This is a genomic window from Vibrio splendidus 12E03 (genome assembly GCF_000272105.2).
Classification (GTDB): domain Bacteria; phylum Pseudomonadota; class Gammaproteobacteria; order Enterobacterales; family Vibrionaceae; genus Vibrio; species Vibrio splendidus_I.
Map to the genome: position 1 here is coordinate 1 of NZ_AJZD02000011.1, position 57,405 is coordinate 57,405.

Consider the following 57,405-nt stretch of genomic DNA (forward strand, 5'->3'; position numbering starts at 1 on the left):
TACAATCCAGTGGTGGACTATTTTTTTGTATAAATGATTCGTCTTTAGTGAATATTATCTCTGGCTATAAAATGATTAATTTTTTATTTTTGTTTTAAATATGACGTTCAGATCGCATTAAGATCTTAAGAAAAGGCACGAAGCCAAACTGATGAGAGGGTTCATGAGCTTTAATAGTAGCTTCGATTCGGTTTTCAATCGGCTGCCTTTACTCCAGATATTATCTGACAGCCAAGTGAAAAGTGGAGATAGTTAGCCACTTTCTAAGGCTCTACGTTAAAGCGAAACAGTGCGTTTTATCTCTTCCAAGACCTCTGCGTTCGCGATGGCCCCGAGGTTTTCTACATCCTTGCCATTTACTACCTGTTTCACCGCCAACTCCACCAGTTTGCCAGAGCGTGTTTTTGGCACCTCACTGATAGTAAAAATTTGGCTCGGCACATGCCTTGGTGAACAAGATGATTTGAGCTTGCTTTTGATGGCAGCCAATAGCGTTTCATTTAGGTCTGTGCCTTTCTGCAACTGAACAAATAACCAAATCTGCTCATTGCGGTCGACATTTTTACCCACAGCGATGGAATCGATGATGCCCTCAATGGTGTTCACTTGCTGGTAGATCTCGGCAGTACCAATACGCACACCTCCAGGGTTGAGTGTGGTGTCGCCTCGCCCGTAGAACAGATAGCCGCCATGTTCGCTCTGCGCGACTTCGTCACCGTGATGCCACACATTATCGAACTTGTCCCAGTAAGTGCTGTGGTAGCGCTCTCCGGTGTCATTCCAGAATCCAACAGGGAAGTTGGGTAGGGAGTTTGTACACACCAGTTCGCCACGTTCGTGATCAACCTGTTGGCCAGACGAATTGAACACCTTGATGTCGACGCCGAGCCCTGCCTGTTGGCACTCACCGCGATACACAGGGGAGGTAGGGTTGCCTAAAACAAAGCAGCCACAAATATCCGTGCCGCCAGAAATGGACGCTAAATGCAGGTCCTGCTTGATGTGCTTGTAAACATAATCAAACTGCTCTGGGTAGAGCACTGAACCCGTCGAGCACAGTGTTCTTAATTTAGGAAGGTTGTGACTGTCGATAGGCGAGAGTTCTGCCTTCTCAATCGCTTCTAGATACTTGGCAGAGGTGCCAAATGTCGATACGTTAGCACGCTGCGCTAAATCCCATAGAACGTTAGGTTGCGGATAAACCGGGCTACCATCAAAGATCACTAAACAAGCCCCACTGGCAAGCGCAGAGACGTGCCAGTTCCACATCATCCAACCACAAGTGGTGTAGTAGAACACGCGGTCGTTTGGCTTAACATCGCAATGAAGCTGGTGCTCTTTTAGGTGGTTGATGGTGGTGCCACCAACCGAGTGAACAATACACTTTGGCTTGCCTGTTGTGCCGGAAGAGTAGAGTACAAACAATGGTTCATTGAAGCTGACACGCACAAATCGAAGAGGTTTTGGCTGATAGTGATCAATGATGCTGTGCCAGCTTAGAATCGATACATCATGTTCAACTTTTTTCTTCTCTAAATCGCTCTTCTCTAAATCACGAGTCGGTTTCAAATAGCAGACCTGACACACCTGTTTTAGCGCGTTTAAGTGCTCGATGATTTCACGGTTCTTGTCCGTCATATCGAACGTTTTGTCATTGAAGGTATAACCATCACAGGTGAACAGCACCTTGGGTTTTACTTGGCCAAATCGTTCAATCACACTCTCGACACCAAAGTCCGGAGAGGTTGATGTCCAAATCGCGCCCAAGCTGGTGGTTGCCAGCATCGCTATTACGGTTTGTGGCAGATAGGGCGTATACGCAGCAACCACATCACCTTGCTTCACTCCGCTATCGATAAGCCATTGCTGAACGCTAGAGACCGCTTCACACAAGGCTTTCCATGTATAACTCTGCTGTTCGCCACGCTCATTCTCAAACCAAATCGCAAGCTCATCAGGCATGGTTTGCGCCAAACTCAGCAAGTTCTCGGCGTAGTTTACCTGCGCATTGGGAAACCAAACCGCATCACGATTCGATTTAGGTTGCTGCCAGCGGCTCTCACCTTGAGCTTTGATGGTCTCGCTTTCTGCCTTACTAATATAGTCTTGCGAGCCGACTACTCCACAAAAATGCCACACGTTTTGCCAAAACGATTCCGGCTGATCTACAGACCATTGATGGAGTTCGGCGTAGCTTTTTACGTCCCTATCTAGGTTTAACCCAGACTGTTCAAGGCTATCGATAAATCGGGTTAAGTTGGCATCGGCGATACGCTGCTCGCTTGGCTGCCAAATGGGCTTATTGCTTTCGTGCATTCCTTTACCTTTAACAAAAAGTTAACGTTTTCAGTCTGGTATTTAGGTTTTACAAAGTCAAAAGTTCAGCAAAATAAGCGTCTGGCGGAATTGTGTAAATAAAATGTTACACGATCGCTTGTTCCGAAAAATCGCGCAAATTGGCGCTTATAAGGAGTGGAGATAGGCTTAAAGTGAGACATTCGAAAGGAGGTGTGTAATGACTCAATATCATTCTAAGCCCGTGAGCCAAGAGGGATGGGTTGAGTGGAGCCTCGAAGAAGATGCCATTTGGCACGACTTGGTGAAAAGGCAACTGGACGTCATTAGTGACCGCGCATGCGATGCCTATTTGCACGGTTTGACCCTGCTGGATCTGCCGTTAGACAGAGTTCCTCAGCTTCCAGAGATAAACAAAGTGCTAAAGGAAACAACAGGTTGGCAGGTTCAGCCTGTTCCTGCGTTAATCGATTTCGACCGTTTCTTTGATTTGCTCGCGAATAAGAAATTCCCCGTCGCGACATTTTTGAGAACACGAGACGAGTTCGATTATTTGCAAGAACCTGATTTCTTTCATGAAATTTTTGGTCACTGTGCCATGCTCACTAATGCTGATTTCGCAGCCTTCACTGAGCATTATGGAAAACTAGGCCAAGCGGCGACATCCAAACAACGCGCTTATCTTGCCCGTTTGTATTGGTTTACGGTCGAGTTCGGTTTAGTAAAAGAAGGCCAACAATTGAAAATCTATGGTGGTGGCATTCTTTCGTCTCCGGCGGAAACCATGTATGCGTTGGGAGGGGATTTGGCCGTTCGCGAGCGGTTCGATCTACAAACGGTTTTAAGAACTCCTTATCGCATCGACATCATGCAGCCGAAATATTACGTGATCGGCGAGCTGTCTGAGCTCTTCAAAATCAGTCAGGAAAACCTATTACAGCAAGCTGATCTCGCGATTGATGCGGGGTTACTACCACCACTTTTTGAACCCAAGGAACCAACACATGTTGAATGAACAAAAATGCGAAGCCTGTAGTATCGACGCGATTGCCCTAAGTAAAGACGAGCAACAATCTTTACTGTTGGAGTTGTCTGACTGGCAGATCATGGAAAGAGACGGCATCCCACAGCTTGAGAAGGTGTTTAAGTTCAAGAACTACAAACAAGCATGGGCATTCAGCAACAAAGTGTCAGAGTTGGCAGAAGAAGAGTTCCACCATCCTTCGATCTTATTGGAGTGGGGCAAAGTCACCGTCACTTGGTGGAGTCACTCAATTAAAGGTCTACACAAGAATGATTTCATCTGCGCTTCACGCTGTGATGTGTTGGCGGTGAGTGAATAGTATTGCCGGTTAGAAATTACTCTCTCGCCTTTGTGATGTGATTAACTCATTATTCAGCTCATGTTGTGATTTGAATAATGAGGTTAAACAGCTCATAATGTGATTTGAATAAGTATAGCTTTCGCATCATGAGGCGTAATATGTGGATTTGGCAACAAGATAATTGGCCAAACTTTGTTTGGGATAATCAGAAAATAGGCGTGAGGTTAAGAGAAGTACGGCTTAATCAGGGCATTCTATTAGGCAAGATAACCTCTCAATCCGCAGACCAAACACAAACAATGCTCGATACTTTGCTAGCGAACATTGTCCACTCCAGTGCGATAGAGGGAGAAAAGCTGAATGCCTTCTCTGTTCGTTCTTCTTTGGCTAACAAACTTGGCGTGAGTGAAGAGCGACCTTTTCCTACGACAGAACAAACTGATGGCTTAGCGGAAATTATGTTGGATGCAGTGCAGAATCTCACTGAGCCATTAGCGCTTGATAGGATTTTGCATTGGCACGATAGACTGTTTCCTCAAGGCTACACTATGTTTAACCCTGTAGTCGGAGGTCAGCTAAGAGGTGACACTCCCATGCAAGTGGTATCGGGAAGAATTGACCGTCCGACCGTACATTTTGAAGCGCCCAGCCGAGACATTCTTGATGCTGAGCTAGATGCGTTTATCATATGGTTTAATGATTCACTTACCGATGAATCACTCGATCCGTTACTAAGAGCTGCGATAACTCACCTTTGGTTTATCACTTTACACCCGTTAGATGACGGTAATGGCCGTATTACTCGATTGTTGACTGACTTAGCTTTAGCACAAGCAGAGAAGCAGTCGGTACGTTTCTATGCGATGTCGGTGGGGATACTTGCTAACCGCAAACATTACTACGAAATATTGGAGAAAACCCAGAAAGGGGGACTCGATATCAGCGATTGGTTGATGTGGTTCTTAAATACATTAGATGAGACGTTTACAGGTGTTTTTTCTGAGGTCGACCAAACAGTTTATAAGACCAATTATTGGCGAAGTGTTGACCAAACAAAGCTTACTGTAGAGCAAGTGAAAGTGCTTAATAGGATGCTCGATGGAGATTTTTCAGAAGGTATCAATGCTAGTCAATATAAAAAGGTAGCGAAGGTGAGTAGTGCCACAGCAACACGTCATTTGAGCGCTTTGCTTGGACATGGTTGCTTGGTCAAATCCGGTTCTGGTGGCCGAAGCACGCGGTATCTTTTGCCGGAGTAGGGTTTGTATACCCATTCTGGTTTTTATAATTAAAACTCTTTTCAATAGTTGTCAATATTCAACCTGAATACTGACAACTATGTCGATTTACTCTCAGCACTACTCCGTGATTTGTTGTAAGAGGGAGTTCGCTCTAATCTATCAATGCCTTTCTAAAGATATAATAATCAAGTAGTTGTGCTAAGTACCCTTTCTCTGATTTAGGTGTTATAACTATTGTTTTACAGGAGCTATAAGAATGAATAAGTTTGATTGGTTTAGTAAGCTAGGGAATGTTGTCGGGGTATCTTTTCCTTTTACATCGAACTTTATCCAATTAAAAGCAGAGATAGATAGCTATCATTTGGAACAGCGCGTAAAGGTTTTGGAAGACCCAATTTCATCAATCGCCCCAAATGTGATTGAACTATCTAAAGCTTTATATTCAGATTTTAAACAATGTAATGACCATTTCTTAGATTTTTCGGATAACTATAAAACTTATGAGCGGACTATCCACTTACTCGATGGCGCAGGTTACATAAACAAAGCTGGTATTATTATAGAATTCGACAATCCTATTTATATTCTATACATGGCAGGATGGTCTGAGTCTGATCAAATTTTAAGTGAATTGGTTGGCTACGTTGATAGTTGTGAGTCTGGTGTTTGTATTCCTTTGGCAAATCTTAGTACTAGTTTTGATGTGCCTGACAAGCTAATCATAGCAATATTCGAGATCTATGCTGAAAAAGGTCTTGGCTTCTATGACAATACTATTGGTCATGAGTCCTATATTGGTAAGTAAGCTCAGAGGTTTCTGTCGGAGCGTTTTTATTTTGAATTAATTGGGATTCGTGCCGGAAGACACCTATCTAAAACTTTGTTTTCCAACTTTCTTCAGCTCTTCTGCTAATCACACTTTTCCAAAACTAGCTTGACCTGCATCAGTGACTTGCTTGGTTTCGGGTCTCATAAACCCTTTCTGTTACTCATAGTATTGGTTTTATGAGCCTGCTCTATGATATATTTCTCGGCCAAGTGTATTACAGACGAAGGCTAGCAATGTCTATCAACCTTTCACTCCTTCCACCCAGTGAGAAAAATAAAATCGAACTGGATAAGCAAGCATCGTTTCTTGTATGGAAATTGAAGCAAGCGAAATGTGGCCCTGAAGCCATTGTTGAAGAAGCAATGAAGCTAGGTGATCCAGAAGAAAAGGCTTGGTTTGATCAGTCTGTTGAAAAATACAAACGGGTAATGGGTGTCGCATAAACGCAGATAAACCTTACCCAGCAAAGCTGTTGAATTGAAATGACACAGTAATTTGCTAGAATTTGCACCGTTAATTGAATCAGAGAGAAGATCCCGATGGGAAGAAGTTTTGAAGTGCGCAAGGCCTCAATGGCGAAAACTGCAGGCGCAAAAATTAAAGTTTATTCTAAATACGGTAAAGAGATTTACGTACTGGCTAAGAACGGCAGCTCTGACCCAGACATGAACCTACCTCTTAAGCACCTGATTGCTAAAGCGAAGAAAGACCAAGTACCAGCTCACGTTATCGAAAAAGCTATCGATAAAGCGAACGGCGGCGGCGGTGAAGACTTCCAACCAGCTCGTTACGAAGGTTTTGGCCCTGGTGGCACAAGCGTAATCGTTGACTGTCTAACTGACAACGGCAACCGTACTTTCCAAGACGTTCGCCAATGTTTCGTTAAAACTGGCGCGAAAATCGGTGTCGAAGGTACTGTTTCTCACATGTTCGCTCACCAAGTTGTATTCCAGTTCAAAGGCGAAGATGATGAGATCATCCTAGAAACGCTTATGATGGAAGACGTAGACGTGACTGACGTTGAGCTAGAAGACGGTGTTATCACTGTATTCGCTCCAACGACTGAGTTCTTCAAAACGAAGACTGCACTGAACACTGCGTTCCCTGAGCTAACGCTAGACGTTGAGGAAATCACTTTCGTTCCTCAAACGACTACTCCAGTAGCTGAAGAAGATTCTGAGAAGTTCCAGAAATTCTTAGACATGCTTGACGACTGTGATGATGTTCAGCAGGTTTACCACAACGCTGAGCTGTAATCTTTACAGTAACAACAGTTATTAAAAAACCGAGCCTAGTGCTCGGTTTTTTTTATGTCGGTAATAATGATTGTTTTCGTTGATCATCGTTCCGCTGGTTCTATAAATAACTATGGAATTCATGGCGTTATTCATCGCATAAACTCACTTCGGTTATCGTTTTTGATCTCGGGCGACATAGCCACTCGGCGAGCTTTCTGACTTGTGGTAACAAGGTTAGGCTCAGTGTGAGTGCACACGGCCAAGCAATCAAAAAGCTGTTTAACCAAATTGGTGGCCATGCTTGACTGAAACCCATCTTATAACCCGATATGATCCCCGACATCATGAAAGCCATGACAAGTGAAGACAGTATCGCGGTAACCCAGTGCAGTTTGTTTTTCATCCGATCTCCTTAGTGATTTTATTATTGGAATGCATTAAGGTTACTCTTATCCATAAATGAGAAAAATAGGCACATATAGAAGTGTGAATTCCATATTTGGAAACATTGATGATCTATTCCTGTTTTGCACTGTGGTGGAAGAGGGGTCGTTGTTGTCGGCATCGAAGCGACTGCAGTTGCCTGTGTCGACCATGTCGCGCCGATTAACCGCTTTGGAAGAGCGCCTGAGCATTCGCCTTTTAGAGAAGAAGGGTAGAGAGCTGGTGGCTACTAAAGATGGTGAGGCGGCCTTTGCAGCGCTGAGTAGCAGCATGGAGTCACTGCATCAAGGGTTTAGTAGCTTGCTTGAAGAGCGCGATGCCATTCAAGGCAAGATAAAGCTTGCGGTGCCTCATAACTTCTATAGCGGTTTTCTTCGCCCGACGGTCGAGCAATTCCTTGCTGAGTACCCAAAAGTACAGCTCAATCTCATTTTGAGCCAACAGCAAGTGGTGCCTGAAACCGATCGTGATTTGTTGATCACGTTTCAAATTTCCGACATGGACGGCATGATTGCGCGGCCATTGTTTAAGGCCAAGCACGGATTTTTTGCGAGCCAAGCCTATCTGGATTCTCGCGAAGAGATTAAAAAGCCGGACGATTTAGAGCTTCAAGACTGGATTAACGTCGATGATGTGTTTGATATGCCGCTCTACAAATCTGACCGCTTAGAGCAGATGATCACGATAAAACCCAAGTTCATCGTTAACGATATTCATGCAGTGGCGGCCGCTGCGCAAAAGGGATTGGGCATCGCGTCATTGCCTTTTCGTCACGTATCCTCTGAGATGAATTTGATTCAAGTGCTCCCTGAGTATCATCGGGGTGATCGCCAAGCGTATTTAGTGTACAAAGAAAGAAAATATCAGCCAAAGGCTTTGACCCTGCTTATTGATGCATTGATTGAGAGTGTTCGATCTTTTCATCGCGATGGTTTGGTCAAATAAAAGGAGAAAGAAATGAAAGTAAGTTTTATCGGGCTAGGCGTTATGGGGTTCCCAATGGCAGGCCACCTAGTCAAAGCCGGTTTTGAAGTAACGGTATTTAACCGCACTCACAGCAAAGCGCTAGACTGGGCTGATAAACACCAAGGTAAAGCCGCTGAGAGCGTGGCTGAGTGTGTAGCCGAAGCTGATGTAGTATTGGTCTGTGTTGGTAACGATGACGACGTACGCTGCATGACGACCAGCGAAACAGGCGCGCTGGCTGCAATGAAGCCAAACGCGATTCTTGTCGATCACACGACAACGTCGGCAATTCTGTCTGAAGAGCTTGAAGTCGCTGCGAAGCAAGCCGGTATTCGCTTTATGGATGCACCTGTGTCTGGTGGCCAAGCGGGCGCAGAAAATGGCGTGCTAACCATCATGTGTGGCGGCGAACAAGCGCTTTTCAACGACCTTCAACCTGTGTTCGAAGCTTACGGTAAGTCGTCAGTTCTTATGGGTAAAGTCGGCCAAGGCCAACGCGCAAAGATGGTCAATCAGATCTGCATTGCAGGAGTATTGAACGGCTTATCTGAAGGCTTAGTACTTGCTGAAAAATCAGGTTTGGATATCCAAACGCTAGTTGATTGCCTTAAAAACGGCGCAGCAGGTTCATGGCAGATGGAAAACCGCGCCACCACAATGGCGCAAGATAAGTTCGATTTCGGCTTTGCCATTGATTGGATGATTAAAGACTTAGGTTTCTGCTTAGATGAAGCAGAGCGCCAAGGCATCCAGCTTCCACTGACTGAAAAGACCAACAACGCATACAAGGCATTGTCTGCCGAAGGACAAGGCCGCATGGATACATCAGTATTGATGAAAGCTGTGGTTGAAGAGACAAAGAAGTAGTCGCATCGAAGAAGCAGTAAAAGCTTCGTTTGAAAATTAAAAATAGCCGCTGATTAGCGGCTATTTTTGTTTGGTTAGAGCTCTGTCGAATGCGTTAATCCAAAATAAATCCCCTCCTAGCCTCCCCTTGATTCATATGTAGATCCCTTGCTGATCGTTGAAAGGGGAGGAATAGAACATCGATCGTTAAAAGTGTCGATGTATGTTCAGTGCTAAAGAAAGTTCTCCCCCTCTGCTAAAGATCTAGAGATATTGATGAACCCATATTGAGGGGGAGTTAGAGGGGAGGTAACTATGGCTAATTATGCGAATAGTGTTCGTCTAGTTCCTATGAGGTTGAGACCCCACTCACACTTCCTCTCAACCATTCACTCCTCATTATTACCATTCGTCGCATTGATAAAACGGCGTGACAGTTTGTGGTTAACCTTTCAACGTCAACATTTGAAAGGGATTAGAAATCATGACTACTTCACACTCATTTAATTTAGGCTCTACCACTTCTCTGCTTAAGCGTTCATTACTGATTGCGCTTGTTTCGTTTGCACCGTCGTTAGCTTTGGCGAACCCAAGTTCAGACGTGCTTGATATCTACAATCAAGCCGCGCAAGGCAATGAAGACTTGGTTGAGGTGGCTTACGAACGCCTTAATGACACGCTGCAACAAGACGGTGCGACACCACTGACTTTGGTTTACCTAGGTAGCACAGAAACCCTGATGGGCCGTGATGCGTTCTTGCCTTGGAACAAGATGAAGTATGTGGAGAAGGGCTTATCGACCATTGATAAATCACTGGTTCTGCTTAAAGACGAAGATCAACCCATTCATGAACAACCTCGTGTTCAAGGGCTACCGGATTCTTACCTAACTCGCGCTATGGCTGCGGTGACTTACACCTCTCTTCCAGACATGTTTAACCATTTCGATCGTGGTTATGACCTGTTCTTATCGTTACTTGCGGAAGATGATTTTCAACAACAGCATTTCGCTGCGACTTCGTGGATTTACCGTTACGCCATTACCGCATCGATTCGTGCTGAGGACTTCAAACAAGCACAAGTGTGGCTAGAACAAATGGAAACTGCGGATGCTGGCAACATCGAAACTATGACTGCGAAGGCCCTCCTTGCTAAATCTCATTAACGAGCTGGTTATCAGAGGACAAAAGAATGATTGAATTTAAAGGTATCGGCAAATCGTATCTCACTGGTGGTCAAAGTGTAGACGCTCTCAAGGGAGTCGATGGCCAAATCAAACGCGGTGAAATGGTGGCCTTGTGTGGCCCGTCAGGCTCAGGGAAAAGCACACTTTTGAATATTTTGGGTTTGTTGGATATGGACTATCAAGGCGAGATACATATTGATGGCCAGCCGTATCCGACAGAGCAAATCGCCGCTGCACGCTTTCGTCGTCAATCGTTGGGTTTTGTATTTCAGCGCTTCAATCTGGTTCCTGTGATGACGGCACTTGAAAACGTCGCTTATCCATTGATGTTGAACCAATACTCAAAACAAGAACAGCAAACCAGAGCGCAAGACATGTTAGAGCGTGTTGGGCTAGGCGAATATGTACATCATCGCCCAGACAATCTTTCAGGCGGCCAGCAGCAACGTGTCGCAATAGCCAGAGCGCTAATCCACAACCCAAGCTTAGTCATTGCCGATGAACCGACTGCCAGCTTAGACAGCCACACTGCCAACCTTGTGATCGACATTATGAAAGAGCTCGGCCACGAAATGGGCACCACCTTTATCGTCGCAACGCATGATCCAAGAATGGCACAGCGCTGCGATCGAGTCATTGAACTTATCGACGGACAATTGGCTCCACAAGCTGTAACCACGGAGGCGATCTCATGGGCAAGTTAACACAAAGAATGAGCACGTTTTTACTTCCAACTTCGGTGCGTTTGGCGTGGCTTAATTTATTAAGAAATGGTCGTCGTAGTTTGCTTTCTGTGTTGATCATCGCCATTGCCGTATTTGCACTGACCAGTGCGGGCGGTTATGGGCTTTACACCTACGAATCTCTACGTGAATCGACCGCGCGCGATACTGGTCATCTCACCTTGAGCACGCCGGGATACTTTGAACAAGACGAAGACATGCCGCTGAGCAATGGTCTCGATAACGTTCAAGCGCTCGCCAAGAGCATTATTGGCGACAGTGATGTGCGCGGCGTTCAACCACGAGTCTATTTCAGCGGCTTGGTTTCTAACGGCAGTAAGTCGACCATCTTTATGGGAACGGGTGTTAATGAGCGCGAGTTCGACATGAAAGGTCCTTTTCTTGATGTGCGCAGCGGACAAACCCTGTCGGATGTGAAATCTCCAAGATACGACAGCCAAGAGCCACAAGTGATGCTGGGAACTGACCTTGCTCGTAATCTCAAAGTTGCCGTTGGCGATTGGGTGACACTGCTTGCCACCACCAGTGATGGTGCATTGAATGCCTTTGATTTTAAGGTGCAGGGCATCTACTCGACTGGGGTTCCTGAGCTGGACAAGCGTCAGCTGTATGTACACATCACCACCGCTCAAGAGCTTTTGGCCTCAGACAAAGTCAGTACCTTGTCGGTGTTCTTATTTGAAACAAGCAAGACATCGACCGTTCAACAACGCATTCAAACTGTTTTAGAGCGAAATAGCGCTACCCAAGGCGCTCAAGGCTCCGAAATCGAGATCACCCCATGGAAAGATCGCGCGTTTTTCTACACCAAGGTTAAAGGTCTTTACGACCGGATCTTCGGCATCATGGGTGCGGTGATGGCGTTGGTGGTGTTCGTGTCTTTGTTTAACACCATGACCATGTCGGTGACGGAACGCACTCGTGAAATCGGCACCTTGTCGGCACTCGGCAGTTACCCCTCTGAAATCGTCGCAGGCTTCTTAAAAGAGGCGGGATTACTGGCGGTGATTGGCAGTGCGATTGGCGCGTTAGTGAGTGGCTTAGTGTCGGTGTTATTGCTGGTGGTTGATATACAAATGCCACCACCTCCGGGTCGAACCGAAGGCTACCCACTCAACATTTACTTCTCATTAGAATTGGTTGGTTACGCTACTTTAGGTGTGCTGACGATATGTTTGCTGGCTGCTTATTTCTCTGCTCGTAAAGGCGTGAATAAGCCAATCACGGAGGCACTGGTTTATGTCTAGATTAACTCGTTCATTCAATATGTTAGGTTCTTTGTTGGTTTTAGCATCAGCTTTAACATCGGTATCAAGCTGGGCAGTCGATTCACAACAAGTCACTGAGATGATCGCCAAGGCGGATAGCTATCGCTTGAACAGCGAACAGGCGTCTAAAGTGGTTTCTCTGGTGGCGCTATATCAAGACGAGCAACTGGACAAAACCCGTGAATACAACGTCTACACAAGACCAAATCGAGAGTCATTAGTGGTCTTTAAATCAGCCGTTGAGGCAGGTCAAAAGATGCTGATGATTGAAGATAACTATTGGCTGTTGATGCCGAAATCTCGTCGACCAATTCGTATTACACCGATGCAAAAGCTATTGGGTGAAGCCTCGGTAGGCGATATTTCAACGCTGACGTGGAGTGAAGATTACCAAGGTGAGTGGGTTGCCGAGCAACAAGTTGAGATGCCGACTGGCGAGACACTCGATACCCATCACTTAAAGCTCGCGGCGAAAACCAAGGGGGCGAGTTACCAGTCGATTGATTTGTGGTTAACAGCAGACCGTGCATTCCCAGTTAAAGCGGATCTGTATCTGCGTTCTGGAAAACTGGCGAAACAAGCTTGGTTTACTGAAGGCGTGCGTGATGGATTACCAACAGTGGTGTCGATGACCTTGCTCGATAAGATTCAACCGAGTAAGAAAACCGTGATTGAGTATCGCGAAGTGATAGAACAAAGCTTGGAAGACAAATATTACAACCCTGCCTACCTATCGCGTAACAGCGTGTCTGGGCTTTAGGTGGACGTCATGAAAGCTTCCAATCGCCGAGTCCACATAAAGTCTTCAATCGCTATTTTGCTTGCCTTGTTCTGTGTGAGTAACACGATTCAAGCGGACGATCTGAGCTTGGCGTGGGACTGGCAACTGAGTGCAGAAGCGGTTGAATCGAGAGAGTCGCCATTCAACCCTTTAGCGTCTGATAATCGTCAGTCTTTAAATGGCTTGCTGGATCTAGAGGTTGGATATGGCAATTGGCTTGGTCTGTTCGCAGTGAAAGCCAACGATATTCTAAGCAATAACCCTCAACAACAAGACGCGAGCTTTGAATCTGAATTCATTGTGCGTGAGTTGTTTTGGCAAGGTGGTGTTGAGATGTCGAATTCAGCGTTCGGTGACCACTATCTTGATGTCACGCTTGGTAAGGTTCGTTTGGATTGGGGCGTGGGTTATGGCTACCGACCGTTAGACATCATCAAGCCTTACCGACAAAACCCAGTGGGCATTGTTGCAGAAGAGGGCGCAGGTGTGGCTTCGGCATCATTGTTCGATATGACGGGCGAGTGGACACTGCTTTATAGCGATTCTTCATGGACTTCCCAAGACGTGAATGAATTCGAAAAGCAGAATCAGCAACAAGGTTTTGGGGTACGTCGTTACAACTTAGTGGGCGAGCACGAATATCAATGGGTCGCTTATTACGACGATGTACGTCACGGCTTGCTTGGGGCGAGTTTAGTTTCGGTATTAAACCTCGCGTGGGAGTTTCATGGTTCGATGGTTTATCAGCGACAAAGCCTTGGCTACAGTCAGCCTGATTCAATGCTTAAACCGGTTTATCTTGAAGAGCAGGGCGAAGTTTATCAAGCGTTAGCCGGATTAACATGGGCCAATGACACGGGGCACAATGTAGTCTTGGAATACTGGTTTGATAGCCGCGCTTGGAGCAATTCTGAGTGGCAAAGTGCCATAGAAAGTGCCGAGTCTTTGTCGGTTAATCCGATGACAGCTTCACTGGCTGGTTCTTACGCTCAAGGTTATCAACACGCCAATTTGGTTCAACACAACATCATGTTTCACTGGTCTTTGGATTCGACACATGGCTGGCTCGAAGATATCACGCCGACATTCGACGTCATGTTGTCTCCTCAAGACGGCGGCTTTATTGCTACCCAGTGGCTCAACTATCAGGCTTTAGATAATGGTCATTCATCGTTGGATTTGGAACTTGCTGCACGCTTTCTAGGCGGTAAAAGTGATTCTGCTTACGCCAACTTACCCGATAGTCATATGATTCTTATAAATATCAAAGGACGATTTTAATGAACATTTCTTCAAACAGTCAGTTTCCATGGATTAAAAGCTTCACGCTGACCACTCTGTTTTGTTTCGTCATTGCCATCACCACTCAAACGATTTGGGGTGGAGACCTTGTGGTCAATCTCGCGATAAGCTTTGGTTTTGGGTACAGCGCGGTGGGATCCTCTTTTATCTTGGTTGAGGTGTTTAAGAGGAAATCAAAGGTGTTTGATGTGGGTATCTCAATGGTGATCGCGATGACCTTTGGTACCTTGAACGCACACTATTGGTTGAACGGATATTTCGGGACAAATATCTCGGACCTTAAATCTGTAGTGCTATTGGGCGTGATCTTTTGTTCAGTTTGTTATTACTATTTCTATACCCGAGAGCAGCAGTTACGTGCCGATAACGAATTGGAAGTGGCCAAGCGTCGTCAGGCCGATCAAGAGAAGGTGGTGGTGCTGAGTCAGCTTAAGCAACTGCAAAGCCAAATTGAACCGCACTTCTTGTTCAACACGCTTGCGACCATCAATGTATTGATTGAGAGTGACAGCGCGAAAGCCAAGTTGATGCTCGAAAAATTGACTGACTTGTTGCGTGTGACTTTGAAAAACAGCCGCACCGAGCAATCGACCATCGCACAAGAGGTCGATTTGTTAGACGCTTATCTTAATATCCAAAAGATACGCTTGGGTGAGCGCTTAGCGTTTTCGATTGAAACACACGAGATTAGCAATTTACAGGTGATTCCACCGTTCTTGATTCAACCCTTGGTCGAGAATGCACTCACGCACGGCATCGAACCCAAAGCAGCGGGTGGCCAAGTGAGTATCCGTATTACTCAACAAGCAGAGCAGTTGAAGATTGAAGTGTCAGACAGTGGTGCGGGGTTGAAAACGCCCTCTGCGAATACGGGTCATGGTGTCGGGTTAAGCAATATTCGTCAAAGAATCGAAACCCTTTATGGTGATAAGGCGAGTCTAACGATTACTGAACAAACTGAGGGCGGGGTAGTCTCGACGATCCTGTTACCGCTGACTGACGCAGTTGTCTAGAACGACACTCCAGAAAGTACAGAACAGTGATGAAAAATAGACGATTTACAGTGTGAATTTAAAGGATTAACCATGAACAACCCAGCAATACAGCCGAGCGTAACGGCGATTATCGCAGACGATGAAGCACTGTTGAGGCACCATCTCGACAAGAGCTTGGCTGAGGTTTGGCCGGAGCTGGAGATCGTCAGCAAGGCACAAAACGGTTTGGAGGCGATGCAAAGTATTCAGCAGCTTAAGCCCGATGTGGCGTTTCTCGATATTCGTATGCCTGAGCTGGATGGAATCTCACTAGCGAAACAACTCAACAAGCTAGATTCGCCGCCATTGATTGTGTTTATTACGGCTTATGACGAATACGCGGTCAAAGCCTTTGAGCACAATGCGATGGATTACCTGCTGAAGCCAATCAACGAAGAGCGTCTACTCGCTACCTGTCAGAAGGTTCAAGCACGTCTGTCGAGCAATCAAACACAATCAGGTATTACACCAGAACAGCCCGATATCACTGTGTTAATGGCTCAGCTTCAACAGTTATCACAATCGACCTCACAGCAAACGCAGCCTCCTTATCTATCGCAGAAAAAGTATCTCACGTGGCTCAAAGCCAGTGTTGGGGAAGACATTCACCTAATCGCCGTCGATGATGTGGCTTACTTCAAAGCGGAAGACAAGTACGTCTCGATATTCAAAAAAGGCCAAGGGGGATCGCTAGAGGAGTTTATTCTTCGCGTGTCATTAAAAGAGCTGATTGCGCAGCTTAACCCGGATGAGTTTTGGCAGATCCATCGCTCGGTGGTGGTTAAAGTGTCGGCCATTGATAAGGTGAAGAAAGGACTCTCCGGTCAGATGTCGGCTTATGTGTCAGGGGAAAAGCTACCGATCAGCCGTGCCTCACAAGCGTTGTTTAAGGGTATGTAGAGAACTGGCTGAAATTTATGTAGCTTATTGATTCTAAATAGATGTAATAGGCTCTTATCTAAATGCCTATTTAAATGAGCACAGCGATCTTACATAACGATTGATGATTTATAAAATAAAGATCTAGATCACAAAGATACTCACCAGGTTCAATATTAAATAATAATCGTTAGCTCAATCTGTATATTGTCGATGAATGACATTAAGAGGTTGTTATGAAAACATATTATTTAGCGACGGCTCTATGCCTCACCTTAGTTGGCTGTAGCTCAACATCAAAAACTACCGAAACGCCAATCCAGCCGGATCCGGCATGGACATCAGGCCAGCTAGAAAATGGCCTTACCTACCATGTTTATCCAGATCATGAAGAATCCGTATCTGTTCGTTTAGTCGTGCACGCGGGCTCAATTCAAGAGACTTCTCAACAAGAAGGCTATGCGCACTTCTTGGAACACATGGCATTCAATGGCAGTAAAAATTTCTCTCAGAACGATGTGATTCGCTTATTCGAAGACGCAGGCGCTAGCTTTGGCGCTGATATTAATGCTTACACCTCTTATGAAGAGACGGTATACCAGTTAGATTTGCCAGATAACATCCAATTGCAGTCTGCCCTGACGTGGATGCGTGACATTGGTGACGGTCTGGATCTATCAAGTTCAGAAGTTGAAAAAGAAAAAGGCGTGGTTCTTGGCGAGTTTCGTATGGCTCGCCTCGATGATAAGTCATTCGGAGAGAAATTCTTTGACCACTTCATTGAAGGCAGCCCGTACCAATCGCAAGATGCATTAGGCACTAAATCGTCGATTGTGAATGCTACTCCTCAAGGCATCACCAACTTTTATCAGACTTGGTATCAACCTCAAATAGTTGAACTGGTCGTTTCTGGTGATGTGGATATCAAGACCGTGATTCCACTCATTGAAGAGAAGTTTTCGAACTGGGAGCGTGGCGACACGCCGCGACCAGAAAAACAGAAAGTGACCTCGTTCAATGAAGATGATTATGTTGAGTACGCAGGAAGAGAAGCGCCAAGCATCACTCTGACGTTTAACCGAGGTTTAAATCGAGTTGAAAATCATGCACAGCAGCATCAACGCTGGTTGGATGAAACCGTTCAACAATTGATTCGACAACGATTAGAAGCAGTATTCAATGATGCAGCTCTGCCGACTCAATGGATAGCGTCTGATGGCTATCGAATGGGTGCTCTGCACTATTCTTCAATAAGTGTTGGGTTTCCGGCTGGCGGTCGTGAAGTGATTCAACAAGATCTGCTTTCTACATTGGCATCATTGCGTGATTTTGGCGTTTCGCAAACGGATATTGTTGGCGAACAGCACTACTACCAAGACTTGCTGGATAACATCGAGCATGACTGGGATAAAATGGACAGCGTTGAACATGCGAGCTACAAAGCGAGAGCGTTAGTCACTGATCGAATTGTCCAATCACAGAAAGACTACCAAGTCAGTTTGGAAGCCTTCATTGCTAACTTGAGCCTTGAAGTGATTAACGACAACATCAAAAATCTACTTTCTGATGATTACTTCCTCGTTATTGGGATGGATGACTCTGAAGACAGAACAGCGATCATCAACTCTCTAGATAGTTTAAAAGCCACGTATAGCGAGACGGGAATTCCACCGCTTACGATTGGAACAGCAAGTGCCTTTGCTGTACCTAGTTCGCAAGGCGATGTTGTGCTTGCTGAACAAATGTCCGTAGACCCATACATCCAAAAGTGGACGCTAAGCAATGGTATCGACATGTGGTACTTGCGTGATTATCTTGCTGGCGATGATGTTGGTGTGATGTACATGAGCCTCGGTGGAAAAGCCGCTTTGGATCCAAGCTTATACCCAGCCGTTGAAGTTGCGTTACCTACCTTCGCTCGAAGTGGTGTTGGTGAATTTACGGGTTCTGAGCTTTTAGCGTATTTTGACCGCGAAGATATTCGAGCCGATTCCTTTATTGGCAACACCCGCCATGGTATTGAATTTAATATTAATAAAGATGGGCTTAAAGACACGTTTGCTGCGCTTTATACCTTCATCACTGCGCCTAAAATTGTTCCCGAGCAGTTAGAGGCCGTTAAGCAGGAGTTTGTACAAGGTCAAGAATCTTTCTTGAGCAGCCCTGTTGGCCAGTTTGAACGAGCGGTAAACCACAATATTTATCGTCAGGAAAGTGGTCATCATCTTGTTGATAAAGAGCGTGTTGAAGCGGTTTCCGTGGAAGATCTTAGTCATCTTCACCAGCAACTGTTTGGTCAATTGAGACATAACCAATTGGTGATTGTGGGTGATATCGACCCAAGTGAATTAAAGCCTTTGGTTCAGCAATACTTGGCTTCGATTCCATTAGAAAAAGCCGAGGTTCCTGACTTTAAGGTGGCTTACAAGCAGCCAACTGAATCACGCATTGATTTGGCGATCAACAATGTGAATAGTGCAGAGTACATCCTACGAGTTATCTCTCAGCCTAGCGTTGAAGTTAAAATGTCGGCAAAAGATGTTTTCATGGAAGACTTACTGCAACGCTTGCTGGCGGCTCGTTTAGATACCTATATTCGTGAAGAGTTGAGTTTAGATTACTCGCCTTATACGTATTCAGCATCCGCAGATAGTGAATTGAGTGGTGAGTGGGTGATCGGGGCGATGGTAGCGCCGGAGAACGTTGAACAAGTCGAAGTGGCGATCGATAAGGTGATTGCAGACCTTTTACAAGGCGTCTCTGAAAAGGAAATGCAAGCAGTCGTGAAACAGTTTGAAGCTGATTTTACGCCTCTAGAGAATAGCTCTATCGACCAAGCGTGGTTTGTGTCTCGTTACCTGCTACATGGTTACGGTGTCGAAGCTTTGTCTCAAGTCGAACGAGTGGCGAGGTCGATCACTGCGGAAGACATGAATCAACTTGTCCAACGCATCTTTGGTGAAAATAGCCGTAAGGTTAAGAACATCATGCGTCCTAAAGCCTGAAATCAACAGAAAGAGACAACTCAAAGCCAAGCGAGCACCGCTTGGCTTTCTTGTTTTTCTACTATTCATAACATCTATCCATCACCAGTTATTAAGCCGTTTTAGATCTATGTAAATCTAAATTGCGAGGGTGCTTAATCGGTTGCATCGAATCATTTTCTAAAAAAATGTTTTAAATCAAGACAGCATTTCATTTGTATTGTAGATTGGCGATCTATGAGAATGTTGTTTGGATGTTAGATTGCTTAAATTAGGTACCCGATTAGTCTTAATGTTGTTTTTACTGAGCTTTGGCTTAGTGAATTCTAACGGCTATTCGTTCCCTTCTAAGCCATTCCAAATCCAATCCGCTCAAGAGCAGCCTTCGCAGAATAATCTTTGTAAACAAGCTGCTGCGGATAACCCGTCGAGCTACATGGAATGCGATCAGGTTCAGTTTGGCACCACGTCATTAGATGACAGTTCCAACTATCACGACACTGAATCGAGCCTTCAAGCGACAGCCTTTCGACGTATGCTCAGTAATGAGCAAGAAAGCGTGGCCGACCTTGAGCCTGCTTATCATCTACTGATCGACTTCTCTCCCCCTTCAATACTGGCTTCTCTGCTCTTCAACACGCCGTTGTTGGATTCCAAGCAGCACTGGACCAGTATTGTGAGTTCTCCGTCCTCCCGGCTTTCTGGGTGGAAAGAGGGCAACATCCAATACTCGCATTTCCGAGAACTTCTTAGCTAATCGTTTGACCCTAAATTGGTCGTATCGATGGTCACTTGTGCCCGTTGAGCTCGCCAGTTAAACAAGACAAACATAGCGACATCAGCTTTAGCATCACTACCGTTCAATCAGCTTGTTCTGGTTGCGATTAGCCATTGCTCGTGTTTGCAAAATATTAGTTCAAAGAAGAGATCTTGACTGTGAAAAAACGCATTCAAAGAAAACAAATAAACCACTACTCAAAGTGGAAATATGTGGTGCTTATCGCCACTATCATCATCATGGTTCTGAGTGCTTTACCTTCTTGGTATGGCGAGAATGCATCGGTTCAAATTAACAATCGTTCCGAACAGACCATCGATGCGAGCCAAATTACCCAATACCTTGCGAGCGAAGGCATTCAAGCCAAATCGGCATTTCAAAAAGACAACCGTTTGGTTGTGATCTTGGAAGATGCAGAGCAACAAGCGAAAGCCAAAGAGGTGCTGAATGAGCGCCTATTGGACAACGCGACGGTTGCGCTAGCGATGGAGCCAGCAGCACCGAAATGGTTGACTGACATGGGCTTCGCACCGATTCAGCTAGGCCTTGACTTACGTGGTGGTGTGCAGTTCCTGCTAGAAGTGGACATGGAACCGGTTTACCACGCACAAGCGCAATCTGTGGTCGATGAAATCACCAGCCAAGTGCGTTATGCACGCGGTAAAGTGGTGAACAACCAAGTTGAATTTAACTTCCGTACTGATTCCGATTTCGAGAAAGCACAGAAACTGATTCGTGAAGAGTTCCCACAATGGCAACGTGACCGTTCAGATAAATCGCTAACGTTAACTCAGTCTGAAGAAGAACAAAGAACGCTACGCAACCTAACGGTTCAACAAAACCTGCAAATCATGCGCAGCCGTATTGAAGAGCTAGGCATCACTGAGGCATCGATTCAACGCCAAGGTGAAAGCCGTATCCGTATCGAATTACCGGGTGTACAAGACCCTGCAGCTGCGAAAGACGTGATTGGTGCTACGGCTTCATTAGCGTTCTACTCTGTGTACGACAACGCAACGCGCAATACTCAAACGCTAAAAGATTCAGATGGCAATCGTGTCGTGGTTGCTCGCAAAGCAGTGCTGAGCGGTGAACACATTATCGATGCACGCAGTGGCATTGGTGAAATGGGCAGTGCAGAAGTAAACATCACGCTTGATTCTTCTGGTGGTAAGAAAATGTCTGAGTTTTCTCGCCATAACATCGGCAAGCCAATGGCAACCGTTTACAGCGAATACAGCCGCGACAGAGCCGGTAACAGCGAGAAAACCAGTGAAGTGATCAGTGTGGCAAACATCCAGTCTCAACTGGGCAGCCGTTTCAGAATTACTGGTGCAGGCAGCATGGCTGAAGCACAAGAGCTTGCTCTACTGCTACGTGCGGGTTCATTAACAGCGCCTGTTACCATCATTGAAGAGCGTACCATTGGCCCATCTCTGGGTGCTGAAAACGTAACGAATGGCTTTGCTGCTTTGGCTCTTGGCCTTGGTCTTACTCTAACGTTTATGGCGCTATGGTACCGCCGCCTTGGTTGGGTCGCGAACTGTGCATTGGTGGTTAATATGACCACGTTGTTTGGTTTGATTGCCTTGCTACCGGGTGCGGTATTAACTCTGCCGGGTATTGCGGGCTTGGTACTGACCGTTGGTATGGCGGTAGACACTAATGTGCTTATCTTCGAGCGTATTCGAGACAAGATGAAAGAAGGGCGCAGCTTTGCTAGCTCTATCGATCGTGGTTTCGATAGCGCATTCTCGTCAATTTTCGATGCTAACGTCACCACCATGATCGTTGCTGTGGCTCTATACACAATAGGTAATGGACCGATTCAGGGCTTCGCTCTGACACTGGGCTTAGGTCTTCTAACCAGTATGTTTACGGGCATTTTTGCTTCACGAGCGATCATCAATTTGGTTTGGGGGCGTGACCAACGCCACGATGTAAGGATTTAAGCATGAGTATTTCAAAAATGACTATTTCAGACCGCTATTTTTCAAACAGTAATATGACTCGCCTTCGTAAGGTGATGTCTGTGATTTCTATTGTACTGTTCATGAGCTCTGTGATGCTGGTGGCAGTGAAAGGTTTCAACTGGGGCTTGGACTTCACAGGCGGTGTGGTTGCTGAGGTTCAGCTCTCTGATCAAGTAACCAAAGATGCGTTAAAAACCAAACTTGATACGGCTTTCCAACAAGACGTGCAAGTGGTTGGTATGGCAGAGCAAGACCGCTGGACAATTCGTTATAGCCAACTGACTGACGCACCACAGCCAAACTTGGTAGATGCTTTGTCTTCTGTAAGTGACCAAGTAAAAGTGCTTAACAGCAGTGTGGTTGGCCCTCAAGTTGGTCAAGACATGGTGGATCAAGGTGGCTTGGCGGTATTGGTGTGTTTCCTGATGATCATGCTGTACCTGAGCGTGCGCTTTGAATGGCGTCTGGCATTGGGTGCCCTTGCCGCGATCATCTATGATGTGACGCTTATCTTGGGTCTGTTCGCTTTTACTCAGTTCGAGTTCAACTTGACCGTATTGGCAGCCGTGTTGGCGATTTTGGGTTACTCATTGAATGACTCAATCATCATCGCCGACCGTGTTCGTGAAATGCTGCGTGGCAATCCAAATGGTGACACTGATAACCTGCTTAACGAATCGGTTAAAGCTACTTTCTCACGCACCATGGTGACGTCAGGCACAACGCTAATCACCGTATCTGCGCTTTGGCTACTTGGTGGTGCGGCACTGCAAGGTTTCGCGATTGCATTGGTGGTAGGTATTGTCAGCGGTACGTGGTCTTCAGTTTCAGTTGGTATCACACTGCCTAAACTACTTGGCCTACAGCCTTGTCACTACCAAGTGAAACCGCCAGTAGAGGTTGAGGGTGAGTACCCTTAGGTTTATCTTATTAGATAGCACCAAAACTCAGTGATTGAACTCAATAAAGCCCTTCGTTAATAACAAAGCGAGGGGCTTTATTTTTAAGAGTCAAACAGTTACAGAAAAGAGAGCCTATTTCAAAAAACGATGGATTGAGCAGGCACGCCCACATTATATGAAGTATGTTTAGATGAAGTTCGTAGAAATGAGGCAAGGGAATGGAATATCGACATCAATGTCATGTAGGCGACCACGGTGATGCACTCAAGCATCCCGTATTGAGTGCACTTGTTCAGTCATTAATGCAGCAACATTCACGCCTCAATGTTATCGACACCCACTCTGGTACAGGGTGTTATGACCTAACCACAGCACCAAGCAATCATGCGGGTGAGTTTGCTGAAGGGGTCGGGTACTTGTGGCGAAACAAGGCTTACCTTCCAGAGTCATTCGCTTCATTTATGTCGGTTCTGGAATACTACAATCCTAGTCAGCTTATCACGCTGTACCCCGGCTCTGCGGCCATTACCTATCAACAAGGTCGCAGCCAAGACAGCTTCTATTTTTCCGATATTCAGCAAGACGAAGCCGACTTACTTCAAACCAATATTGAGAAGTTGCAACGCGATCTTGATGTTTCAAGCAAGCTAACAATCACCGCAGGCGACGGGCTTAAAGCGCTGCCTGATGATGTAGCTAAGCACGATAATCATCACCTGATTGTTATTGACCCACCCTATGAAACCGATTCTGAATATCTCGCGGTGATTGATGCCTTGGTCAAGGCGTATCAGCAATCTGAGAAGGTATCTGCTCTGATTTGGTATCCGCTCTACACGGATGATAAGAGCTCACTGATTTTGAACCACTGCGTGACCGCGGTGAAAGATGGTTTGCTGCCAAGTCCGATTAAATCTGAATTGCGACTAAGAGATCCCAAGGGGGATGATCGCCTGATCGGCAGTGGCTTGCTGTTGTTCAATCCACCACAAGGCATTGCGGGAATGGTCGCAGATACGCTTGATTATTTACACAGCCAACTCGCGACTAACGGTGAAGGGTATTGGCAAATGAGAAGTCTATAAATCTGATTTCTATGGATTTTATGATGATTTTCTAGACGTCGTTCACTAAAACACTGTTATTTATGTGGTTTAAATTGACCAAACGCTAACTTTTATCGATTGATTAATTGCAGTGAATCATTTAAAAATAGAATATCAATGCGCACAAGTGCATAATGGCTCATAAGTTAAATAATTACCCCTAATTAATATCAGATTGTGGTTTACCCCCTAAACTGCATAAGGCTCGCACTAGTCATGCGAGCCTTTCTTTTGCCTGTCGGAAATTTTTACAACAGTTGCTCTTCAATCTTTAGTGCTTTCTCGATGAGTTTTGCATTGAAATCGGCAGCTCCCACTGAGTAGTGCGCTTCACGATGACAAGTCGGACAAAGTGCAATCACATTTTCGGGGCAATCAGCGCCGCCATCAGCTAACCGTGTCAGGTGATGCACTTCTAGGTAAGGGCCTGACTTGGTCTCAAAAGGTGAGGGTACTCCACAACCTTCACAGATACCATTTGCCCTCTTTTTTGCGTAGAGCTTAATGGCTTCACTACGATACTTCACGTGAGTGAGTTGTTCTTTAGGGTCAGCTTGAAGTGGCGTTGAAGCTAAAGCGATGTCTCGTAATTGCTTCAAGGATTTACTTTTAGTTGGCTTCGTTAGATATGAAGCTTTTGGTGTTTGAATGGTATTGCTGACACTTTGTGGGACGATATCTAGATGGAAAACTATTGCATCACGAAGTTGATCGTTCTTGTCGGGGCGTTGCTCAATGTGATGACAGATGTAGTTGCAAACTCCAACGAATCTAACAAAACCAGTTGAGACAGATTCAAACAAGAGAATCTCTTTAAGGTTGTTTTGGTGTTTAAAGATGGCCAAGTTTCCTTTAACCATTTTCATATCACCTTCTTGGCCTTCTCCTGTATATCGGAAAGTGCCGTCTGCACTAAAACCATCAGAGTAGCCAAATTCTTCACCAGCATCGCTAGTGAAGATAAATACATATGGGGAGGCTGCAGGCGTAGCTATACCACCATATTGCTGACCTTTGTAGCGACCGTGTATATCTGTGCGTCGATTGTAAACCTGTCCTACATTGAACAATGGAGAGTCCTCGTTTCAATTCTAATTATTATTGATATTTTTATAATTTAAATTTGATGTAAAGTTCAAATATAACAGTGGTTTAGGTAAAAATATGCAAGTGAATTTTTGAGTGTGAAAAGGTATCGAATCGGTCACGTTTCTAAAGAGGCAAGCCTGCAGGACTCATGCAGGCTTGGTGTTTATTTAATGTTTTACCACTACAACGCTGGATAATCGATGTAGCCTTTTTCGTTGCCGCCGAACAGAGTGGCGCCATCGAGATTGGATAGTTCGCTGCCGTTTTGTAGGCGTGAAACTAGATCTGGGTTAGCAACGAATGGGCGACCGAATGCGACGAGATCGGCGTAGCCTTTGCTTAACACTTCTTCGGCGCGTTCTGGTGTGTAGCTGCCAGCAACGATGATGGTGTTAGAGAACAACTCTCTTAGTTCGACACGGAAGCTTTCAGGTATCACAGGCGCGTCATCCCAATCGGCTTCTGATAGGTGTAGATAAGCGATATTACGAGCTTGCAGTTCCTTTGACGCTTCTAAAATCGTTGGCACGATGTCTGGGCAGTTCATGTCTTTGAAGGTGATGAACGGAGCTAAACGAACACCCACCTTATCGGCACCAATCGCATCAATCACTGCATCCACCACTTCGATTAGAAAACGAAGTCGGTTCTCGCGGCTACCGCCGTAGTTGTCGGTGCGTTTGTTTGAGTTGGTTCTTAGAAATTGATCGATAAGGTAGCCATTGCCACCGTGGATCTCGACGCCATTGAACCCTGCCTCGACCGCTTTTTTCGCTGAGTTAGCAAAATCTTGAACAACACGATCGATGTCTGCTTGAGTCATCTCTCTTGGTTGGATGCAATCCACCATGTTGCCGTTTCCATTCTCATCAGAGATCCAAACCTGAGTTTCAATTGGTGCTAATGCTGAAGGGGCAATCGGCAACTCGCCTTTTTGAAAGGTAGGGTGTGATACTCGGCCTACGTGCCATAGTTGGCAGAATATCGCGGCACCTTGCTCTTTGGCTGCTGTTGTTACTGACTTCCAGCCTTCGATTTGTGCATCGGTATAAACGCCGGGTGTGAATGAGTAACCCTGAGAGTCATCTGAAATCTGGGTCGCTTCAGTGATGATAAGCCCAGCACTTGCGCGTTGTTGGTAATAGGTTGCCATCATGTCGTTTGGCACGTTTCCAGGTTGGCTAGTACGAGCGCGTGTCATGGGTGCCATAACCACGCGATTTTGCAGTTCTAGGCCTTTCAGTTCTGATTTTTCAAATAATTTGTTCATGGTTTCTACCTTGTTTTAATGGTGTGATCTTTCGTTTTTTATTGGGGCTATAGCCGCGTTATTTGCTTTCTGCTGGGCTGAAAATAGAGTTGCTTTGTGGCTTGCCCGCTCGGTTGGCTTTGGCGATAAGCAGTAAACCAATCACTGGGACAACAACGGCTGCGAATGGAATCATGCCTGCGCCTAGTTGGCTGTCGAGTACCATGCCGCCAAGGAATCCACCAAAGGCATTGGCTAAATTAAACGCTGAGATATTCGCGGTTGCTGCTAGCTCTTGGCCTTCGCCACCGTTGTTCATCACTCGAAGTTGCATGGCTGGAACGTTCGCAAATGATGCAATACCAAAGACAAATGCCGCTGCAACGAATAGGATTTTGTTGTCTACCACAAGGCCAACTACAACCAATGAAACGATCATTGCGACGGCCCAAAACATTGAAGCTTTGCCTAGGTTTTTATCTGAAGAACGTCCGCCCAAGGTGTTACCGATGATTAAGCCGACACCCACAACCACTAAGATCCAAGTAACAGACTCTTGACCGTAGCCGGTGATGTGCATAGCGATTGGCGCAAGGTATCCGTAAAGCGTCATAAACCCAGACCAAGCAAAAGCGGTGATCGCCAAGCTGATAAGAAGCATTGGATTTCTAAATGCCATTAGTTGAGTTTTGATGTCTTTTGCTTCGCTATGACCGCTTGATTTGATTGACGTTAGGATAGAAATCATCGCGATGGTGCCAAGTGCAGCCACGGTAAAGAAGGTGGTGTGCCAGCCGAATTGCAAGCTAACCCATGTACCCGCTGGAACGCCAAGAACGTTAGCGAGCGTTAAGCCTGCGAACATCTGACCAACCGCGCGGCCTGCCATTTTTTCCGACACAAGGTTGGTTGCGACAACCGCACCTATGCCATAGAAAGGACCTTGAACTAAGCCTGCAATCACGCGGCTGGTGAGCAGTAAAGGATAGTTAGGCGCTAGGGCTGACAATACATTGCCAATAATGAACAGTGCCATTAAGCCAATCAGCACCATCTTCTTGTTAAAACGTGCAAGGTAGATGGTTAAGATTGGTCCACCGATAACGATAGCCAACGCGTAAGCACTGATAAGGTAGCCAGCTTGGCCTTCTGTGATTGAAAGTGATGTGGCGATCTGTGGAAGAATGCCTGCGATAACAAACTCAGCCGTGCCGATTGCAAATGCAGCGAGTGTCAGTATCCAAACTTGGAATGGCATCTTTTCTTGTGTCATGGCTTTTGATTTCATGATGAGTTACCTATGTAAATTCTTATTTGTTAGGACGTTGAGATAAGCGCCCTAACGATTGTTCTTTGTGTCTTTTCGGGGTGTTCTAGCCGAGTAGAGCGCCGCCATCGATGTCGATGATTGACCCTGTTACGTATGGGTTGTTAATCGCGAATAGGTAACCCATAGCCACTTCTGAAGGCTCGCCAACCTTGCCTGCGGGTAGATTGTTTTTGGCGTTGTCGTACATGCTTGCACGAGCAGAATCGTCCATGTTTTTGTAGGCTTCCGTCATGGTTAAACCCGGGCTAACGGCATTGACGCGAATGGGTGATAGCTCTTTCGCCAGTACTTTAGTCACGCTCTCTAGCGCGGCGTTGATGGCGGTTTTTACGTAAGTGCCAGCCACTACTTTGCGAGACAACATGCCCGTCGTGAGCGTGATAGAGCCGTTTGGCGTCATGTAACGTGCGGCGTGCTTGGCTACGTTTAAGCTTCCCCAAAACTTGGTATCAAATGCTGCTTTTGCGTCTGCGATAGCAACGTCTGTCACTTTTCCTGCGGGAGCGTATGAACCCGCGGTTATCACCAAGTGATCAAATGCACCGATCGATTCGAAGTATTCACAAACCGATTTCTCATTGCTGATATCAACGCCGGTGTGTCGGCTGGCAATGTGTACTGTGTTGTCTTCGTTTCTTAATTGCATTGCTAATGCTTTGCCGATACCTGATGTTCCACCAATGATGACGAATGTGTGTTTTTCTTGGTTTGTAAGTTCGTTGTTCATGTTCTGAATTCCTGCGTGTTCTGCTGATGGTTGTCATTATATTTATTCGACTAAATTTGATAATTGACTAAAATATGAAATCATTATTCGGATTGGATGAATAGTAGGAGAGGTGAATGGACAAGTTTTCAGATATGGCGATGTTCGTGAGCATTGTTAAGCATCACGGGTTAGCGGCGGCGGGGCGTGAACTAGGTTTATCACCTGCGACGATGACAGCAAGGCTTCAAGCGCTTGAAGAACGATATGGTGTGAAGTTGTTGAATCGAAGTACGCGCCATGTGTCTTTGACCGACTCTGGAGAGCTGTATCACAAGGCATGTTTGGAGATATTGGATAATGTCAGTGAGGCCGAAAACCTGATTCAAAATGGCGTCAAAGAGGTCAAAGGTCCACTCAAAATCGCCGCACCGAAAGACATCGGAAAACAGTACATTCTTCCTATTCTCTCTGAGTTCTGTCAGCAATATCCCGACGTGATCCCTTACCTCTATTTGAACGATAACCTCTCGAACATTGCTGAATCTGGCATGGATATCGTGGTCCGTTATGGAGAGTTGGTCGACAGCAGTTTGATATCCAGACGCTTGTCGCCAAGCCGACGTGTGTTGTGTGCCTCACCTGAATATCTTGCCAAGCATGGAACACCGTTAACGCCACAAGACTTGGTTGAACACGACTGTTTAGCCATGCTGCGCAGCAATGAAGAGCTCAAGACATGGCACTTCCAAGATCATGATATGAAGAAGTCGATTACTGTTGTTCCAAAGCGATTTTCAGATGACGGCGAAGTGATTCGCTACTGGGCATTAAACGGAGAGGGCATTGCTCTTAAATCGGTGCTGGATGTGCAAGACGACATCAATAACCAACGCCTTGTGACTCTGCTTAATGGCTATATGAAGAACTTCAATACCGCGATGTCGGTGTCGAGTGCCGATTTGAATGTGGTGTACATCAGCAAGAAGTATCAGCCTAAGCGTATCCGGTTGTTTCTTGATTTCTTGTTTGAGCGGTTTGGAGATTTGGTTGAAAAGTCTAGTTAGATTAGACGAGAAGCAGCGCATGACAGATCTCTCGAACTCAACAACTGGCTACGGACAGAGAGTATTGAACTGGTTATGATACGACCAACATAAGGATGTGATTGGAGATAAAAATGAAAGTCGTCGGAGATACGGTTATCCAACCTTTTCACAAGGCAACCTGCCATTGCGGTGCGGTTGAACTAGAGCTCAGTTTACCTAACGGGATAGAAAAACCACGTCGCTGTGATTGTTCTATTTGTAGTCGCAGGGGAGCGATTGTGGGCTCTGTTGCGCTGGATGGCATCAAGATCCTCAAAGGTGCGGAGCATCTCAAGCTTTATCAATTCAATACCAATACTGCGAAGCATTACTTCTGCTCAAACTGCGGTATCTATACCCATCATCAACGCCGTTCTAGCCCAAATGAATACGGTTTTAACATCGGTTGTTTGGAAGGGGTGAACCCTTTTGATATTGGTGATGTGGTGACCAACGATGGTGTCAATCATCCAGCTGATCGTTAATTTATTGAGCATAAAAAAGGAAGGAATTATGTCTGAATATGGAGCGCTCATTCGCTGGCAAAAAGCGCAAGATGAAGCCTTTAACGACAATCAATACAGTCGCGGCCATACGTGGGAGTTCGATGGTGGTGTCACTGTGCCTGCTTCGTCCTCCCGACATGTTGTGCCACTGCCGTTTTCGGTGGAAGCGAATGTCGACCCAGAAGAAGCGTTTATCGCAGCACTTTCTAGCTGTCATATGCTGACCTTTTTGGGCATTGCCGCAAAGCAGAAGTACGTGATCGACTCTTATGTCGATGATGCCGTCGGTGTGCTGGAAGAAGATGAATCTGGCCGTTCGTCTGTCACTAAGGTGACTCTGCGCCCTAAAATTGTGTTTTTAGGTACCAAAAAGCCCACCGCTAAGCAGCTCGACAAACTGCACCACTTGGCGCACAAAAACTGCTTTATCGCGAACTCGGTAAAAACGGACATTGTGGTAGAAATAGATTGGTTAGCAGAGAGTTATGTTTAGCGTCCCACTGAATAGTTTTGTACATCGTGTGAGTGATAAAAGCCAAGTGATGGCGAATGCTGCGGAATGTGGATGTCAGTTGAAACGAGTTCGTCGTTCGCGTAATTGGCTGTTGGTCGCTCAAGAGCATCAACTCATTGAATTTAAAACGATGTTAACCCATGAAAAAGACGGTTGGATAGCAATTGCAATCGACAAAGTGCTGCCTAAACCAGTGGTGTGTTTGGCATCTCTGTTGGCCGCTACACCTTCATTGACTGTGGCTCAACTGGTGATGGAATCTGGATGTTCAATGGCCGAAGCAAGACGTGCTATTGATGAACATGAAGGTCTGTAGGCGTATTCAAATCGTGTGAAAAGAGAATTGCGAGCAGCAAAAAGCCCGTAACGATATTGCGCTGGAAAACGTCATATCGTTACGGGCTTTATCATCTGTGCTGCTGTTAAGCTAAGCCATGCGGCTTATGAAGCATTGACTCGATTAAGAGTTCGCTACTTTTACACGAATCGTGTTTTTGCCAAGCTTTGACAAGTTCAGCTTGTTTAGTGCCGCTTTAGCTTCTTCTTGCTCTGGCATTTCAACAAAAGCAAAGCCTTTTGAGTCGCCAGTTTCTTGGTCTAAAACTAGGCTGCACTCTTTTACTGAGCCAAACTCAGAAAATAGCACACGGATGTCTTGCTCAGAGGTAGAGCGCGATAGGTTACGAACTAGAAGTTTCATAATAAACCTTGAATATGAATTTACGCCGAGCATTGTCGCACACTTTCACGCTCACCTTGGCATAATAATTTAAGTTCACGCTTGCTTTGATTTACTAAACATAGAGCCAGCGCTTTTGAGTCATCATAAGTGATTATTCGTCGTCGAACTGTTTGATCGTGAACGCGTCTTCGATTCGGTTAAGCTCTTCTTGTTCTTTCACTCGCTTCTCTTCTTGCAGAGTCGCTCTCGTTTCGTTGAAACGTTTTTTCTCTGACTTAGTCAGGAATTTTACAGCTTTTTTGTTGGTCAGTGCGTAAGCAACTACGTCTTCACCTTTTTCTCTGCGGTCGTTTACGCGTTGTGAGAAACGTTCATTGTCGCGAGCTTTACGCTCCGCTGAGGTCAACTTGCTCATGCTTTAAAGCCTTTTCAATTATTCATGGTAGGGAATCTACGCTTAGCGAAACAAATGGGGACTGCTTAGTGTCAGTCTAGCCCATTTGCATGCTGGTGGCGCATCTTAGCACAATGGCTTGAGCATGCAGGTATGCTATTCGAGGGATCAAACAAAACAGCCCACAATTTTCGCTGTGGGCTGTTTTGTTACGTACTGTAGATGTAGTTCTCGATTTTAAACTGACAATCAGAAACGGCAGCTAAATTAAATCTTCTCTATGTATAAGATGACCTCTCCGACTTTAAAGCCAAACTTGGACATCTCAGTCTTGTTGAATAAGCGCTTGTCGTCCATCAAGAACATCCAATCATCGAGCACCACTTCATAAGTGCTGCCGTCTACTTCAATTTCTAGATCATATTTCCAATACAGCGCTGAACCTTCGGTCTCACCATAAGCGGTTCCAACGACATCGTTGGCAGTCCCAGAATAGGTGTTTTCGCCCGTTTTGATCAGATTCCAAACGCGAGTTGAGCGCTCGCCATCAGCAAAAGAGAACCACTCTTTTATTTCTCCGTTGTCACCGTCCCAAGTCGCGATCAGTTTGGCATCAAAGCGGCGCAGTAAGTTACCAGAGCGGTCGAGCACCATGCCGTAGGCCATTAGCTCGCCATTAAAAAAGGTTTCAAGCTTGAGCTCTGGCGTAGTGTCGACATGGTCTTCTAAACTTGCAGAGCCACAGCCCACTAGCCAAGTGAGTGAAAAAAATGCCAGAGCAAATTTTATTATTGTTGTTTTTGGATTCATTTGTTCAAACCTAAAAGTTGTTTACGAAGACCGGGTTCAGAGGTGTTTTCAGACAACCAAATCGCTAGAAAGGCTTCACCAAATTGCTTGTCTTGGATGGTGCCGATCGGTTGTTCATCGAAATAAAAACGACTTACGTTATCTTCAGCGACACGAATCGTGAGTGTGCTTCCTTCTTCCACGTTCGGCCACATCGCGTACAAGGGTTTCAACCAACGTTGAATGTTGCTGTCAGAGTAGCCAAGCTTGTTCCACTGATCTTTGGTAGCGTCTACGAGGTCTTTGCTATCGATAGAGCGGTAATACTCAAGCTTTAAGGCTCGTTCAGAGTTGGTTGGAGTCGTGTAGAATTCTGCCGAGTAGAGAGTCCAAAACAGGTAACTCATTTCACCTTCACCACGTTTGCTTAAATCATCGACAGCAGAGGCTTTAGCGTTTCCGGCAAATAACAGCGCAGCAAAAATTAACGAGAGAGTAATAAAGCTTAGAAGTGTGTTTTTTGCTTGCTGATGAGCGCGAACAATACCGCGCTCAGGTTTGAACGTTTGTGTCGGGTTGCGTGGATAAGCCATAAGTCACCTCGTTATTGCCATTTTAGGTTGTATTAAGTTGGAGTAGGCGGCCACCAGTAAGGGCAACAAAATCCCCCAACTTATTGCAAGGGCAGCAACTACCGATGCATCTGGCCAAGTAGTAAGAAGAGCACCTGCTTTGATGCCTCCCCAATAACTACTAGTACCTGCTACGAACCCTATGACAAACAAGATCACTTTCGAGCATTTTAAAAGCCAATTTAGGCTGTGGTTAAAACTGATTAAGAACATGATCCACAGGCAGACAAGCCATACCGGGAACCACGATTGATTAGCAATTTCAGAGTCGACGGCAAACACGCCGAAGTGAAGTAAGAGGCTATCAAGCAACAGCCCCAATGGTAATAAGATGAGTATCTTCAAATCGCTACTGCGAGTCGGTGATAGAAGGAAGTGAACCACTACAATCAGTGGTGTGACGAACGGGGCTTGCGCGGTAAAAAAGGCACTGCAAACCCAGGTCGCTTGAAACAGTACGAGATTAATAATCCAAAACCGCTTCATCTTTTGCTCCAAAGTAACGAGGTTTTCTTGCGACTACATGATGAGTGCTGATCACGCGCTCTTTGAATGCGCCTTCACAGTAGCAGAAGTAGAAGATCCACAAGCGTTTAAACTCTTCTGAATAGCCGAGGGACTCTAACTCTTCCCAGCTATTTTCAAAGGCGATGTTCCAATCATTTAGCGTTCGAGCGTAGTGCAGGCCAATGTCATCAATTTCTTGAACCACAAGGTCGGTGCTGGTCGCAAGATGTTGGGTCATCACTGAAACCGAAGGTAGGCAACCGCCGGGGAAGATGTACTTCTGAATAAAGTCGACACCTTTACGGTATTTATCGTAACGACTGTCGGCAATAGTAATCGCTTGAATCAGCATCTTGCCTGATGGCTTTAACAGTGAAGAACATTTCTCAAAGAAGGTTTGTAGATATTCATGGCCGACCGCTTCTATCATCTCGATAGAAACCAACTTGTCGTACTCACCAGTGAGGTTGCGATAATCCTCTTTGAGCAGGGTGATTTTGTCGGTTAAACCAAGTGCTTTTACTCTCTGTTCAGCAAGCGCATGTTGGGCATCTGAAATCGTGGTAGTGGTGACATGGCAACCGTAGTGTTGCGCCATGAAGATGGCCAAGCCGCCCCAGCCTGTGCCTATCTCGACCACGCTATCTTTTTCAGACAACTCTAATCGCTCACAGATGGTTTTCATTTTGTTTTGTTGAGCCTTCGACAAGGTTTCTGCGTCTTCGCTGTAGATAGCGGAAGAGTACTGCATCGAGCTATCTAAGAAGCGTTCATACAGTTCGTTGCCAATATCGTAGTGAGCGAGAATATTTCGCTTGGAGCCTTGCTCTGTGTTGGCATTCTTACGACGCAGCAAGAGGTTTTTGATACGAGAAATCCATTGTGTCTTGTCATCAAGCTCATCCAATTGGGCTTGGTTACGAGCCATGATTTGAATCACACGCGTTAGATTTGGGCTGGTCCATTTACCATCGATGTACGCTTCAGATGCGCCGATACTGCCGTTGATGACGACATCTCTAAAAAAGGTCGCATCATGAATCACGATTCGACCTTTCAAGTCTGCTTCTCGATCACCGAACACCGAATGCTGGTCGCGCTCAATGATCTCAAGCGTTGCGAATTGCAGGCTTTCTAAAACCTTAAAGATTAAAGCTCGATATTTACAGTTGCTTGAAACAGCAACGGTTTTAGCTTGTTGTTCAATATTGTTGTTTTGTTTGGCAAGCTGTTCCATGTAAACCTCGCTGATAACTCATTCTAATATTTTGTGCCAACTAAGCTGAGTCTGCTCCTTGGCTGGAGCGAACCCAAGCTAGAATCGATTTCTGTTTTGTGCGCTTAAGATGTTGAGTCTGGATGCGCCACAAACGGTACTTTTTTCAGGAATAATTTGAGAGCCTGATAATAAATTCCCATCACGACTTTTATCGTCATCGCCGGAATCTTGAATACCGTACGTCTAATGTTTGTCTTGGTTACTGACTGTTTCGTCAGGGCTAGTGTCGCATCGAAAAGCTTGTCGTCTCGGCGGCTTTCGATGTGGACTAACGTGCGTTTCGCTGGTGGCTTAATTTTCCAAAAATAAGTCATGTTCAAGTCCATGAACGGCGAAACGTGAAACTCTTTTTTTACCTTTAACTCTTGGTGCATGTCGATGAGATAGTAGTGTCTTTCTCGCCAAGGCGTGTTACTCACCTCAGCCAACATGTACTTGCAATCTCCAGTTTCGTCGTAACAGAAGAAACAGTTGATTGGGCTGAAGTAGATGCCCAAACAGCGGCACTGAGCCAGCATCGTCACACGGTTTGAATCAGACCAAACCCCACCAAGTTGTTGCACTTTGGAAGCTATACGTTGCTTAAGTGATTTTGGTTCATCCGTGGTGACATTTTCTTTTTTTTCAGCGAGATAATCCGATTCGACAAAGCGAATTGGGTTGAACCAATGAGTTCCGAACAGCGCACTGCGTGCTGTGGTTTGGGGCAGCTCATCAAGATCTAACCCCATCATATACAGCTGATAACTGAACTCATGGGTGATGTCGCCAAAGCGGCGATGTCTGACGTTACCCCAATAGATACCGCTGAGCTCTTCACTCTTTTCGGATGCTAACCCCATCTCGGGTGTCAGGGCTTGACTGTTCATAGCGCTGAACTCGTGCTCAAATCTAAACCGAAGCGTTTGGTCACATCGAGTGCACTGTGGACACCGTCTTCATGGAACCCGTTGTACCAGTAAGCACCAGCAAAGTGAGTCTGGTTTTTACCACATATCTGCTCACGCTTGTGTTGAGCTTCGACCGTGTTCGAATTAAGTACCGGGTGATGATAAACAAAGCTGCGAATGATTTTTTCTGGGTCGATGGCTTCGCTTTGATTCAAGGTGACACAGAAGGTGTCTTGGCTTTCGATGCCTTGCAGAATGTTCATGTTGTACGTGACACAAGCAGGTCGTTTACTGTCACCATCCAACATGTAGTTCCAGCTTGCCCAAGCCAGCTTTCTGTCTGGTAACAAGCGAGTATCGGTGTGCAGAACCACTTCATTGCGGCTGTATGGGATCTCGCCCAGTACCTGTTGCTCTTGTTCTGTCGCATCACCAAGCAGACGTAATGCTTGGTCTGAGTGGCAAGCAAAGATTACTTCGTCGAAGCCTTGTGTGCTGCCATCTTCAAATTCAATCGTGACGCCTGTTTCTTGGCGAGTCACTTGTTTAATCGATGTATTGAGTGCAACAGGCTTACTTAGGCGTGAAAGGATGATCTCAACATAAGAACGCGATCCTTTAGGTATCACATACCATTGTGGACGGTTCGCAATGTCGAGCAATCCGTGGTTGTAGAAAAACTGGATGAAGAACTTGAGCTCAAACTCTTCCATCTCTTCCAAGCTTGTCGACCAAATCGCCGCGCCCATCGGTAGAATATAGTGCTGACTGAAAAAGTCGGAAAATTGATTATCACGTAGGAAGCTGCCGAGGGTAACGTCTGGTGTGAATTCATTGCTTTCAAACTGAGCCTTACACAGTTTGTTGAACTTGAGAATGTCAGACACTAAAGACCAGAACTGAGGTTTGAAGATGTTGCTCCTCTGCGCGAATAACGAATTTATGCTGTGGCCGTTGTATTCAAACTTGGTCGTCGTGTTGTGGACGCTGAAGCTCATCTCGGTAGGTTGCCTTTCGACCCCGAGTTGTTCTAGAAGCTGATTGAAATTCGGGTAGGTTCGATCGTTGAATACGATGAAGCCTGTATCTATCGAAAACGCCGAGCCTTGATGTTCAATATCAACGGTCGCGGTGTGCCCCCCTACGTAATCGTTCTTTTCGAATACTGTTACGTCGTGGTGCTTGTCTAATATATGCGCGCAAGTGAGTCCAGAGATACCTGAACCAATAATGGCGATTTTCTTCATTGTTATACCATCCTTGAAGCGAGTTTTTGCCAAACTGGGGTTGGAAGCATTCTTAGTAGCTTCATCAACATGATGAATCGTCTTGGGAAATCGATTTCACTCTTTCCTTGAGCGATACCATTTACGATTCGCTGAGTTGCGGCCTCACTACTAATAATCATAGGCATAGAGAACGTATTTCGCTCGGTTAATGGCGTTTCAACAAAGCCAGGGTGCACAATTGAGACATGAATGTTGTGCGTTGCCAGATCAACCGAAAGTGTTCTGCCTAAGTAGGTGAGGGCTGCCTTTGAAGCGCCATAAGCCTCGGCTCTTGGCAGAGGTAAAAAGCTGGCGCTGGAGCTGACTAAAACCAAACGGCCGCCGGGCTTGATGTTTTTTAACCAGGCTTTAAGGGCGTAGCCAATTGAAATTAGGTTTATGTTGATGACGCGCTCGAAAAGCTCGGCATCGAAATTCACTGGGTCGTCGATGTACTCACAATCACCCGCATTTAAAATCAGCAGGTCGAGCGGCTTGTCTTGGTCGAGCTCTGGAAAGTTGTGGTAATCAGTCAGATCGAAACAGAGCGGTGTAATTGATGAATGCGCGATGTCTGTATCGTGAGAATCAACTAAGGCTTGCAGTTTGTCTGGATTGCGGCCACAAGCAATCACCTGATGCCCTTGCTGAGCGTAATCTTTAGCTAGGGATTGGCCGATACCTGAGGTCGCGCCTGTAATCATAATACGCATTATCGACTCGCTCTCTTTTTGATGGATTTGATCGCGCAGCCCAGTACTGGAATGTGTTCATACAACATAGAACCGACGTCGAGGTAGTCTCTGTGGTAAATCACTTGACCGTCGAGCATCTTGAGGTGGCTGTGTCCTTGTACTTCGATGGGCTTTTGCCCATTTAATTGCTTGTGAGCAAATTGCATCGTCCAGTAAACAGAAGCTTCGTCGTTCGCCTCGAAAGTGTGTTCGATATGAAAGTAACAGCTCGTAACCTGTGTGTAGAGGTTCTCGAAGTAGTGCATGAGCGCCGAAATACCGTTGACATGATGCAGCGGATCTTGGAATTCAATATCAGGGTGATAAACCGTCTTAAGCACGTCGAAATTTTCGGTTCCGAGTTCTCGATACATGTTGAGAAAGTTATCAAGCCATAGAGAGTTATCCATAATATTCACTCTAATTATTTGAAGAAGGCTAAGGCTCGCAATCGTGCTTCTTTATGCTCAACGATGGGTTGCCAGTATTCGCTGTCTAATCCGTTTTTAGCGATAAAGTCATGTGGGAAATGCACATGCTTATCTGGGATATTTTGCAGCTCTGGTATGTACTTACGAATAAAAATTCCTTTTGGATCAAACTTTTCACTCTGAGTGATTGGATTGAAAATTCGGAAGTAAGGTTGAGCATCACAGCCCGTACTTGAAGCCCACTGCCAGCCACCATTGTTGGCACTAAAGTCACCGTCGATAAGGTGCGACATAAAGAAACGTTCGCCCCAACGCCAGTCAATAAGCAGGTGCTTGGTTAGGAAGCTTGCCACCACCATTCTTAGCCTGTTGTGCATCCAGCCCGTTTCAACCAGTTGACGCATTGCTGCATCAACCAATGGATATCCTGTTTTTCCTTCGCACCAAGCTTTGAAGCTAGGATGATCGTGATACCAATCTAAACCATTGTATTTTTGCTGAAAGTTAGCGCCTTTAACCAGTTTAGGATGGTGAAACATCAAATGCTTATAAAAATCTCGCCAAATCAATTCGTTGAGCCAACAAAAGGCCGGTAATTGCGTATCAAATAACAGATCGGGTTGTTGCTGAATCAATTGAATCGCTAACCAACGTGGGCTCACGGCGCCAATCGCTAAATAAGGCGATAGCCCCGATGTTCCTTTAACTGAGGGAATATCTCTCAGGCGCGCATAGTCGTTGACTTTATTGCCTAAGAAATTGGGGATCACATTGCCCAATACATCTTGGCTTAATGGCCAGCGACTCGAATCAACACGCGGAAAATCGAAATCATAGTCAGCGGAGAGGGTTAAGGCTTGTAAGTCTTCAGGAAGCTGTGTTTGTGAACGTTCAGCTGACTCGACAGTAGCTGGACTGCAGATGATGCCTTTCACCTGAACTTCTTTTAACCAAGCGTTCTTAAAGGGCGTAAAGACTTTGAACATCTCGCCTTGTTTGTTGAGAACGCTACCGAGTGGCAGCATAACGTCACAATCGCTGATCTTGAGGTTTAGGCCGCTTGAAATCAGCTTTTTATCGCGAGCTTGTTCATCGACCTCTGGTTCAGAGTTAGCGTAGACGCACTTGGCATCAAGCTGCTGGCATAGATCGATGAGTTGATTGGATTGGTCGTCAAAATCGGTCGCTTTTAGGTGAAGCAACGTTATCCCGAATTCAATGAGCTGGGAATCGAGTTGTTTTAGATGACGATAGATAAAATCAGCTTTGATTGGCGCAAGGTGGTGTTGCTGCCACGTTTGAGGTGTTGAAATGAAAACGGCGATTGTTACGCCGTTTTCAACTGCTGCGACGAGCGCTGGGTTATCGTGAATCCGCAGGTCTCGTCGTATCCATAGTATGTCGCTCAATATCCGTATCTCAGTTTAAGTTCTTGTGGATGAGGGTTGAGGTAAACCTGTGATTCCAAGTACTCGTTTGGGTACTCCATCAAGTAGTGATTTATCAGTGTCAGCGGGACTAACAGTGGGATAACACCTTCTCGAAAAGCTGCAATTTGGTTGGTCAACTCTTGTTTGTGGGCGCTACTCAGTTGTTTCTTAAAGTAACCCTGCAAATGATGCAGCGTATTGGCGTGACTGCCTCGGTTCGCGTGATGTGATAATGCTGTCATTAAGCCCTCGATGTATTGAGCCGCCAATTCGTCGATTTCTAAGTGATTACCCGCTAGCAGTTTGCCTAAGCTTTTGTAACCCTCAACGTGGTGACACATAACTAGGTACTTGTGGGCGCTGTGGAACTGGATCAATTTGTGTTTGGTCACACCTTCATCCACAAGATCGAGCCATTTTTGGTATGTGAATACTCGAGTCATGAAGTTTTCACGCAAAATGGGATCGTTAAGGCGGCCGTTTTCTTCAACGGGAAGTAACGGGTTACCGTCCATAATTTGTTGGGTGAACATGCCTACGCCAGTCGATTCAGATCCGCGACCGTGGTGGTGATACACCTTAACGCGCTCCATACCGCAGGTTGGGCTTTTTTGACACACAATAAAGCCAGCAATGTGTTGGTTTTTCTTTGAGTAGTTTTGACCGAACTCTATCAGTTCGTTGGTCACATCACCTGAGCCATCAGGGCGAGAAACATGGATGATGTCATCTAGCATTCTTGTTTGACGAATGGTTGGACGAGGGGTTGGAAGACCAACAGCCATCTCTGGGCAAACAGGTTCCAATTCCACGTAGTCTGCTAGGTCGTCTGTACAAAAACGAGAGCGTTTATGACCTGTGTCGAAACGTACTTTGTGTCCAGCAACACATGCACTGATACCGATTTTGATTTTCTTTTCCATTGGCCAACTCCTTTGCTCTTGCTCTGAGCTTTTTCTTATAGTTCAACATTGCTAATCGTACTTACAGAGCTGGGTGTGTTTTTACTTTGACACCGTAGTTGTTTTTATTCAGATGTATTGACGATATACAGGGTAGCTTCATGCCATCCTGTATATTTATAGCCTGCAACTGGGTTAATAGATATATTTTCCAAGTGGATTGAATAGTTGGCTCACACCTTTTGTGAAGTAAAGCGCATCACTTGAAACGGTTAAACAGACACAACCTTCTTTTGTTGCCGGTTGATGAGTGTGATTGCCATCCAACCAGATGAAGTCACCTTTGTTGTAAACGCCCATTTCGTCTTCGAAACTACCTTCTAGAAGAAGCGTGATCTCGAAGCCTTTGTGGGTGTGGCAAGGCACTTGTCCATCTTTGTCGATGTGCAACAAGCTGGTGTGGTGTGCTTCGTCAGCAAAATCGAGTCTTGCTCGAGAAATTTTGCCTAGGTTCATCCAGTCCTTTCTCGCTACTGAGTTGAGGGCGCGAGGGATTGTGAATGTCGTGTCAACGACAGTTACTTTCTGAACCTCTGGAATGACCTCAACTGACTGAGAAGCATCGGCTGTGATTTGATCTATCGCGTCAAAATCGAAGTCCATGCCGTCTATTGAGAAGCTGTCTAGATCTTCATTTGAGAATACTGGCTCTGCGTCAAATGCAACATTTGCCGCTTCGGCGGTCAGCTGCTTAACTTGTTGTTGGCAGTGTTCGCACAGTTCTACATGGCTAGAAACAATCAAAGAAACAGAATCAGCCAACGTGCCATTGACGAAGTCTTTCAATATTGCTTCGTTTGGGTGATGTTTAATCATGGCCTTGTTCCCCCATGTGAACTTTTAATTTGGCTAAAGCGAGTCTCAGACGTGATTTCACCGTTCCAAGTGGGACGCCAAGTTGCTGAGCGAGTTGCTCTTGAGAGAGCTCTTGAAAGTAAACGCCTTTGACGATAGTTTTCTGAGCGAGAGGCAACTTTTCTATTTGAGTCATTACGTGTCGGCTCATCAAATGATCACCGAATGGCAAATCTTCGCTTTGAGACTCGGCTACCATCGCATCGATTGGCCAAATATCGTCGGCTATCGTTTGTTCGGCTTTCGCTTTCACTTTGCGCAACATATCGAACGCTGCATTGCGCATAACGGTGTAAACCCAAGTGGTCGCTGCGCCTTTGTCTACATTGTAAAGATGTGCTTTCTTCCAAACATTCGTCATCGTGTCTTGAACTAGCTCGTTTGCAGCCGCTTCGCCACCCAACTTACTAATACCAAAACGCTTAATCTTAGGAGCGAAAAACTTGAACAAATAGGTGAACGCCTGCTTGTCTCGGTCTGTACCAACCAACATCAACCAGCTCGATAGCTCTGTCGGTACTTTGTTGTCTGTAGGTACTTTGTTATCGGGAATAATGACATGCTCCTTGCCGTCCCCTGAACTTCTGCTTTCCACTTGCATAGTAACTAACCATCATGCGAATTTGATAGGCACTACGTGAAAGGAGAAAGTCGGGATCACTTTAATTTAAATTAATTTCTACTATACAAAATTATAGTGGAGAAAAGTGCTTATTGCCCCGTAATGATTTGATTCAAAAAAGGAACTAGAGACGGAAAACTGGCTGGTTCAGTAAATTCTGTTTTCTTTTCCAAAGGGATAGGCATCATTTCGAGTAGTCGCGCGCAAATCCATTGTGGGCTCTCGAAATCTGGAGTGGGATAGAGTGTTCTTATCGAATCGTGGTCGCGAAACAACTGAACCAAAAATGCGGTAAACACGTTAGGCACTTTATATTCATGGGCTGGCCAGTGAGGCATCAAGCTGAAGTTGCTTTTAATCAGGTCGTCGTCGTCTCGAAACGAACCATGTAACTGCACCAATTTTTCTCCTTCGACATCAATTTCCAAGATTTGGTCATCCGACATGTTGAAGTCGACGATGGTCACCTTTGTTCCCCAAGAACTGAGATGATCAGAGTTAGTGTTGTCTTGAGTGGCGATAATGAAACCATCGCCCTGCGCTGCGTGAGCAACCATCGCGAGATACTTTGGCTCAAAAATGCGCAGTCTTTGCCTGCCTCCCGGTAAAAGAAAGATAGGGAGAGGAAACACAGCAAGCTTTAGAGAAGACTCTACGGGTGTTTCCGGTTCGGCGTCTGCCCGCGTGGTCTTCCTAGGTGAATTCGGCACATAGCACTCCTTAGTTCAAATGTGATTTGAGAAGATATACGCGGGGAGGGTGGTGTTCGATCAATTCGCTTCGGCTTATGTTTGCAAAGGGATAGGTATTTTGTTGCACCTGTTCATAAATTCATTGTTTTTACCTTTTCTCATACGCGTCATTAGGTAATATGTGAACAAATAGTAAGCGAATGGGTAGTCGCCAGACGATGCTTCTATCTGACGTTCTTCTATACCTAACATCGCATCAAAGGAATGGTCATGATTGTTATTTATGGTATCAAAGAGTGCTTAAATCCAATTAAGTTGCAGCTCTCTAATGTGTTGCAGCAGTGCTTAAACAGTGAAATGGGTTTACCCGATGACAAGCGAGCACATCGGTTTGTGCCATTGGAACGAGATGACTTCTTTTACCCAGAAGGAAGAACAGAAGCCTATACCGTCATTGAGATCAACATGATGGAAGGTCGAGCGGTAAACACCAAAAAGCGCTTAATTAAGAAGATATTTTCTGAGATAGAGAAGCAGTTAGCTATCTCTCCAATTGATATTGAAATCACCATTAAGGAACAGCCATCGCACTGCTGGGGATTTCGAGGTATGACGGGCGATGAAGCTCAAGATCTGAAGTATAAAGTGAAGGTCTAGGGTTTAAACTCTTAACTCTTAACACGTAAGACTTAAGCCAACCTACCGAGTGATGGCTTTGGTATTTAATACCAAAGCCATTTTCCTAGTTCTCGACACTAACTTTTAAGCATTTAAGCATTTAAGCATTTAAGCATCGTCACTCTCTTTTAAATACTGATGCCAATTTTCATTGATCACGTCAAAGTGCTCGACGCAGAACTCTTTTCTGTCTTTCAAATAGTCATTTTCCACTTCATCGAGCAAGTTCTTATAGGCATCGGGATCGCTGCCATACACCAAGCATAACGTGGAGAAGTAACGCTGCAGGTCGAAACTGTGCTCGTCGATGTATTCCCCTAAGTCGTAATACTCTGGGCGGTCTTCTGACTCGAAAGCGAACATGTCAGCAGCGCTGATAGCGGCGTCAGCCCCATGCTCTACGTAGTTAAGCAGTAGCACGGTTGCTAGGTTATCAACCGCATCTTCTTCTTTACCCAATATGGCAATGTTCTGATCTTCGATATACGCATGCCCAGCTTCGTGTAGCAGAGTGTGCAGTAAGGTATCAATAGCGCCGGTTTGCGCAGATTTCCCATACTCTTTTTCGTATTGGTTCTTCTCGAAATAATTGAGTGACTCAGCGTAAAAGCTATAAGGGATCAGCACTTGATGGTTTTGTGGATCGTAGAGTGGTCCTTTTTCCCCGCCATATTGAATGGTTAATGGCTTCTCAAACATGAACAGTTGGTTTGATAGGTCGACCACGGTGTCATTAACGCCACTGCTTTGAATCTCTCGTTTGAGCTGTTCTTCTTCTGTATTTTGCGGTTTAGAGTACTCGACGAGCAGGTTACTTTGGGTGGTTTGTTCACTAGATGCATAAGTTGTGGCAAACATTGCACTCAGGGCTAGGCTGCAGGTCAATGTTCGTTTCAATAATGTCATCGGCTATCCTTGTGATTACATGGTGAATCAGAGTCGTGCTGGAGGTAACAACGCCAAGCTGTGTACCCTGATTTAGTTACTGCGTTAGAGTATAAGTTTAGACGGAATTTTGATGCATCGAGAACTGCAATTTTTGAAGTAGACGCTATCCTATCAAGGAATAATCCGCTTAGAGTTTCGCCACAAAGAATAGGTAAGCTGAATGAACGGTGTCGATGTGATTCGTTTCTGTTGGTAATTAACAGATAAATTTCGGTTCAACAGAACCCTTGTGCTATACTCCGCGCCCCAATCCGAATTGGCTTGTTTAATCTTAGGAAATTATTATGAGTGTTAAAAACGAACTTCAACAAATTAACAACCGTCTAGACAAGTGTCGCCACAAGTTAGATGCTGCTAAAACTCGTAATGATCGTCCTGTTGTTCGTCAATTCGAGGAAGAGATTAAGAAGCTAACTAAGAAAATTGCCCAGCTTAAACACAAAGAAAGCTACGATGTGAACCAAGAGCGTAAGTCTCTGGTTGATATGCCATTTAGCCGTGAAATCACTAAGGCTGAGCAAGCGGATATGGGTAAACTTAAAAAGTCAGTTAAAGGACTCGTAATTGTTCACCCAATGACGAAGATCGGTAAAGAACTTCGCATTGAGGTTATGACTGGTTACGCACCGAAAAAATTCTAATTACCAGCGATGGTGATGAAAGAGGAGCTAGAAATAGCTCCTTTTTGCTTTTTTAGGTATTAAGAAAGCAGAGTCAGCGGCATAGATACTCACGCCGTTTTCAACTTTTAGGAGGTGATTGTTGTCACAAATCCTTTTATCTCCTATAAAAGTTAACGTGCTACTAACATGGCACTAAGCGATCGCAGTAATGTGTTCGCTTTTCGAATCCACACTTTCTCTCCAGTTTGTATAAATATAGGTAGAGCAGCACAAATAATTACAGATAAAACTAGACTCATTAGGGAAGATGAGAACGTAAAAAAATAGAGGTTATATGAATCAATTAATTTCAATTGGACCACTAGAATCCTTCCTAATCGCGATTAGTGTTTTGTTTCTAGGTCATTTCGTCAATGCAAAGCTTCCGATTCTCAAAAAGTACAACATTCCAGAGCCCATTGTCGGCGGCTTGATTGTCGCTTTTGCTATTACAGCCCTGCACTTTAACGGCCTTGATCTTGAGTTTTCTTTGCCCCTGCAGAACACGTTTATGTTGATGTTCTTTGCAACGGTCGGTCTTGCGGCGAATTACACGCAGCTGATAAAAGGTGGTGCTAAGGTATTCCTATTCTTAGGGGTAGCGTCGGTTTACATCATTATCCAAAACGGTGTAGGCGTAACCTTAGCTACGGCACTAGGCCTTGAACCCTTGATGGGTTTGATTGCTGGCTCTATCACCCTTTCGGGCGGTCACGGCACAGGCGCAGCTTGGTCTCAAACTTTTGCAGACACGTTTGGCATTGCCAATACGCTAGAAATCGCGATGGCTTCAGCGACCTTTGGTTTGATCATCGGTGGTATTATCGGTAGCCCAGTAGCGCAAAAGCTGATTGATAAAAACCAGCTTGAATCTGAGTACGGCACTGGCACGCAAACGCATGAACGCTTCCCTGAACTTGTTACTTACAACGAGTATGAAGAAGACAAAGTGACGGCAAAGAAGGTGATTGAAGTGTTGTTCATCCTTCTTATCTGTATCACGGGTGCGAAGTACTTAGAGCAGTGGGTGGCAACTTTTGAAATTTCTTGGTTGATGATTCCTGATTTCGTTTACGCGTTGTTTATCGGTGTGTTCATCACTAACGTGTTTGAAGTGACTAAGCTGCATAAGACTGACAGCGAAACGGTCGATATTCTTGGTACGGTGTCATTGTCATTGTTCCTAGCAATGGCGCTAATGAGCCTTAAGCTTTGGAACATCTTTGACCTTGCGATTCCGTTCTTGGTTATCCTTGGGGTTCAGGCGGTTGTGTTAGGTATCTTCTCTTACTTTGTGACGTTCAAAGTAATGGGTTCTAATTACGACGCAGCGGTTATGGCAGGTGGTCACTGTGGTTTCGGCCTAGGTGCAACACCAACAGCGGTAATGAACATGGGCTCTTTGGTGAACCGTTTTGGTCCTTCACCACAAGCCTTCATGGTGGTGCCAATTGTTGGTGCCTTCTTTATCGATATCGTTAACCTGATTATCCTTCAAGGTTACATCTCGTTTATTGGATAGTGCGAACGCACCAATAACGAAGTATGCAGATACAAGAAAGCCAGTCGATTGACTGGCTTTTTTTTGTTTTAGCGAACGCCGCTTATTTTATTCAACGTATATTATTGAGCGTATGTCATTGAGCCTATGCGGGTGAGCTTGCTTGTAGCTCTTTGAGCAGAGGGAACGCCGCTTTGGTGTGTTCTCCCGTGACAATGAATCCAACCAACTGGTTATCTTCATTAAAGCCCTTAGCGACAATGCCTTTAGGATCGAATCGAGTTTCCCAACTCTGAGCGGTTTGAATATCGCGCCCTGCGAGTTGAATCGGGTAACTCGGTGTTTTCACCTTAGTGATGATATGAGGCAAGCTGAGCTTTCCTTCGCCCACTTTGCCCACTTTGCCCACTTTGCCCACTTTGCTTTCTCCGTTACCCATAACCAGCTGCTTAGCCAACACGTTTGCAGACAAAATAGCGGGCTGAAGATAAGCCATCACACGCCCCTCTATTTCGGCACAGTCACCAATCGCATACACATTCTCGACATTGGTTCTCATGATGGTATCGACCACAATCCCTTTGTTTACTTCTATTCCCGCTTGTGTGGCTAACTGTGTGTTTGGTCTTAGCCCTGCTGCTGCAATCACGATATCGGTTCGTATCAATCGAGAAGACGTGGTTTGCAACCTCACGCCATCAGGGAGATACGTTGCGCGACACACTGCAGAATCGGTTTCGACGGTAACCCCTGCTTTTGTTAGTTCCCTTTCCAATTCAAGCGAAACGAAAGGTGGCACTAGGTTATTCAATAGATAACTTGCGGGTTCGATAATCGTGACATCTTTACCCGCAGTTTGAAGGTCGAATGCGAGCTCGACCCCAATTAAGCCTCCACCCATCACAGTGATGCGTTGAGCGCGATCGATCTGAGCTTTGTGTTTATCAAACTCTTCCAAACTATTTAACGTAATGGTTGCGCTGCGTTTAAGCCCTTCCGCTGGTGGTATAAAAGGCGTCGCGCCCGTCGCTAATACCAACTTTGAATAGTGGATAGATTGGCCATCAACATGAACACACTGCTGCTCAGTATCTATCTCGCTCACAAGTGCTTTGGTTTTGATGACCACGTTGTACTGCTCTGCCAATTGTTGAGCGTTATGTACTGCCAGTGTTTCCGGCGTTTGTTCCTGACTGAACGCGTGCGAAAGATTCGGCTTACTGTACTCAACCCCGGCATCGGCGGTGATCATAGTAATCGCGATATCTCGGTCAAGCTTACGTACCATCTTGATGGTTTGTAGGGCAGCGAAACCGCCACCCACAATAACAATGTTCGACATGCTACTTCTCCACAAACACTTCTTTGCCTAAATGGCATTCAGGGCAAAGGAAATCATCAGGTACTTGCGCCCAAGGAGTTCCAGGTTCGACGCCTTGGTAGGGTTCGCCCAATTGTGGGTCGTACACCCATTCACACACTGTGCAACGCCAGCAAGTGCAGTCTGCACTGTGTACTGGCTTATCTTGCGCTTCTTCTGGCTTCAGCTCTGTTGTGTCTTTGAGCTCGGCAGTGGTGTTTACCGGTGCTGGTGTGGCTTCAAGCGGTGTTACATTACGTGATACTTGTTTCGGTGTGCTCACTTCATCTGCTTCTACACGCCAAACCTCGGCCAGTGTCATGCCGTAATCGATACATTGGCGAAGAGCGTCTGTGTCTGGTTTCCAATGGATGTGTTGTGGCGCACTCACCTCGAAGTTGGCTTCACGTAGTCGAGCGTCGATACGTTTTACTGCGCCGCCTGTCCAACCTGAAGAGCCAAATGCCGCGGCTCTTTTACCAGCAAAGCGCAGTCCGTGTATTTCTTCTAGTAGCGCTGCGATTTGCGGCATCATCACATTGTTCATGGTCGATGAACCGACTAGAACCCCTTTTGAACGGAAGATATTGGCAAGGATGTCATTCTTATCGTGCTTAGAGATATTGAAGACTTTGATTGCTGTTTCTGGGCTGCCTTTACGGATACCTTTTGCGATTGCGTCAGCCATCATGCGAGTGTTGTTCGACATGGTGTCGTAGACAATGGTGATACGATCTTCTTTGTAGGCTTTAGACCACTCGTAGTATTGTTCAACAATTTGCGTCGCGTTGTCGCGCCAAATACAGCCATGAGAGGTGGCGATAACATCGATAGGCACACCTAAGCTCAATACTTCTTCTATCTTCGCTTTCACCAAAGGTGCGAAAGGTGTGAGGATGTTCGAGAAGTAACGCAGACATTGATCATGAAGCTCGACTTGGTCTAGCTGATCGTTGAATAGGTTTTCATCACAGTAGTGCTGACCGAACGCATCGTTGCTGAACAGGATTTCGTCACCTGTGAGGTATGTTGCCATTGAGTCTGGCCAGTGCAGCATTTTCATCTCAACAAAGATGAGTTGCTTACCGTTACCGACATCGAGCGTGTCGCCTGTTTTAACGGTTCGGAAGTTCCAGTCTGGCTGGTGGTGATGGCCAACAATCGAGTTAACGCCAGCTTCTGTGCAGTAGACGGGTGTGTTTGGAATTTTGGCTAATAGTGCCGAAAGGGCACCTGAGTGGTCTTCTTCAGCATGCTGACAAATGATGTAGTCGATCTCATTGATGTCGATTTCCATCTCAAGGTTTGCAAGGAATTGTTCAGTAAAGCGATGATCAACGGTATCAACAAGCACCGTTTTCTCTTCACGAATCAGGTACGAGTTATAACTGGTACCTTTGTTCATGTGGTATTCCTTGCCATGGAAGTGCTCAGTTTCCCAATCGTGGACACCAACCCAATGAACATTTGATTTAACGTGAATAGTCATAATGATAATACCTTATTTTAAATATCTAAGGCTCTCACTGCACTAGTTGTGCCATGTTTTCAAGTTGTTGTTTTGGTTGTGTTTGTTTGATTTTTAAGCTCTAATTTGTGTCTTTATGACTTGATGGTTTTTGTAATCATATTGATTTTAATGTGTCCTTATGACTTTCTGGTGGGTAGTGGCTTGGATAAATAACAGATATAAAAAAGACCAGACGAGCGTCTGGCCAAATAAAGCAGTGCGATTTGTTTGTGTCAGCTATTTACAGCGTAGTGTCTGTTATAGCGTAGTAACGACTTCATCAAGAGCTAGGCGCGCTTTTGGTTTGCCGTAGTTGTAGTCTTCGCCGTCTTTGTGGTAGCCGATAGCTAGCGCTACATCAACAACGTGACCTTCTAGTTCGTCAGCAAATTCTTCGCTGATCATAGCTGCGTCTACACCTTCCATAGGCGTTGAAGCGATACCTAGACGAGCTAGTGTATGCAGTGTGTTACCTAGTGCGATGTAAACTTGAGACTTAGTCCAGTTACCGTTGAAACCTGTTTCGTCTGTGTTCATTTCTGCAAATGCGTAAGCACCTAAGAATTGCTCGTACATTTCAGCTGGTAGGTGACCAGAGCTTACTTCTGTATCTGCACGCTTCGCGAATTTCTCTTTTGTGTACTTAGGATCGTGAGCAAACAGGATCGTGTGTGACGCTTCTTTCGCATGTGGTTGGTTAAACTGGAACATGTTTTCGAAAGTATTGTGGAAGCGTTGTTTTGCTGCGTCACTCTCAATGATGATGAATTTCCAAGGCTGAGAGTTGATAGAAGAAGCTGACAAGCGAAGTGCTTCTTTGATTACTTCCATGTCTTCCGCAGAGATGCGTTTTTCTGCATCGTATTTTTTAGCTGTGTAACGAGTGTTTAGATCAGTAATGATTGGATGAGTCATGTTGAATCCTAATATCTATCAATAATAAATGTTGTAGGGTTTTATGTTCAGTCACGTCAACAATAAACGGATAACCAATTTAAACGAATCTCAATAGATTGAACGTCTAAATAGTTATCGAACATGCCCCAATAAATCGAGTATCTGCGGTAGCTCAAGTCGATGGGTGTAAGATAATAGAAGAATGACTCGGGAAAAATAGCGAACATATCAAATCACTATGGTTAATAATGTCCATAATGATTCGATAAATGTGATCTTAATGGAGGTGGGATCTCTAGATTCAGTAGCTTAGTACGCCTTGATACCATATTGGCGCAATAATGGCGGAAGTACGCTGTCTAGGTTGGGGATATCTTCTGGCGTGATTTCGATTAAACCAAAACCATGCTCTTCATAGATTTTTCTCGTCGCTTCACGTTTATCTTCGGCGAGTGGCGCAGAATCGGTTCCCCAGAACTGGATGTATACTTTGCCACTTGGTAGATAAAAATCGCTGATCACTTCTTTTGATATCGGAAGCGGACGCTCGTACGCATGAACCACTCCTGCCATATAAAGCCAGTTATCGATGATCAGCTCTCCCTTTGAACGAACATAATGCCCATCTAAGCTTCGGTGCTTCGCCTCAAATTTCTGACGAAAACTGGAGAATGACACATCGGTCGAGTGGCTTTCAGCATCATGCCCTAGGAATTCAACAACAGACTGCTTCAAACGTTTATTGCGAACCAGTGAGTCGTGCCATACCACGAATAAGTTTTGAGTCGCTTTATCTTCTCTTTGTTCACCACCGGCTTTTAAGCCTGTAGAGGTGACATGCCAACCGTCTTCTTCTTTTGTGATCCAACCAAGTTCATTGAGCAATAAGTTGATCTTCTTTGCGCTGAGTTGAAAGGCACTACCAAGCTGGGTGGCGGTGAGTGTTTTCCCTGAGAATGAGTCCAAATCGATAAGTAGTTTCTCTGGCCAGACAATAAATACACCAAACTTCTTGTGTTCGACATATTCCCCACCAAAGCTTTCTCCCCGTTCTGTGAGAATCCAACGCTCTTGTGAACGCACTATATAGCCCGCTGTTTTTAGATCGCTAAATAAAGCTTTAGCTTCTATGCCTTTTTGTTTAGCGAGTGCGGATGTGGAAATTTTGTCTGACATAGCCTTTTCTCAAATAGCGGCGTGACTCGCTGATGGGTGTTGGAGAGATAGATGATGCGATAGCGTTGGTGAATACCATATCACATCTATCAATGCTAACTGCAGTTCACTGGTCTATGTTTTTAGTCGAGCGTTAGGTCTCGTTTTGTATTTTTAGCAAAATGTAGTTCATCCTGTAATTAAATTACACTTATAGCGATTTTACTCACCTGGGTGCATTCTTTATATACATGGCACGATGTTCTTTTATACGGTTTATATAGATTCCAGATGCTATATTTTATTAAGTGTGATTTTGATCACTGTTTATTTTTAAGTATTACAAAATAAAATGTGATCCTGATCGTGTGTTAATAATATCCATTCTCATTAATTTGGCTTTGTAATTTAAATTCATGGTGTTTTTGTGATCTAAAGTGTACTTGTTAACCCGAAAGTGTTTTTCGTGTGTGATGGTCATCACGAAAGTTGGGCTAAGGTGCATTTTGGAAATGTTGTGATACATTTTAATCGACTTTTGAGTACACACTTTCGGTCATTTGACCAACCAATACACTACGGGGTTCTACCTATGTTATCACCAGAAGCAAAGATTAAGGTTCAAAACTTTGGTCGTTTCTTATCCAATATGGTAATGCCAAACATCGGCGCATTTATTGCGTGGGGTTTCATTACTGCACTATTCATCCCAACGGGTTGGTGGCCTAACGAAACGTTAGCATCAATGGTTGGTCCTATGATTACATACCTACTGCCACTATTGATTGGTTACACCGGTGGTAAAATGGTTGGTGGTGACCGCGGTGCGGTAGTGGGCGCTATCACAACAATGGGTGTTATCGTTGGTACTGACATCCCGATGTTCATGGGTGCAATGATTGTAGGTCCACTAGGTGGTATCGCAATTAAGAAATTCGATGAAGCTGTTCACGGTAAAGTGAAGAGTGGTTTCGAAATGCTAGTGAACAACTTCTCTGCGGGTATCATCGGCATGATCTGTGCGATCATCGCGTTCATCGTGATTGGCCCTGCGGTTAAAGTTCTGTCTTCTGGTTTGGCGGCTGGTGTTAACGTAATGGTAGAAGCGGGTGCACTACCTCTAGCATCTATCTTTGTTGAACCTGCGAAAATTCTATTCCTAAATAACGCAATCAACCACGGTATCTTCTCTCCACTAGGTATCCAGCAATCTGAAGAGATGGGTCGTTCTATCTTCTTCCTAATTGAAGCAAACCCAGGTCCTGGTTTTGGTCTTCTACTTGCTTACATGGTGTTTGGTAAAGGTAGTGCGAAGCAATCTGCTGCTGGTGCATCTATCATCCACTTCCTAGGTGGTATCCACGAAATTTACTTCCCTTACGTTCTAATGAACCCACGTCTAATTCTTGCGGTAATCGCAGGTGGTATGGCGGGTGTATTCACTAACGTGTTGTTCGATTCTGGCCTTATATCTCCAGCATCTCCAGGTTCTATCTTCGCAGTCTTACTGATGACGCCAAAAGGCTCTTACATCGGCGTGATTCTATCGGTTATCGCAGCAACGGCAGTATCGTTTGTTGTAGCGTCAATCCTTCTTAAAACATCAGCGCAAGATGATGAGGAAGATTCACTAGAGAAAGCTTCAGCACAAATGAAAGACATGAAAGCGTCTTCTAAAGGTGCAGCAGCAGAAGCAAACGTAAACCTAGCGGATGTAAAAGCAGTTTATGTAGCGTGTGATGCGGGTATGGGTTCAAGTGCAATGGGTGCAGGTCTGCTACGTAAGAAAGTAGCAACAGCTGGCCTAGACATTGAAGTGACCAACTACGCAATCAACAACCTACCGGCTGATTCGCAAATAGTTATTACGCATAAAGACCTAACAGACCGTGCTCGTAGCACTGTGCCAGGTGCGATGCATATGTCTCTAAGCAACTTCCTAGACGGCGGCGTATACGACCAACTAGTTGCCGAGCTTGTCGATGCTCAAAGTGGTAAAGCGAAAGTAGAAGCTCCGGCTCCAGCAGCAGCTCCAGCACAAGAAGGCAACAAGCTTGCACTCACTGACGACAGCATCTTCCTTGGCCTTAAAGCGACTCAAAAAGAAGACGCAATCAAGTTTGCTGGCGAACAATTAGTAAAACTTGGCAACGTATCACCAGAATATGTAGATGGCATGTTTGCTCGTGAAGAGCTTGTGTCTACTTACCTAGGTGAGTCTATCGCAGTACCACACGGCACAATCGAAGCGAAACAGTACGTACAAAAAACCGGCATCGTTTTCTGTCAGTACCCTGAAGGTATTCAATGGGGCGAAGATGAAGATGATATCGCGAAGATGGTTATCGGTATTGCCGCACAAGGCGATGAGCACAACATGGTGCTGATGGCTATTACCAATTCACTCGACGATGAAGAAGCTGTGAAATGCCTACAGAACACAACAAACCCTGCTGATGTTCTACGTATCCTCAACGGAAACTAAAAAGCTCTAGTCAAGCTCCTGAGTGAAGGAGGCCGGTATCCCCCTACTGGCCTCATTTTCGGTCTTAATCTTTCTAACAAGATTCAGTCTGAATAGCTTACTGCTTAATGCCGAGGGCACATCGTCAAGGCATGTTGTTGAGCAGTTAGCTATCTAGATTCAAATATTTATAAGGTCAAAATTATGAAAGCGTTACATTTTGGTGCAGGTAATATCGGTCGTGGTTTCATTGGTAAGCTTCTTTCTGATGCTGGTATGAAGGTTACGTTTGCTGACGTAAATGAAACGGTTGTAAATGCGTTAATTGAACGCCAAGAATACCCAGTTAAGATTGTTGGCGAAGAGTGTGTTGTCGAAGTTGTTAAGAACGTGACAGCAGTAAACTCAGCGACAAGCGCAGTAGTAGATTGCATTGCTGAGTCTGATCTTGTGACAACAGCGGTAGGACCTACAGTTCTAAAAATCATCTCTAAGTCTATTGCTCAAGGCATTGAAAAGCGTGCAGCAGCAAACAACACGGCACCAATGAACATCATCGCGGCTGAGAACATGGTTCGCGGTACTAGCCAATTAAAAGCAGCAGTTTTAGAGCACCTTTCTGATGAAATGAAGGCGTTCACTGAAGAGCACATTGGTTTTGTTGATTCAGCGGTCGACCGTATTGTTCCACCGGCAGAAGCAGGTGAAACAGACCCTCTAGCGGTAACGGTTGAAACGTTCAGCGAGTGGATCGTAGACCAAACACAATTTAAGGGTGAGATTCCAAACATCCCAGGAATGGAATGCACTGATAACCTAATGGCTTTCGTTGAGCGTAAATTGTTCACGCTAAACACGGGTCACTTGGTAACGGCATACCTTGGTGTACTTGCTGGTCACGAGACAATTAAAGACTCTATCGAAGACGACGTAATCCGTGCTGAAGTAACAGCAACGATGGAAGAAAGTGGCGCTGTTCTCATTAAGCGTTACGGCTTTGGTCCAGAAGCGCACGCGGCATACATCCAAAAGATTCTAGGTCGTTTTGCTAACCCGTTCCTACGTGATGAAGTAGACCGTGTTGGTCGTCAGCCAATTCGTAAACTGAGCCCGCAAGACCGCCTAGTTAAGCCTCTAAACGGTACATTAGAGTACGGCCTACCGAATGCTCACCTAGTAAAAGCAATCGCTGCTGCGTTCCATTACAAGAACGAAGACGACCCACAAGCGGTTGAACTTCAAGCAATGTTCGCAGAAAAAGGCTTTGCTGAGACATTAGCGCATTATTCTGAGCTGAATAGTGACTCAGAAGTTGTTAAACTAGCGGAAGAAGCTTATCTAGCATTGAAATGATAAACCATCAAAGTGCCACACCAGTGGCACTTTCTTATTGTCGAGCCGTTATGCCAATACAAACAAGCCATGAAACTGAATTACTCGAAGCCCTTTCGGAAGCTGAGAGTGCTGGCGCCTGCCTAATGGCGGCTTACGATGCATTGGACGACACGGTAGATGCCGTATTAAAAAACATCTTTAAGAAAGACGACACTGCAATTAAGTTCGTTGTAGAACCACTTCTCAACAGTGGTGGGCCGTTAGGCGAGATCATGATTCGTGCTAAGTTGCTACTCGGGCTTGGCGTGATCAGTAAAGAACTCTACGACGATCTCGAGGTTTTCGTTACCTTGAAAGAGTGGGCGAAAATACAGGGTGAAGACACCAGCTTCACAGAAGTTGATGTGATATTTGAGCTTAACAAGGTGCACGCGATTCAGCGTATTATGCCTATCGAATATGACGCGGAGATGGTGGAAACTATGTCTGGCCCAATGCTTGAAATGTTCTTGGGGCGACATAATCAGAAAGTGAAGTCGACGATCGTATTGGCTATCACTGATATTATCACTACCTTATGCCGAGATAACGCGCTGAGCTCTTAGCTCTAGTTTGTAGCCCTGCTTATCTTGTTACACATCCTACATACCTTGTAGCTGTTGGTTCGTTTCAATACAAAGTTTAAAATGATGGCGGTTTCTCTCGTTGGAGAAATCGCTTTGTTGTTTTTGTGCTTCTAAAAAATATCCGAAACCTCTTCCCATTAAACACAAAAGCAACAGGCACAAAAAAAGCCACATTGAAGTGGCTTTTTCTATTCAAGACGCTCTCTTTATTAAAACGCCCTGCTATTCAAGACTATGAGGATTATAGGTCTTGGATGTTCTCAGCTTCTAGCTCTTGGAAGTAGCGTAGAGTCTTAACTTTTAGCTCTTGTTGAGCTGGTTCATCAGCAACGATGATAGCTTTACGGTGCATCTGTAGAGCTGTAACAGTCCACATGTGGTTTACAGAACCTTCGATAGCCATTTGAAGTGCTTGAGCTTTGTTGTGGCCTAGAGAAAGGATCATCACTTCTTCAGCATCTAGAAGAGTAGCAACACCGATAGTTAGTGCGTATTTAGGAACTTGGTTGATGTCGCCATCGAAGAAACGAGAGTTCGCGATACGAGTGTCTTCAGTCAACGTTTTGATACGAGTGCGTGAAGATAGCGAAGAACCTGGTTCGTTGAATGCGATGTGACCGTCGATGCCTACGCCGCCCATGAACAGGTTGATTTTGCCGTATGAACGGATTTTCTCTTCGTATGCTGCACAGTGAGCATCGATGTCTTCAGCTTTGCCGTCTAGCAGGTTGATGTTTTCTGCTTGGATATCAACGTGGTTAAAGAAGTTCTCGTGCATGAATGTGCGGTAAGATTCTGGGTGGTTTGGTTCGATACCAACGTACTCATCCATGTTGAATGTTACAACGTGCTTGAAGCTTACTTCGCCAGCTTTGTAAAGTTCAATTAGCTCAGCGTAAGTAGTTAGAGGTGTGCTACCAGTAGGAAGACCTAGTACAAATGGACGCTCAGCAGTTGGAGCGAATTTGTTGATCGAATCTGCGATATGACGAGCAGCCCATTTACCTACTTTTGCTTTGTTGCTTAATGGAATAAGTCTCATTGATTTTGCCCCTAGAAATAAAATTTTATAGTGTTCTGAAACATTAATTCGCATTATAAAATAAGCTATCCAGTTCCGCTATTGTTTTAGGTCAAGTTTTTGCTTTTTTCGTCGTAACTGTGACTGGAACTCTCAAAATTGCACAATTATTGTATGGATATTTGGTGGCGTTAAACAAGATTAATACGTTTGTCATATACAGAAATATCGATCTAATTCAGCACCTGAAAGGGTTGGTGTGTTTCTATGTTTTGATATGCTTTTGTCCTAATGGCGTCGCTCGAGCCATTGACGAATTTTGGTGTATTAACGTGTTTCGGCGTATAGACAAGCGTTGAAGGTAAAGTTGAAGCTAGAAAAATAATGATGGCAATGGAGCGCTATCGTGATAAAAGACAGGGGCAGGATGAACAACGATGAACCTCAGTGGGATGAATACCCATAAGATTGAACGAGAG

Annotated in this window: 57 protein-coding genes; 30 read left to right on the plus strand and 27 right to left on the minus strand. The window is 45.2% G+C overall.

Annotated elements, in window-relative coordinates:
• Window positions 1-276: 276 nt before the first annotated feature.
• Complete coding sequence (locus tag A142_RS01395; RefSeq protein WP_019819921.1) at window positions 277-2,316, minus strand: acetoacetate--CoA ligase; 2,040 nt, start codon at window positions 2,314-2,316, stop codon at window positions 277-279.
• A 199-nt stretch (window positions 2,317-2,515) separates the two neighbouring features.
• Between A142_RS01395 and phhA the strand changes: the two genes are divergently transcribed.
• The 6 genes from phhA to A142_RS01425 all read left to right on the plus strand — a co-directional run bounded on the left by phhA (window position 2,516) and on the right by A142_RS01425 (window position 6,946).
• Window positions 2,516-3,310: a phenylalanine 4-monooxygenase gene (gene phhA / locus A142_RS01400; protein ID WP_019819923.1), complete on the plus strand. Its 795-nt coding sequence runs from the start codon at window positions 2,516-2,518 to the stop codon at window positions 3,308-3,310.
• Window positions 3,300-3,638 (plus strand): 4a-hydroxytetrahydrobiopterin dehydratase, encoded by a 339-nt coding sequence (locus A142_RS01405; protein WP_019819924.1) that lies wholly within the window; start codon window positions 3,300-3,302, stop codon window positions 3,636-3,638. Before phhA ends, A142_RS01405 begins: the two co-directional genes overlap by 11 nt.
• 140 nt (window positions 3,639-3,778) lie before the next feature.
• Window positions 3,779-4,879: a Fic family protein gene (locus A142_RS01410; RefSeq protein ID WP_029405262.1), complete on the plus strand. Its 1,101-nt coding sequence runs from the start codon at window positions 3,779-3,781 to the stop codon at window positions 4,877-4,879.
• A gap of 238 nt (window positions 4,880-5,117) precedes the next feature.
• Window positions 5,118-5,666 (plus strand): hypothetical protein, encoded by a 549-nt coding sequence (locus A142_RS01415; RefSeq protein ID WP_019819927.1) that lies wholly within the window; start codon window positions 5,118-5,120, stop codon window positions 5,664-5,666.
• Window positions 5,667-5,923: 257 nt separating this feature from the next.
• Window positions 5,924-6,133 carry a DUF3283 family protein gene (locus A142_RS01420; RefSeq protein WP_004732615.1) on the plus strand — a complete coding sequence of 70 codons (210 nt, stop codon included), beginning with the start codon at window positions 5,924-5,926 and terminating at the stop codon, window positions 6,131-6,133.
• Window positions 6,134-6,229: 96 nt separating this feature from the next.
• A complete protein-coding gene (locus A142_RS01425; RefSeq protein ID WP_019819931.1) occupies window positions 6,230-6,946 on the plus strand; it encodes a YebC/PmpR family DNA-binding transcriptional regulator in 717 nt (238 codons plus the stop codon).
• Window positions 6,947-7,073: 127 nt separating this feature from the next.
• Here A142_RS01425 and A142_RS01430 read toward each other — a convergent pair whose 3' ends face one another.
• A complete protein-coding gene (locus tag A142_RS01430) occupies window positions 7,074-7,331 on the minus strand; it encodes a DUF2798 domain-containing protein (RefSeq protein WP_019819933.1) in 258 nt (85 codons plus the stop codon).
• Window positions 7,332-7,387: 56 nt separating this feature from the next.
• On the opposite strand from A142_RS01430, the gene A142_RS01435 reads away from it, so the two are divergent.
• From A142_RS01435 to rlmJ, 14 genes are all read left to right on the plus strand, one after another.
• Window positions 7,388-8,317, plus strand: coding sequence for a LysR family transcriptional regulator (locus tag A142_RS01435; RefSeq protein ID WP_019819934.1), 930 nt, complete (start codon window positions 7,388-7,390; stop codon window positions 8,315-8,317).
• A gap of 12 nt (window positions 8,318-8,329) precedes the next feature.
• Complete coding sequence (locus tag A142_RS01440; protein WP_019819936.1) at window positions 8,330-9,205, plus strand: NAD(P)-dependent oxidoreductase; 876 nt, start codon at window positions 8,330-8,332, stop codon at window positions 9,203-9,205.
• A gap of 463 nt (window positions 9,206-9,668) precedes the next feature.
• A complete protein-coding gene (locus A142_RS01445) occupies window positions 9,669-10,349 on the plus strand; it encodes a hypothetical protein (RefSeq protein ID WP_019819938.1) in 681 nt (226 codons plus the stop codon).
• A gap of 26 nt (window positions 10,350-10,375) precedes the next feature.
• Window positions 10,376-11,074, plus strand: coding sequence for an ABC transporter ATP-binding protein (locus tag A142_RS01450; RefSeq protein ID WP_019819939.1), 699 nt, complete (start codon window positions 10,376-10,378; stop codon window positions 11,072-11,074).
• Complete coding sequence (locus A142_RS01455; RefSeq protein WP_019819941.1) at window positions 11,062-12,360, plus strand: ABC transporter permease; 1,299 nt, start codon at window positions 11,062-11,064, stop codon at window positions 12,358-12,360. The genes A142_RS01450 and A142_RS01455 overlap by 13 nt, the downstream gene beginning before the upstream one ends.
• Window positions 12,353-13,141, plus strand: a complete 789-nt coding sequence (locus tag A142_RS01460) for an outer membrane lipoprotein-sorting protein (protein WP_019819943.1) — start codon at window positions 12,353-12,355, stop codon at window positions 13,139-13,141. The genes A142_RS01455 and A142_RS01460 overlap by 8 nt, the downstream gene beginning before the upstream one ends.
• Before the next feature lie 9 nt (window positions 13,142-13,150).
• Window positions 13,151-14,443: a hypothetical protein gene (locus A142_RS01465; protein WP_029405264.1), complete on the plus strand. Its 1,293-nt coding sequence runs from the start codon at window positions 13,151-13,153 to the stop codon at window positions 14,441-14,443.
• Complete coding sequence (locus A142_RS01470; RefSeq protein WP_019819948.1) at window positions 14,443-15,477, plus strand: sensor histidine kinase; 1,035 nt, start codon at window positions 14,443-14,445, stop codon at window positions 15,475-15,477. The genes A142_RS01465 and A142_RS01470 overlap by 1 nt, the downstream gene beginning before the upstream one ends.
• Window positions 15,478-15,549: 72 nt before the next feature.
• Window positions 15,550-16,398: a LytR/AlgR family response regulator transcription factor gene (locus A142_RS01475; protein ID WP_019819949.1), complete on the plus strand. Its 849-nt coding sequence runs from the start codon at window positions 15,550-15,552 to the stop codon at window positions 16,396-16,398.
• 215 nt (window positions 16,399-16,613) lie between these two features.
• On the plus strand, window positions 16,614-19,382 hold the full coding sequence (locus A142_RS01480; RefSeq protein ID WP_019819950.1) for a M16 family metallopeptidase: 2,769 nt from the start codon (window positions 16,614-16,616) through the stop codon (window positions 19,380-19,382).
• Between the two features lie 271 nt (window positions 19,383-19,653).
• Window positions 19,654-20,118, plus strand: a complete 465-nt coding sequence (locus tag A142_RS01485; protein ID WP_029405265.1) for a hypothetical protein — start codon at window positions 19,654-19,656, stop codon at window positions 20,116-20,118.
• Window positions 20,119-20,291: 173 nt separating this feature from the next.
• Window positions 20,292-22,091 carry a protein translocase subunit SecD gene (gene secD, locus A142_RS01490; RefSeq protein ID WP_019819952.1) on the plus strand — a complete coding sequence of 600 codons (1,800 nt, stop codon included), beginning with the start codon at window positions 20,292-20,294 and terminating at the stop codon, window positions 22,089-22,091.
• Window positions 22,092-22,093: 2 nt separating this feature from the next.
• Entirely contained in the window at window positions 22,094-23,032 is a 939-nt protein-coding gene (gene secF, locus A142_RS01495) for a protein translocase subunit SecF (protein WP_019819953.1), read from the plus strand.
• Window positions 23,033-23,232: 200 nt separating this feature from the next.
• Window positions 23,233-24,099: a 23S rRNA (adenine(2030)-N(6))-methyltransferase RlmJ gene (rlmJ, locus tag A142_RS01500; RefSeq protein ID WP_019819955.1), complete on the plus strand. Its 867-nt coding sequence runs from the start codon at window positions 23,233-23,235 to the stop codon at window positions 24,097-24,099.
• Between the two features lie 269 nt (window positions 24,100-24,368).
• On the opposite strand, the gene A142_RS01505 is transcribed toward rlmJ, so the two are convergent.
• The 4 genes from A142_RS01505 to A142_RS01520 all read right to left on the minus strand — a co-directional run bounded on the left by A142_RS01505 (window position 24,369) and on the right by A142_RS01520 (window position 28,515).
• Window positions 24,369-25,190 carry an HNH endonuclease gene (locus tag A142_RS01505; protein WP_019819956.1) on the minus strand — a complete coding sequence of 274 codons (822 nt, stop codon included), beginning with the start codon at window positions 25,188-25,190 and terminating at the stop codon, window positions 24,369-24,371.
• Between the two features lie 200 nt (window positions 25,191-25,390).
• Window positions 25,391-26,479, minus strand: a complete 1,089-nt coding sequence (locus tag A142_RS01510; protein WP_019819957.1) for an alkene reductase — start codon at window positions 26,477-26,479, stop codon at window positions 25,391-25,393.
• 58 nt (window positions 26,480-26,537) lie between these two features.
• Complete coding sequence (locus tag A142_RS01515) at window positions 26,538-27,746, minus strand: MFS transporter (RefSeq protein WP_019819959.1); 1,209 nt, start codon at window positions 27,744-27,746, stop codon at window positions 26,538-26,540.
• Between the two features lie 85 nt (window positions 27,747-27,831).
• A complete protein-coding gene (locus A142_RS01520; RefSeq protein WP_019819960.1) occupies window positions 27,832-28,515 on the minus strand; it encodes an SDR family oxidoreductase in 684 nt (227 codons plus the stop codon).
• A 116-nt stretch (window positions 28,516-28,631) separates the two neighbouring features.
• Here A142_RS01520 and A142_RS01525 point away from each other — a divergent pair, with 116 nt between their 5' ends.
• From A142_RS01525 to A142_RS01540, 4 genes are all read left to right on the plus strand, one after another.
• Complete coding sequence (locus A142_RS01525) at window positions 28,632-29,561, plus strand: LysR family transcriptional regulator (protein ID WP_019819962.1); 930 nt, start codon at window positions 28,632-28,634, stop codon at window positions 29,559-29,561.
• 113 nt (window positions 29,562-29,674) lie between these two features.
• A complete protein-coding gene (locus A142_RS01530; protein ID WP_029405266.1) occupies window positions 29,675-30,067 on the plus strand; it encodes a GFA family protein in 393 nt (130 codons plus the stop codon).
• A 28-nt stretch (window positions 30,068-30,095) separates the two neighbouring features.
• Window positions 30,096-30,581, plus strand: a complete 486-nt coding sequence (locus A142_RS01535; protein WP_019819965.1) for an OsmC family protein — start codon at window positions 30,096-30,098, stop codon at window positions 30,579-30,581.
• Window positions 30,574-30,918, plus strand: a complete 345-nt coding sequence (locus tag A142_RS01540) for a ribosome recycling factor family protein (protein ID WP_019819966.1) — start codon at window positions 30,574-30,576, stop codon at window positions 30,916-30,918. The genes A142_RS01535 and A142_RS01540 overlap by 8 nt, the downstream gene beginning before the upstream one ends.
• A 144-nt stretch (window positions 30,919-31,062) precedes the next feature.
• Here the strand turns inward: A142_RS01540 and A142_RS01545 are convergent, their stop codons facing one another.
• From A142_RS01545 to A142_RS01615, 15 genes are all read right to left on the minus strand, one after another.
• Window positions 31,063-31,302: an RNA recognition motif domain-containing protein gene (locus A142_RS01545; protein WP_017061273.1), complete on the minus strand. Its 240-nt coding sequence runs from the start codon at window positions 31,300-31,302 to the stop codon at window positions 31,063-31,065.
• A gap of 133 nt (window positions 31,303-31,435) precedes the next feature.
• Window positions 31,436-31,699, minus strand: coding sequence for a hypothetical protein (locus A142_RS01550; protein ID WP_017061275.1), 264 nt, complete (start codon window positions 31,697-31,699; stop codon window positions 31,436-31,438).
• A gap of 246 nt (window positions 31,700-31,945) precedes the next feature.
• The gene (locus tag A142_RS01555; RefSeq protein ID WP_019819969.1) at window positions 31,946-32,488 is read right to left on the minus strand and encodes a DUF3833 domain-containing protein; all 543 of its coding nucleotides are present in this window, start codon (window positions 32,486-32,488) and stop codon (window positions 31,946-31,948) included.
• Entirely contained in the window at window positions 32,485-33,060 is a 576-nt protein-coding gene (locus tag A142_RS01560) for a chalcone isomerase family protein (protein ID WP_019819971.1), read from the minus strand. The genes A142_RS01555 and A142_RS01560 overlap by 4 nt, the downstream gene beginning before the upstream one ends.
• 3 nt (window positions 33,061-33,063) lie before the next feature.
• Window positions 33,064-33,585 carry a DUF2878 domain-containing protein gene (locus A142_RS01565; RefSeq protein ID WP_017061278.1) on the minus strand — a complete coding sequence of 174 codons (522 nt, stop codon included), beginning with the start codon at window positions 33,583-33,585 and terminating at the stop codon, window positions 33,064-33,066.
• Window positions 33,563-34,843 (minus strand): SAM-dependent methyltransferase, encoded by a 1,281-nt coding sequence (locus tag A142_RS01570; protein ID WP_019819973.1) that lies wholly within the window; start codon window positions 34,841-34,843, stop codon window positions 33,563-33,565. The genes A142_RS01565 and A142_RS01570 overlap by 23 nt, the downstream gene beginning before the upstream one ends.
• 104 nt (window positions 34,844-34,947) lie before the next feature.
• Window positions 34,948-35,754, minus strand: a complete 807-nt coding sequence (locus A142_RS01575) for a DUF1365 domain-containing protein (RefSeq protein WP_019819975.1) — start codon at window positions 35,752-35,754, stop codon at window positions 34,948-34,950.
• Entirely contained in the window at window positions 35,751-37,022 is a 1,272-nt protein-coding gene (locus tag A142_RS01580; RefSeq protein WP_019819977.1) for an NAD(P)/FAD-dependent oxidoreductase, read from the minus strand. The genes A142_RS01575 and A142_RS01580 overlap by 4 nt, the downstream gene beginning before the upstream one ends.
• Window positions 37,023-37,024: 2 nt before the next feature.
• A complete protein-coding gene (locus A142_RS01585; RefSeq protein ID WP_019819978.1) occupies window positions 37,025-37,756 on the minus strand; it encodes an SDR family NAD(P)-dependent oxidoreductase in 732 nt (243 codons plus the stop codon).
• Window positions 37,756-38,187 (minus strand): nuclear transport factor 2 family protein, encoded by a 432-nt coding sequence (locus A142_RS01590; RefSeq protein ID WP_019819979.1) that lies wholly within the window; start codon window positions 38,185-38,187, stop codon window positions 37,756-37,758. The genes A142_RS01585 and A142_RS01590 overlap by 1 nt, the downstream gene beginning before the upstream one ends.
• A gap of 14 nt (window positions 38,188-38,201) precedes the next feature.
• The gene (phrB, locus tag A142_RS01595) at window positions 38,202-39,617 is read right to left on the minus strand and encodes a deoxyribodipyrimidine photo-lyase (protein WP_019819980.1); all 1,416 of its coding nucleotides are present in this window, start codon (window positions 39,615-39,617) and stop codon (window positions 38,202-38,204) included.
• On the minus strand, window positions 39,614-40,561 hold the full coding sequence (locus tag A142_RS01600) for a YbgA family protein (protein WP_019819981.1): 948 nt from the start codon (window positions 40,559-40,561) through the stop codon (window positions 39,614-39,616). Before A142_RS01600 ends, phrB begins: the two co-directional genes overlap by 4 nt.
• 174 nt (window positions 40,562-40,735) lie before the next feature.
• Entirely contained in the window at window positions 40,736-41,416 is a 681-nt protein-coding gene (locus tag A142_RS01605; protein ID WP_019819984.1) for a ChrR family anti-sigma-E factor, read from the minus strand.
• Complete coding sequence (locus A142_RS01610) at window positions 41,409-42,056, minus strand: sigma-70 family RNA polymerase sigma factor (RefSeq protein ID WP_019819985.1); 648 nt, start codon at window positions 42,054-42,056, stop codon at window positions 41,409-41,411. The genes A142_RS01605 and A142_RS01610 overlap by 8 nt, the downstream gene beginning before the upstream one ends.
• A gap of 110 nt (window positions 42,057-42,166) precedes the next feature.
• Window positions 42,167-42,787 (minus strand): LON peptidase substrate-binding domain-containing protein, encoded by a 621-nt coding sequence (locus A142_RS01615; protein WP_019819987.1) that lies wholly within the window; start codon window positions 42,785-42,787, stop codon window positions 42,167-42,169.
• A gap of 252 nt (window positions 42,788-43,039) precedes the next feature.
• On the opposite strand from A142_RS01615, the gene A142_RS01620 reads away from it, so the two are divergent.
• The gene (locus A142_RS01620; RefSeq protein WP_017070218.1) at window positions 43,040-43,426 is read left to right on the plus strand and encodes a tautomerase family protein; all 387 of its coding nucleotides are present in this window, start codon (window positions 43,040-43,042) and stop codon (window positions 43,424-43,426) included.
• 129 nt (window positions 43,427-43,555) lie between these two features.
• Here the strand turns inward: A142_RS01620 and A142_RS01625 are convergent, their stop codons facing one another.
• A complete protein-coding gene (locus A142_RS01625; protein WP_019819990.1) occupies window positions 43,556-44,353 on the minus strand; it encodes a DUF4344 domain-containing metallopeptidase in 798 nt (265 codons plus the stop codon).
• A 326-nt stretch (window positions 44,354-44,679) separates the two neighbouring features.
• Between A142_RS01625 and A142_RS01630 the strand changes: the two genes are divergently transcribed.
• The gene (locus tag A142_RS01630; RefSeq protein ID WP_017060971.1) at window positions 44,680-45,036 is read left to right on the plus strand and encodes a YibL family ribosome-associated protein; all 357 of its coding nucleotides are present in this window, start codon (window positions 44,680-44,682) and stop codon (window positions 45,034-45,036) included.
• Window positions 45,037-45,352: 316 nt separating this feature from the next.
• Window positions 45,353-46,579 (plus strand): sodium/glutamate symporter, encoded by a 1,227-nt coding sequence (gene gltS / locus A142_RS01635; RefSeq protein WP_019819991.1) that lies wholly within the window; start codon window positions 45,353-45,355, stop codon window positions 46,577-46,579.
• A 124-nt stretch (window positions 46,580-46,703) separates the two neighbouring features.
• On the opposite strand, the gene norW is transcribed toward gltS, so the two are convergent.
• The 4 genes from norW to A142_RS01655 all read right to left on the minus strand — a co-directional run bounded on the left by norW (window position 46,704) and on the right by A142_RS01655 (window position 51,501).
• Window positions 46,704-47,900 (minus strand): NADH:flavorubredoxin reductase NorW, encoded by a 1,197-nt coding sequence (gene norW / locus A142_RS01640; RefSeq protein WP_019819993.1) that lies wholly within the window; start codon window positions 47,898-47,900, stop codon window positions 46,704-46,706.
• Between the two features lies 1 nt (window position 47,901).
• Window positions 47,902-49,407 (minus strand): anaerobic nitric oxide reductase flavorubredoxin, encoded by a 1,506-nt coding sequence (norV, locus tag A142_RS01645; protein ID WP_019819994.1) that lies wholly within the window; start codon window positions 49,405-49,407, stop codon window positions 47,902-47,904.
• A gap of 279 nt (window positions 49,408-49,686) precedes the next feature.
• Window positions 49,687-50,343: an NAD(P)H-dependent oxidoreductase gene (locus tag A142_RS01650; RefSeq protein ID WP_017061511.1), complete on the minus strand. Its 657-nt coding sequence runs from the start codon at window positions 50,341-50,343 to the stop codon at window positions 49,687-49,689.
• A 291-nt stretch (window positions 50,344-50,634) separates the two neighbouring features.
• A complete protein-coding gene (locus A142_RS01655; protein WP_019819995.1) occupies window positions 50,635-51,501 on the minus strand; it encodes a hypothetical protein in 867 nt (288 codons plus the stop codon).
• Between the two features lie 571 nt (window positions 51,502-52,072).
• Here A142_RS01655 and A142_RS01660 point away from each other — a divergent pair.
• The 3 genes from A142_RS01660 (at window position 52,073) to A142_RS01670 (ending at window position 55,884) form a co-directional block, all read left to right on the plus strand.
• On the plus strand, window positions 52,073-53,965 hold the full coding sequence (locus A142_RS01660; RefSeq protein WP_019819996.1) for a PTS mannitol transporter subunit IICBA: 1,893 nt from the start codon (window positions 52,073-52,075) through the stop codon (window positions 53,963-53,965).
• 183 nt (window positions 53,966-54,148) lie between these two features.
• Window positions 54,149-55,297, plus strand: coding sequence for a mannitol-1-phosphate 5-dehydrogenase (locus A142_RS01665; protein ID WP_019819997.1), 1,149 nt, complete (start codon window positions 54,149-54,151; stop codon window positions 55,295-55,297).
• 50 nt (window positions 55,298-55,347) lie between these two features.
• Window positions 55,348-55,884, plus strand: coding sequence for an MltR family transcriptional regulator (locus tag A142_RS01670; protein WP_017065079.1), 537 nt, complete (start codon window positions 55,348-55,350; stop codon window positions 55,882-55,884).
• A gap of 262 nt (window positions 55,885-56,146) precedes the next feature.
• Here the strand turns inward: A142_RS01670 and nagB are convergent, their stop codons facing one another.
• Window positions 56,147-56,947 (minus strand): glucosamine-6-phosphate deaminase, encoded by an 801-nt coding sequence (gene nagB, locus A142_RS01675; protein WP_019819998.1) that lies wholly within the window; start codon window positions 56,945-56,947, stop codon window positions 56,147-56,149.
• Window positions 56,948-57,405 lie beyond the last annotated feature (458 nt).

Bases quoted from the DNA above. Each gene is read 5' to 3' on its own strand.
- A142_RS01395 (WP_019819921.1), bottom strand. From the start codon at position 2,316: ATGCACGAAAGCAATAAGCCCATTTGGCAGCCAAGCGAGCAGCGTATC.
- phhA (WP_019819923.1), top strand. From the start codon at position 2,516: ATGACTCAATATCATTCTAAGCCCGTGAGCCAAGAGGGATGGGTTGAG.
- A142_RS01405 (WP_019819924.1), top strand. From the start codon at position 3,300: ATGTTGAATGAACAAAAATGCGAAGCCTGTAGTATCGACGCGATTGCC.
- A142_RS01410 (WP_029405262.1), top strand. From the start codon at position 3,779: ATGTGGATTTGGCAACAAGATAATTGGCCAAACTTTGTTTGGGATAAT.
- A142_RS01415 (WP_019819927.1), top strand. From the start codon at position 5,118: ATGAATAAGTTTGATTGGTTTAGTAAGCTAGGGAATGTTGTCGGGGTA.
- A142_RS01420 (WP_004732615.1), top strand. From the start codon at position 5,924: ATGTCTATCAACCTTTCACTCCTTCCACCCAGTGAGAAAAATAAAATC.
- A142_RS01425 (WP_019819931.1), top strand. From the start codon at position 6,230: ATGGGAAGAAGTTTTGAAGTGCGCAAGGCCTCAATGGCGAAAACTGCA.
- A142_RS01430 (WP_019819933.1), bottom strand. From the start codon at position 7,331: ATGAAAAACAAACTGCACTGGGTTACCGCGATACTGTCTTCACTTGTC.
- A142_RS01435 (WP_019819934.1), top strand. From the start codon at position 7,388: ATGAGAAAAATAGGCACATATAGAAGTGTGAATTCCATATTTGGAAAC.
- A142_RS01440 (WP_019819936.1), top strand. From the start codon at position 8,330: ATGAAAGTAAGTTTTATCGGGCTAGGCGTTATGGGGTTCCCAATGGCA.
- A142_RS01445 (WP_019819938.1), top strand. From the start codon at position 9,669: ATGACTACTTCACACTCATTTAATTTAGGCTCTACCACTTCTCTGCTT.
- A142_RS01450 (WP_019819939.1), top strand. From the start codon at position 10,376: ATGATTGAATTTAAAGGTATCGGCAAATCGTATCTCACTGGTGGTCAA.
- A142_RS01455 (WP_019819941.1), top strand. From the start codon at position 11,062: ATGGGCAAGTTAACACAAAGAATGAGCACGTTTTTACTTCCAACTTCG.
- A142_RS01460 (WP_019819943.1), top strand. From the start codon at position 12,353: ATGTCTAGATTAACTCGTTCATTCAATATGTTAGGTTCTTTGTTGGTT.
- A142_RS01465 (WP_029405264.1), top strand. From the start codon at position 13,151: ATGAAAGCTTCCAATCGCCGAGTCCACATAAAGTCTTCAATCGCTATT.
- A142_RS01470 (WP_019819948.1), top strand. From the start codon at position 14,443: ATGAACATTTCTTCAAACAGTCAGTTTCCATGGATTAAAAGCTTCACG.
- A142_RS01475 (WP_019819949.1), top strand. From the start codon at position 15,550: ATGAACAACCCAGCAATACAGCCGAGCGTAACGGCGATTATCGCAGAC.
- A142_RS01480 (WP_019819950.1), top strand. From the start codon at position 16,614: ATGAAAACATATTATTTAGCGACGGCTCTATGCCTCACCTTAGTTGGC.
- A142_RS01485 (WP_029405265.1), top strand. From the start codon at position 19,654: ATGTTGTTTTTACTGAGCTTTGGCTTAGTGAATTCTAACGGCTATTCG.
- secF (WP_019819953.1), top strand. From the start codon at position 22,094: ATGAGTATTTCAAAAATGACTATTTCAGACCGCTATTTTTCAAACAGT.
- rlmJ (WP_019819955.1), top strand. From the start codon at position 23,233: ATGGAATATCGACATCAATGTCATGTAGGCGACCACGGTGATGCACTC.
- A142_RS01510 (WP_019819957.1), bottom strand. From the start codon at position 26,479: ATGAACAAATTATTTGAAAAATCAGAACTGAAAGGCCTAGAACTGCAA.
- A142_RS01515 (WP_019819959.1), bottom strand. From the start codon at position 27,746: ATGAAATCAAAAGCCATGACACAAGAAAAGATGCCATTCCAAGTTTGG.
- A142_RS01520 (WP_019819960.1), bottom strand. From the start codon at position 28,515: ATGAACAACGAACTTACAAACCAAGAAAAACACACATTCGTCATCATT.
- A142_RS01525 (WP_019819962.1), top strand. From the start codon at position 28,632: ATGGACAAGTTTTCAGATATGGCGATGTTCGTGAGCATTGTTAAGCAT.
- A142_RS01530 (WP_029405266.1), top strand. From the start codon at position 29,675: ATGAAAGTCGTCGGAGATACGGTTATCCAACCTTTTCACAAGGCAACC.
- A142_RS01535 (WP_019819965.1), top strand. From the start codon at position 30,096: ATGTCTGAATATGGAGCGCTCATTCGCTGGCAAAAAGCGCAAGATGAA.
- A142_RS01540 (WP_019819966.1), top strand. From the start codon at position 30,574: ATGTTTAGCGTCCCACTGAATAGTTTTGTACATCGTGTGAGTGATAAA.
- A142_RS01545 (WP_017061273.1), bottom strand. From the start codon at position 31,302: ATGAAACTTCTAGTTCGTAACCTATCGCGCTCTACCTCTGAGCAAGAC.
- A142_RS01550 (WP_017061275.1), bottom strand. From the start codon at position 31,699: ATGAGCAAGTTGACCTCAGCGGAGCGTAAAGCTCGCGACAATGAACGT.
- A142_RS01555 (WP_019819969.1), bottom strand. From the start codon at position 32,488: ATGAATCCAAAAACAACAATAATAAAATTTGCTCTGGCATTTTTTTCA.
- A142_RS01560 (WP_019819971.1), bottom strand. From the start codon at position 33,060: ATGGCTTATCCACGCAACCCGACACAAACGTTCAAACCTGAGCGCGGT.
- A142_RS01565 (WP_017061278.1), bottom strand. From the start codon at position 33,585: ATGAAGCGGTTTTGGATTATTAATCTCGTACTGTTTCAAGCGACCTGG.
- A142_RS01570 (WP_019819973.1), bottom strand. From the start codon at position 34,843: ATGGAACAGCTTGCCAAACAAAACAACAATATTGAACAACAAGCTAAA.
- A142_RS01575 (WP_019819975.1), bottom strand. From the start codon at position 35,754: ATGAACAGTCAAGCCCTGACACCCGAGATGGGGTTAGCATCCGAAAAG.
- A142_RS01580 (WP_019819977.1), bottom strand. From the start codon at position 37,022: ATGAAGAAAATCGCCATTATTGGTTCAGGTATCTCTGGACTCACTTGC.
- A142_RS01585 (WP_019819978.1), bottom strand. From the start codon at position 37,756: ATGCGTATTATGATTACAGGCGCGACCTCAGGTATCGGCCAATCCCTA.
- A142_RS01590 (WP_019819979.1), bottom strand. From the start codon at position 38,187: ATGGATAACTCTCTATGGCTTGATAACTTTCTCAACATGTATCGAGAA.
- A142_RS01600 (WP_019819981.1), bottom strand. From the start codon at position 40,561: ATGGAAAAGAAAATCAAAATCGGTATCAGTGCATGTGTTGCTGGACAC.
- A142_RS01605 (WP_019819984.1), bottom strand. From the start codon at position 41,416: ATGATTAAACATCACCCAAACGAAGCAATATTGAAAGACTTCGTCAAT.
- A142_RS01610 (WP_019819985.1), bottom strand. From the start codon at position 42,056: ATGCAAGTGGAAAGCAGAAGTTCAGGGGACGGCAAGGAGCATGTCATT.
- A142_RS01620 (WP_017070218.1), top strand. From the start codon at position 43,040: ATGATTGTTATTTATGGTATCAAAGAGTGCTTAAATCCAATTAAGTTG.
- A142_RS01625 (WP_019819990.1), bottom strand. From the start codon at position 44,353: ATGACATTATTGAAACGAACATTGACCTGCAGCCTAGCCCTGAGTGCA.
- A142_RS01630 (WP_017060971.1), top strand. From the start codon at position 44,680: ATGAGTGTTAAAAACGAACTTCAACAAATTAACAACCGTCTAGACAAG.
- gltS (WP_019819991.1), top strand. From the start codon at position 45,353: ATGAATCAATTAATTTCAATTGGACCACTAGAATCCTTCCTAATCGCG.
- norW (WP_019819993.1), bottom strand. From the start codon at position 47,900: ATGTCGAACATTGTTATTGTGGGTGGCGGTTTCGCTGCCCTACAAACC.
- norV (WP_019819994.1), bottom strand. From the start codon at position 49,407: ATGACTATTCACGTTAAATCAAATGTTCATTGGGTTGGTGTCCACGAT.
- A142_RS01650 (WP_017061511.1), bottom strand. From the start codon at position 50,343: ATGACTCATCCAATCATTACTGATCTAAACACTCGTTACACAGCTAAA.
- A142_RS01655 (WP_019819995.1), bottom strand. From the start codon at position 51,501: ATGTCAGACAAAATTTCCACATCCGCACTCGCTAAACAAAAAGGCATA.
- A142_RS01660 (WP_019819996.1), top strand. From the start codon at position 52,073: ATGTTATCACCAGAAGCAAAGATTAAGGTTCAAAACTTTGGTCGTTTC.
- A142_RS01665 (WP_019819997.1), top strand. From the start codon at position 54,149: ATGAAAGCGTTACATTTTGGTGCAGGTAATATCGGTCGTGGTTTCATT.
- A142_RS01670 (WP_017065079.1), top strand. From the start codon at position 55,348: ATGCCAATACAAACAAGCCATGAAACTGAATTACTCGAAGCCCTTTCG.
- nagB (WP_019819998.1), bottom strand. From the start codon at position 56,947: ATGAGACTTATTCCATTAAGCAACAAAGCAAAAGTAGGTAAATGGGCT.